This window comes from Marinospirillum perlucidum, from assembly GCF_003336805.1.
Taxonomy (GTDB): domain Bacteria; phylum Pseudomonadota; class Gammaproteobacteria; order Pseudomonadales; family Halomonadaceae; genus Marinospirillum; species Marinospirillum perlucidum.
In genome coordinates, this window is record NZ_QFWJ01000009.1 from 1 (window position 1) to 57,671 (window position 57,671).

The following is a 57,671-nucleotide window of genomic DNA, read 5'->3' on the forward strand; positions in this document are numbered from 1 at the left end:
ATAATCACCATATTCCGCAGAAAGCACTGAACCATCATCCACCCATTGAAGCAATGAAAGGGTGGCAAGAAAAACGCCCAGAATTATTTCATAAACGGGTTGTTAATCATGCGGGACCCGACACCTAAGAGGTTCGATTAAATCGTTACCAGTATAAAAATAGGCCAAGGCATTACCACTAACTACAACCAGCACACCTGCAAGCAGCATTTTTCTGAACATTCCTTCTCCTTTACCTCAATCAAATAAACAACACCAGTCAAGATCCTGCCAATCAAAAAAACAATTGTCAGAAGCCAAGAACCTCACCCAACCGACTGTATTTTATAATTTTTATAGAAAAGACGAGAAAGAACTGGTTGCATAAAGCCTCACAAAAAATGCCAGCCGCTTATCACTCCTCAATCATGGTCGTCTTTTTGGTGTGCAAGGCTCATCAGGAAGAGCCCGCCAGGATGACTACCCGCGCAAACTTGTCTTTGAGCTGATCAAAAGAACCGATTTATCTTCATCCATAGCGACATCCACTAAAAATGAAAAGTAAATCCATAAAACACTAGGATTGGGCAGCTGTATCCCTGCGTGAAGTGCATGGCGTTTGCTCGAAATAAAAGCTTCTCATTCTAAGCAGTCTTCTTCCCTCACACGGGCTATCCAGTCTTGGCAGGTCATCCGATACACTCGAACAAGCCGATTATGAAACTCTTGAAGAGTGTAGTCTTTAAATCCGGTCTTCTCGGTCACTCTAACTGAAGCCGTGTGCCCTGGTTCGATGATTACCATGACCGAGTCACAATGTTCCTGATCGAAAATATATTTAAGAACACCTTTGACAGCTTCGGTTGCATAGCCTTGATGCCAAAACCTGCGCGCTAGACGATAACCCAAGTTGATTTCTTCAGTATCGCCAAGCAACTCAGGCCCAGCACCACAAAAGCCGACAAAATTGCCGGATTCCTTTTCACACAAGGCCCAGGGCCCTATTCCATGGGAGGCGTAACAAGCTAGGCACCAATCAACAAACCTTCGGGTAGCCTCTTCGTTACAAACACCCTGGACAGAGAACTTCATGACCTCGGGATCACTAAGCATTGTAGTGAGTAGAGGAACGTCTTGGTGGGTTAGCCTTCTTGCAATCAATCTCTCCGTTTCAAACTCTGGCACTGGTCTCTCCCTGAGCATAAGGCCGCGATTCAACACAGAAGTGGCGCAACAGCGTCACGTCACAGCCGAAAACAATCCTACCACTAGGCTAGAACTTGGCTGGCTGGTAGTTAGCCGTTGGCCAGAGTTCGTCACTTTTATAAGCTAATTGTTATGTGCTAAAACCTTCCCAGACAAAACAACACCCGACAGTTTTAATCTGCCGGGTTTTGTTGTGGTGTTAAAGCGGTCTTGAGTGCCAGTCGTTGCGGTAGTCTCTCTCCTGCCAGTCGAGCAGGCGCTCGATTTCGTAAAAGAGTTGTTCCAGGCTGGTAGCGACGAGTTTTTCCTGCCCGGCTTTAAGCTGGGTTTCCAGGGCTTCGGTGATCTGGGCCAGATCGGGTACGCCGCAGTAGCGGGTGGCACCATGCAGACGATGAACGGCTTCGATCAGTTCTTCATCGTTGTCGTTTCTCAGAGCGGTTTCCACCGCTTCCTTGCTTTGTTCCAGTGAATCCAGCAGCAGACCCAGGAGCTCATCGGCCAGTTCGGCGCGACCGGCGGCCAGATGAATACCCAGCTCACGATCCACGGGGCAGGCTTGCCAGGCTTCTTCCGAGACTTCGGATACGCTGGTGTTAATCAGGTTGGGCTGAGCCTGACCGCGATCTCCTAGCCAACTGTGTAGCAGTTCGATCAAGAGTTTTTCGTTCAGGGGTTTGATCAGCACATCATTAATCCCCACCTGCATCCAGGCCTGTTTTTCATCAGAAACGGCATGAGCGGTCAGGGCGATGATCGGCAGGCTACGGTATTCATTGCCCAAAGCACGTATCTGGCGAGTGGCCTCGACTCCATTCATGCCGGGCATCTGGATATCCATCAACACCAGGCTGACATTTTCTTCCTGCACGCGGGCGACTGCTTCCTTGCCATCCTTGGCCTGGAGGGTTTCATAACCCAGTTGCTGCAAGAGAGTGACCAGTGCCAGCAGGTTGGTGGGCGCATCATCCACGGCCAGTATCTTGGGAATTTCACGGATTTCACCCCGCGACAGCACCACGGATTGGCTTTCCAGCTTGACCGGATGGTTGTCTTCCAGCAGGGCTTCCAGGGCTTCTTTCAAACGCGGGGATGACAGGGGTTTGAGCAGCAGGTGATCACTGACCTGATGACGCAGGTGGGCATGGATTTCCGGTTCCGAGGTGTTCAGCAGCAGCAAGACCGGACAAGGGGTTTCCCGCGACCAGTGATCCAAGGCATCCAGCCAGTCAGTGGCAGTGGCATGCTGGCTTCCCATCCCCAGCAGCAGGGCGCTGAGTTTGCCACTTTCGGGGCTGCTCAGCATTTCTGCCGGGTGGCTCCAGGAGACAACCCGGGCGCCCCAACTACGTAGCTGATGGCACCAGGCCTGATTGGTCAAACGATGAGCTTCAAGTACCCCGATGGTGCGCCCCATCAACCAGGGCAGGGGTTCCGCGGCTTCTTCGAGTATCTCCAGGGGCAGGGTAAACCAGAAGGTTGAGCCCTCGCCCTCTTCACTATCCAGGTCAATCTGGCCACCCATCTGCTGTACCAGCTGCTTGCAGATCGCCAGCCCCAAGCCGGTGCCGCCAAATTGGCGGGTTTGCGAGGTATCTGCCTGGGAAAAAGCCTGAAAGAGTTTTTGCCGTTGCTCTTCACTCAGACCTATGCCGGTATCGCTGACCGCAATACGGATGCAGCAGCGGGAAGGTGAGACAGGTTCACCCCCCCCTTCATCCTCATCATCCAGCATGATGCGCACTACCACTTCACCGGCGTTGGTGAACTTGAGGGCGTTGCTGATGAGATTGCTGAATAGCTGTTTAAGTCGCAGGGGATCACTTTTCACCAGGCTGGGCACATCATCGTAAACCACACCCAGCAGGTTAAGATCCTTGCGGTGAGCCTGGGGTGCCTGCATGGCCAGGCAGGCATCCAGCAGTTCGCGCAGGTTGACCGGCTCTTCTTCCAGCACCATCTTACCGGCTTCGATTTTGGAGAAATCGAGAATATCGCTGATGATGCCGAGCATGGTTTCCGAGGCATCCCAGATATGGCCGAGGTATTCCTTCTGACGCACGTCCAGGTGGGTGCGGGTGAGCAGGTTGGAAAAACACACGATGCCATGCAGCGGCGTGCGGATTTCATGACTCATGTTGGCCAGGAATTCGGATTTGATGCGACTGGCCTGAAGGGCATCTTTGCGCGCCATATCCAGTTCGATGTTCTTGGCTTCGATAACATCCAGACTGCGCGAGGCATCCTCGCGGACTTCATCAATGGATTGCAGCAACTGGTCTTCACGCTGGGTCACCTGGGTGAGCATTTCTTCCAGGTTTTCCCCGAAGCTTTGCAGTTCGCGGATATTGGTTTGCGTCAGGGGACCGGGCACCTCCCCCTGGCTGATGGCCTTCAGGGTTGCTTCGGCACTGCGCAGCCGCTGGGTCAGGCTGCGGGTAATAAACTGCACCAGCAAAAGACTGACGGTAAAGAAAACCAGCAGGAGAACACCACTGATCAAAAACAGCCGGTACTGGTGCAACAAGCCGGGGGTGAGGGTGAATTCCAACTCGGCCCAGCCCAGCAAACGCGGCTGTTCACCGGATCTTAACCGGGCGATATCGCGATTGCCCTGAAACTCGTAGAGCGGCTGGATAAAGCGCAGGGATTCATCCTCACGCGCGACCTGCGGTTGCAGCGACCAGCGCAGATCGGGGTTTTGATTCAGCGGGTGCATGCTGGGGCCAGCGTGGAGCAGGCTGGTTCGATCCTGGTCGTAAACAGAAAAAGCGCGGACATCCGGGGCTTCCAGCAGACGTTCGGAGAGATTACGCAAGAGCGCCAGGCGTTCTTCGTCTTCCAGTTGGATAGCCAGGGTCGGGGCCAGATTACCCAGGATCACCCGCCCTCGCTCAGTGAGTTGGTGTTCCAGGTTGGTGAAGTAGTTTTGCAGCAGCCAGCCACCGCCGAGGATCACTAGCAACCAGGCGGGCAGAAAACAACCCAGGAGTATCCAGTTTCTAAGAGACAGCTTCATCCGGGCCTTCCTTGCGTTTGGCTTCCTGCCAGTAGCCTTCCAGGGTATCCAGCGGCAGGCGCAGTTGCGGATCTTCCTGGCGTTCCTGAGTCAGCGGGGTTCCGGCCTGCTGACAGCAGTTTTCCACATAGCGAAAACGGCTTTCAAATTTGCGATTGGTTTTACGGATAGCCGCTTCCGGGTCCACCTTGAGGTGACGCGCCAGATTGACGGTGGCAAACAGCAGATCCCCCACTTCACCGGCCACGGCCTCTTGATCGCCCTGGGCCAGGGCCTCACGGATTTCCGCCAGTTCTTCTTCCAGCTTGTCCAGCACGCGTGGCGCTTCATCCCAGTCAAAACCGACACGGGCAGCTCGCTTTTGCAGTTTGAGCGCGCGGGTGGCAGCAGGCAGGTTGGCGGGGATGCCATCCAGTGCAGAAGTGGCAGCCTGTTTTTGCTGGCGTTCTTCAGCCTTGAGTGCCTCCCAGGTGGATTTGACCTCGGCTTCGGAGGAGGCCTGATCACCGGGGCGGCTGTCCAGATGCCCTTCGGGAAAAACATGCGGATGACGGTGGATCAGCTTGTGAGTCAGGGCGTCGATGATGGCATTGAAATCAAAGCGGCCTTCTTCTTCACCAAAGCGGGCGTAGTAGACCACCTGGAAGAGCAGGTCGCCCAACTCCTCCTTGAGGTGATCCAGATCGCCGCGTTCGATGCAGTCGGCCACCTCATAGGCTTCTTCCAGCGTATGGGGAACAATGCTTTCCCAGGTTTGCTTGCGATCCCAGGGGCACCCGTCTTCGGGGTCCCTGAGTCGAGCCATCAAAGTCAGTAAATCCTGCAGACCATAATGCCTAGTCACCGGGGCGACTCCTTCTTGCTAATTTTTGGCTTTTTCCCGAAAACGCTGAACATCCACGACATTGGGCAGTTGATTCAGGCGATTGAGCACCTGCCCCAGGGCTTCCAGGCCACCAACTTCCAGAGTAATCAGAATGTTGGCCAGGTTTTCCTTTTTATCGGTCAGGGTGTTTACGGAAAGCACATTCACTTTTTCATTGGCCAGGACCAGGGTGATATCGCGCAGCAGGCCGGTGCGATCCCAGGCCTTGATACGAATATCCACCGGGTACATCTGGGTTTTCTTGTGACCCCATTCGACATTGACCAGACGATTGGGATCTTCGGCACGCAATTGGTTGACGTTGCTACAATCCTGGCGATGGATGGTCACCCCGCGACCGATGGTAATGTAACCGATAATCTCGTCACCGGGCAGCGGCTGACAACATTTGGCCATCTGGGTCATGAGGTTGCCCACACCCAGAATGGTGATGTCATCCTGGTTGCCTTCCTTGCGGCTGCCGGGACGAGTCAGCAGGCGATCCAGCTGATCCAGGTCTTCGGTTTCCCCGAACAGATGCTGGGCCATGGACAGCACCTGCCCCGGACGCAGATCCCCGGCCCCCAGGGCAGCAAAGAGGTCATCCTCGGTATGCAGGTTCAGGGCACGGGCCAGGGCATCCAGATCCAGGCCTTCCAGACCCAGACGTTTGAATTCCTTCTCGATCAGCTGGCGGCCTTCGTCGACGTTCTTGTCTCTATCCTGCAGCTTGAACCACTGCTGGATCTTGGCCCGACAGCGTGAGGTTTTAACATAACCCAGCGAAGGATTGAGCCAGTCGCGGCTGGGGCCGCCTTCACCGGCTGAGGTGAGGATTTCCACCTGTTCGCCGGTTTTCAGGGCATAGTTCAGGGGCACGATGCGGCCATTGACCTTGGCTCCCCGGCAGCGGTGGCCGATTTCGGTATGCACTCGGTAGGCAAAATCGATGGGCGTGGCATCCTGCGGCAGGTCGATAACGTGACCATCGGGGGTAAAAACGTAAATCCGGTCAGGGGCGACATCATTTTGCAATTCTTCTTTAAGACCGGCGGCATCGCCAACTTCTTCATGCCATTCCAGAACCTGGCGCAACCAGGCAATTTTTTCTTCGTAGGCATTGCTCTTGCCACCGGCATCCGTGCCCTTGTAACGCCAGTGGGCACAAACGCCCAGCTCGGCTTCGTCATGCATGGCGTAGGTACGGATTTGCACTTCCAGCACCTTGCCTTCCGGCCCGATCACGGCCGTGTGCAGGGAGCGGTAGCCGTTTTCCTTGGGGGTGGCGATATAGTCATCAAACTCGTTGGGGATATGCCGGAACATGGAGTGAACGATCCCCAGCACGGCATAGCAATCGCGCACTTCAGGCACCAGCACCCGTACGGCACGAACATCGTAAACCTGGGAGAAATCGATCTTCTTGCGCTTCATTTTGCGCCAGATCGAGTAGATATGCTTGGCCCGGCCTTGCAGATCCACTCCGGAAATACCCTGGGCCTCCACGGCATCCTGCAGCTGCTGGATAACCATCTGAATATAACCGTCACGATCCAGGCGTTTTTCCGCCAGCAGGCGCGCGATGTACTTGTAGCTGTCTTCTTCCAGATAACGGAAGGAAAGGTCTTCCAGCTCCCATTTGATATGCCCGATCCCCAGGCGATGAGCCAGGGGCGCATAGATTTCAAAAACCTCGCGAGCCACTCTCAGGCGTTTATCACGCGGTGCGGTCTTGACCTGACGCAGGGCACAGGTCCGCTCGGAGAGCTTGATCAGGGCCACGCGCACATCATCCACCACAGCAACCAGCATTTTGCGTAGCTGTTCCAACTGGTTTTGCTTCTGCCCGAAGGCCGGAGCACTGCTGGTTTGTATCTGACTGATGGCCGCCATCTGCTGGACCCCGGCAATCAGGGTGGCGACGGTCTTGCCAAACTGTTTTTCGATGCTGGGCAGACCAATCAATTCTTCACGAACACCACGATAAAGCAGCGCGGCGATCAGGGTGTCGTCATCCATGCGCAGCTCACCGAGAATATCGGCCATTTCCAGGCCGGTGCGGTAGCTGCTGGCTCCTTCATACCATTGGCGACCCTCTTCTTCAGCCTGCTTTTCCAACTGAGCGGCCAATTCACAGGCCTGACGCACCCGCTCGGGGTTGCTCAGCTGCACATCGGCCTGGAGGTGGCAAAGCCAGAGATCCAGATCAACGCTGCCGTCCTGTTTAAGAGGTTGGTCATCTCTTACTTTTACCATGGTGTTTCTCGTTCAGCTGTGGATTTCGGGAAATCTGTTGTTGTTTTTGTCAGCCCCGAAAGGCTTCGGTCAGCTGACAAGCTCAGGGAGCCTGGTCGTTAAAGACTCCGGTGGAGAGATAGCGATCTCCACGGTCGCAGATGATGGCAACTATTACGGCATTTTCAAGTTCCTCGGCCAGTCGCAGGGCACCGGCCAGGGCGCCACCGGAGGAAACCCCGGCCAGGATACCTTCTTCCCGGGCCAGACGACGCATCTGCTGCTCTGCTTCCTCCTGGGCGATATCAATTACCTGATCCACGCCGGAGGGATCAAAAATACTGGGCAGATAAGCGGCTGGCCAACGCCGGATACCAGGGATGCTGGCCCCTTCACTGGGTTGTAGACCAATGATCTGGATGTCCGGGTTTTGCTCCTTTAAGTAACGCCCTGTCCCCATAATGGTGCCTGTTGTTCCCATGGAACTGACAAAATGGGTAATGCGCCCTTGGGTTTGCTGCCAGATTTCCGGTCCGGTGGTGCGATAGTGGGCCAGGGGGTTGTCGCCATTGGCAAACTGGTTCAATACCCGGCCCCGACCTTCGGCTTCCAACTGATCGGCCAGATCCCGCGCGCCTTCCATACTGGCTTCCTTGGACACCAACAGGAGTTCGGCACCATAGGCACGCATGGCATCCTTGCGCTCTTCCGAGGCATTTTCCGGCATGATCAGGATCATCTTGTATCCCATCACCGCGGCGGCCATTGCAAGAGCTATGCCGGTATTGCCAGAGGTGGCTTCAATCAGGGTATCACCGGGTTGAATAAGGCCCTTGTTTTCGGCCTCTTGAATCATGGAGAGGGCCGGGCGGTCCTTGACTGATCCTGCAGGGTTATTGCCTTCCAATTTGGCCAGAATGGTGTTGTTGCGGCCAGCGCTGATGCGCTGCAGACGTACCAGGGGGGTGTTGCCAACCAGATCCGCCAGGGTTGGCCATTCAGGAAGACGCTTGGTCATATCGGGCTATTCACTCCAGCTAATACAGATAGGTCAGGACAAGAGGTCGACGACCAGACCCTTGATATTAAAAAGTCGACGGGTAATGGCAACCCTGTCCTTTTGTTCATTCATCACCAGATGCAGCAGTTCTTCGGCCTCGCGATCGATCTGGCGAATCACCTGGTGGCGATCGGCCGGATGCCAGCCGGGACCGACACTGTCCACCTTGAAGCTGCCCTTGATCACCTTGCCGACCAGATTGGACAGGAGCGAACGAAAGACTTCCAGGTTACCCACGGTGGGATTGCGTTCCAGCTCTTCACCAGCCTGGCCCAGCAGTTCCTGGAGTTGATCCAGTTCTTTTTTTAGCTCGGCCCGTCCTCCGACGGATACCTGTTGCATCAACTGGTCATTGAAACTGGTTTTACTCTTCTCCGCCTTGGCAGAACGTCCGGCAGGACGCCCCTTCTGACCATCGGAACGCAGATTTTTCCACAGGGTATTGACCGGCAGCATGATTAATCCCCCTTGGGAGCAGCATTAACAAACAGGGGGTTGGCCGGAACGACCCCTTCAGACGCGCAGAAGCGCTTGAGGGCTTCGGCACCGGCTTTGATCTGGCCTTCGAACTGTTCTTCCACGGCGCGCCTTTCCTGATCCTGCTTTTCCTTTTCTTCGGCGGGCAGTTCATTTCTGGCCTTGTGGGTGGCCAGATGCTTGGTCTTCTGATGCACCAGATCAAAAACCACCAGGTCTTCATGGTTCAGGTGATGGCCTTCATCGAGCAGATCCAGCATCACCCGAATTCTCAGGCAACCTTCGGTGGCATTGACCTGTTCATCGCTCAGGGCACGAGCCAGCACATCGAGATTTTCCAACAGATTGGTGCGGGCCTGGCTGGCTTCCTTGGCGCGGATCTCTTCGGCCTGAGCCTGCTGGCGTTTGGCCTCCAGGTGCAGGTGCAGGGCATAGCCGGCCAGGGGAATCAGAATGGCAATGGCAGCGGCTAAGAGGAGGACAGCACTGTCGGCGCTCATGGATACATCTCCAGCTCAATTAAAAAGGGGGCTTTTATTAAGCCCCCAAGGATAGCAGATGCAGCCTGCTTTAGGCACTAAGTAGCTTGTTACCCGGTATTACGAAGGCCCGCTGCGATACCGGCCATGGTCACCATCAGCGCTCTTTCCAGGATCACCGGATTGACATCAACCGGGCATTTGCCCTCCTGCTCGCAGGCTCTGACCCGCGCCAGCAATTCGGCCTGGAGCTGGTGCAGCGGGATGATATAGGGGTTGCGTACATTGATGGCCTGACGGGTCAGGGGTACGTGTTCCAGCAGTTGTTCCTGTTCACGCAAAGCCAACAATTCCCCCATCAACCCCCGAACACGCAGGCGCAGGCGTTCCCCCAGAGGCTTGAGTTCATCCTCCACCAGGATGTCTTCATACTCTTCCACCGAAGCCAGGTCCACCTTGGCCAGAACCATTTCCAGCATGTCCATGTTACTGGCAAAGAAGGGCCAGCCTTCGATCATTTCCCGCAGCAGACCGGTGTCTTTCCGCTCAGCGGCCTGACGCAGGGCCTCGTCGCTGCCCAACCAGGCGGGCAACATCAGGCGCACCTGGGTCCAGGCAAAAATCCACGGAATGGCACGCAAGCTTTCAATGCCACCAGAGGCTTTGCGCTTGGCCGGACGACTGCCCAGTGGCAATTTAGCCAGCTCCTGCTCGGGGGTCAGCTGACGAAAATAGCGCACGAATTCCGGGGTATCCTTGACCAAGGCACGATAGCTGGTCACGGCATCCTCGGCCAGACGGTTCATCATCTGCCGCCATTCCGGACGCGGCGCCGGAGGCGGTGTCAGGGTGGCTTCCAGCACCGCACTGGTGTAAACCTCCAGAGCTCTTTCCGCCAGGGCAGGCAAACCGAATTTAAAGCGGATCATTTCACCCTGTTCGGTCACCCGCAAACGCCCCTGCACTGAACCCGGCGGCTGCGCCAGAATGGCCGCCTGGGTGGGGCCACCACCGCGACCTACCGTGCCGCCACGACCATGGAAGAAGGTCAGGTGCACCTGGTGTTTTTCGCACACCTGGGTCACGGCTTCCTGGGCACGATACTGCGCCCAGGAGGCAGCCAGCTGCCCGGCATCCTTGGCGGAATCGGAATAACCGATCATGACCTCCTGACGCCCACCGGTGTAGTTGCGATACCAGGGAATCGACAGGAGGCCATCAATGACTTCCGGTGCCCGATCCAGATCGGCCAGGGTTTCGAACAGGGGCACGATGCGCATGGGGCGATCCACCCCGGCTGTTTTCAACAAGAGGGCCACGGCCAGCACATCGGATGAGCGGGCCGCCATGGAGATCACATAGGCCCCCAGGGCATCGGCTCTTTCTGCGGCAATCACCTTGCAGGTATCCAAGACTTCCCGCACGTCATCACTACAGGGCCAGCGTTCCGGCAACAGGGGACGCGGGTTATCCAGCTCCTTGAGCAGAAACTCGATTTTTTCTTCTTCACTCCAGTCGGCATAGTCACCCAGCCCCAGGAATTGGGTGGCTTCCGAGATCACCTGCAGGTGCCGGGGCGCTTCCTGGCGTACATCCAGACGCAGCAGGTTCATGCCAAAGGCCGAGAGGCGGCGCAGGATATCGCGCAGCAGACCATCGGCAATCACCTGCATGCCCTGCTCACACAGGGATTCATAACAGAGCATCAGGGGTTCACGCAGGCCATCGGCATCAAAAACAATGCGTTCATCATCATAGGGCTGACCATCCAGACGCGCCTTGAGCCAATCCAGGGTGGCTCTCAGGCGTTCACGCAGCTGACCCAGGAGCACACGATAGGGTTCCTTCGCAGGACCTACACGACTGCGCAGGGCTTCGCTGGCCTGATGCATGGAAAGCTCAGAGCGCAAAAAGTCGATATCGCGATGGTAGAGATCGGCGGCCATCCAGCGGGACAGCCAGAGCACCTCCTGAGTCACGCGCGAAGTGACACGCGGATTGCCATCCCGGTCTCCCCCCATCCAGGAAGCAAAGCGTATGGGGGCTGCATCCAGCGGCAGGGTTTGTCCGGTCAGGTTTTCCAGCTGCTCATCCAGTGCCCGATAATAGGCGGGGACCGCCTGCCAGAGGGAGTTCTCAATGACTGCAAAACCCCACTTGGCTTCATCCACCGGCGAGGGGCGTTGGCTGCGGATTTCATCGGTATGCCAGGCCTGGGCGATCAGCTCTTCCAGACGCCGCAGAATGGCTTGGCGTTTTTTCTCGTCGGGTGCGTTTTCATAATCATAGAGGCAGGCATCCAGGGCATCGTATTTCTGGATCAGGGTACGCCGACTGACTTCGGTCGGGTGAGCAGTGAAGACCAGCTCCACCTGCTGCTGGGTCAGGGTATCGAGAATCTTGTCAGGCTGGATGTCGGCTTCCTGCAGCTCCCGCAGCAAACGACTGAAACCGGGTTGCTCGCTACGGCGATAATCTTCCACCACGCGTTCACGGGCGCGGTAATGTTGTTCAGCGGCATTAGCAAGATTAAGAAACTGGGTAAAAGCACGGGCGACTGGCAGCAGCTCGACATCCTTAAGGTTGTTCAAGGCTTCACCCAAAGCCTCCGGCGAAGCCTCGCCCTGATGGACCTTTTTTGACAAACCGCGGATGGATTCAATCAGCTCCAGAAAATCTTCGCCCAGAGCCGCACTCATGGTATGACCCAGGCCTTCACCCAGGACTCGAACTTGTTCACGCAAGGATGCATCCAGATTCGTCATGTCACCTTACCCCGTTGATGGATAAATAGGTTTTCCCCAGCAACTTTGGCATGGGTTCGCGGGTGCAGCAATAGCCTTTACCAAAAAAATCAGGATGTTTTTTGCCTGAGGGCTTGCCAAACGTCAGCAGATCCTTATAATGCGCACCCGTTGGCTATGTAGCTCAGCTGGTTAGAGCACATCACTCATAATGATGGGGTCCCCTGTTCGAATCAGGGCATAGCCACCACCTTTTCAGTCTAGGCATTGAACAGGAATTAATTAAGCCAAGGGCTTGACCCAAAAGCTTTTTTACCTACAATGTAAGCCCTCGACTTTTTGAAAAAGTTGTTCCCGGATAGCTCAGTCGGTAGAGCAGTTGACTGTTAATCAATTGGTCGCAGGTTCGAGTCCTGCTCCGGGAGCCAATTTCCAAGCTGTTTTTAAAGCCTATTCCCGGATAGCTCAGTCGGTAGAGCAGTTGACTGTTAATCAATTGGTCGCAGGTTCGAGTCCTGCTCCGGGAGCCAGCTTTAACCTTCCCCTGTTTTTATTCCCTTGCTTCTTGATCCAATAGACAAGACCGCTGCTGTTTTTCTATTATCTGGCCATGACTAGCCATCCGGCCTTGCGCCAGCCTTGTCCGCCCAGTGTTTGTGACTGTGATTTCCGCCAGCTTGTTGAAGGCGGCGAAGACCTGCTGCTTTTACAGTTCAATCGCAAAGAGGAAAAACGCCTGCTGGATCGCCTGGAAAACCTCAAGGATTACCCGGATTTGCTACATCTCCAGGATTTAATGCAGCGCCAGCTGGGGATCAGCCTGAGCATTCAACCCGGCCCCAATGAAGTCAAAAGCCCACGCGGGCTGGAATTTATTTTTGCCCCGCAACCGGGGCTGTGTCGCCGTACTCGCCAGAACATCCCGACGGCTATCCGCAAGAGCATGAAAAACCAGCCGGAAATCCTCTATCAACTCCTGGATGCTCAGGGTCTGTTTGGACAGGGTGGATGAGCCTTTTCTGGGTTTTTATCACCGGGTTGGTCTCAGCCACCCTGTTTCCCGGCGGTTCAGAAGCCTTAGTGGTGGCCCAGGTCTGTCGCGAACAACCCCTTTTGCTGCTCTGGTTGCTGGCAACCAGTGGCAACACCCTGGGCAGCTGGATCAACTGGCTCTTGGGGCGCTACCTACTGCATTTTGAAAACCGGCGCTGGTTTCCCATCAAACCTCATCAACGACTCAAGGCCGAAGCCTGGTTTCAACGCTGGGGCTTTTGGTCGCTGTTGTTTGCCTGGCTACCGGTAGTCGGTGATCCGCTGACACTGGTCGCAGGCACCCTGCGGGTACACTGGCTGAAGTTTTTGCTGTTGGTCGCCACCGGCAAGGGGCTGCGTTACGCCCTCCTGATTGCTGCAGCCCGCCTGGCCGGTTGTTGATCAGCTGACAGCCAGGGATTCACTATCCAGGAAAACCTGCAAAGCCCGGGTCAGATACCAGGCGTCCTGACTGCCCACGGTCTCCCGAACAGAGTGCATCCCCCACTGGGGAACCCCGACATCCACGACTCTCACCCCCAAACGGGTGGCAGTAATCGGACCCAGGGTACTGCCGCAGCCCATATCCGTGCGTACCACAAAACGCTGGAAAGGCACCTGGGCACGACGACAATAACCGGCAAACAGAGCACTGGTCTCACTGCTGGTGGCATAGCGCTGGTTGGCATTGATTTTGATTACCGGACCTGCATTAATGCGCGGCCCATGATTTTCATCATGACGCTCAGGAAAATTTGGGTGCAGAGCATGGGCATTGTCACAGGACACCATCAGGCTAAGACTCAGGGTGCGCTGATAAGCCGGCTCATCACCACTCAAACGTCTCAACAGACTTTCCAGAAAAGGACCTTCTGCACCGATGGACGAAGCACTTCCCACTTCCTCATGATCATTACAAACCAGCAGACGGGTGGCTGCGGTGCCCGGATCTCCGGCCAGCAGGGCTTCAAGTCCCACGTAGCAGGAAAGCAGATTATCCAGACGCGCTGAAGCCAGGTATTCCTGATGCAGCCCCACCAAAGCAGGTGGCTGGGTGTCGTAGAAGCAGAGTTCGTAATCCACCACTTCGCTCACCTCTGCATGGCCGGCTTCTTTTAACCAGGAAGCGAGCAACTCACGAAAGACCAACTTGGGGTCTTCTTCCTCGGCCTGACAGAGCACCACCGGCAGGTATTTCTGAGGATTAATCTCCATACCCTTGTTGGCTTCACGATTCAGATGAATCGCCAGAGAAGGAATGATCCCCAGGGGCTCACGCAGATCCAGCAGCGCCTCGTGCAACTGGCCGGCGTTATCCCAATAATGAACCTGGCCGGCCAGAGACAGATCACGATCGAACCAGGGGTTGAGGAGCGCGCCCCCGTAGACCTCCACGCCCAATTGCAGGCAACCGTGGCGGATGATTTCCGCGTTGGGTTTGACTTTCAGACAAGGGCTGTCGGTATGTGCACCCAGCATGCGCACCCCGGCCTCGGCAACAGGAGCCTGCCCCTGTCGCCAGGCAATCAGGGATTTGCCCCCACGAATCACGTAATAACCCTGCCCGGGCTGCAGTTCCCAGGTGGTATCTTCCTGCAACAGCGAAAAACCGGCCTCATTCAGGCGCTCGCTCATAGCCGCCACGGCTTGAGCCGGTGCTGTGGCCTGCTGCAAAAATTGCATTAAACCTTGATTGAAATTAGCAGCTGATTGCATCACTCGATCCTGTTTGCAAAGTTGTCTCTTGTAGTAACTTGGTAATCCAAGGCTGTCATCCAAGGCTGCATCGGTTATCCTTGGGCCAGGAAACCTCTGATGGGCTCACTAGTTAGCGTGTCAGCAGAGGCTCACCAAGCGTTATTTTTTTCAATGGCTTGACCACAAGCTTGTCGCTTTCAACCTGTTCACGGGAGTAATGAACACATGCAAGCCCTTTTTTGGCGTTGGCTATATATTTGTCTGCTGGTTGTCGGTCTGACCGTCAGCCTCCAAGCCACTGCAGAAAGCCCAACGCATGAATATCCACCTCTTGCTGAACTGGAACCGACCAGTGCCCAAAGGCAGGTTGCCAAGGAAGTCACCCGCCTGCTGACTCTTCAACACTTTGCTGATGTTACTCTAGACGAAGATCTCGAGAAACTGGCTCTGGAAAATTATCTTGATCAACTCGATCCCAATAAGGCGCTACTGACCCGTGAACAGGCTCAACGTCTGCTGGATCAGACAGCCGAAACGGAAGCGGCCCTGATCAACGGTGAACTGGATTTTGTCTTTGATGCCTTCAAGGAAGTCACACAACTGCATCAAGCACGCCTGGAAGCCAATCTCGACCTGCTCAACGACCAGCTGGATAGCTTTAACTTCAACGGCAATGAGCGCTTTCTGGTGGATCGCAGTGAAGTCGACTGGCCTGAATCCCAGGCAGAAATCGATGACTACTGGAAAAAACGCCTGACCCACGAACTCCTGAGCCTGCTGGATGCCGAGCAATCCCTGGAAGAAGCTCGCGATATTCTGGTGCGTCGCTACCAGAACCGCCTGAACCGTCTGCAACAGACCAATGGCGACGATATCTTCCAGAGTTTTATGAATGCCTTTACCACCAGCGTCGACCCCCACACCAACTACCTGACCCCTCGTCGCAGTGACAGCTTCAACATCCAGATGCGCCTGTCCCTGGAAGGCATCGGGGCCATGCTGCAGATCGAAAATGAATACACCAAGGTGGTTAGTCTGGTGCCCGGTGGTCCGGCAGATCGCCAGGGTGAACTCCAGCCATCCGATCTGATCATCGGCGTTGGTCAGGGTGAAGAAGGCGAAATAGAAAATGTTATCGGCTGGCGTCTGGATGAAGTCGTTGACAAGATTCGAGGTCCCAAGGGTTCGATTGTACGCCTGGAGGTGCTGGATTCCGATAACACCAACCGCCGCATTATTGAAATCGAACGCAATGCCGTGCAGTTGGAAGACCAGGCGGCCAGCCAGCGCATCGTGGAAACCACGGTCGAGGGTGAAACCCGTCGCATCGGAGTCATCGAGATCCCCACCTTCTACTTGGATTTTGAAGGCCTGAGAAACAACAAGAAGAATTACCGCAGTACCACGCGTGATGTCAGAAACCTGATTGATGAACTCACGGCCGAGGGCATTGATGGCCTGATTATCGACCTGCGCAATAATGGTGGCGGTGCTCTTCAGGAAGCCAACAGCCTGGTGGGGCTGTTTATCCCCAGAGGTCCTGTCGTACAGATCAAGGATGCCGATGGCAATATCCAGATCCTGGGCGACAATGATGGCGAAGTCTATTACGACGGACCTCTGACAGTTGTCACCAACCGTCTCTCGGCATCGGCCCCGGAAATCTTTGCCGGCGCCATTCAGGATTATGGCCGCGGCCTGGTGGTCGGTCAGCAGACCTACGGCAAGGGCACGGTACAAACCATTCTGGATCTCAGCGAAGGCCAGTTGAAAATTACCCGGGCCAAGTTCTACCGCATTTCCGGTGGTAGCACCCAGCACAAGGGGGTGATTCCCGATATCACCTTCCCGCCGCTCTACAATCCTGATGTGATCGGGGAAAGCGCTTCCGAGACTGCCCTGCCCTGGGACAGAGTCAGTCCGGTGATCCCCTCGCGCAAGGCCGAGATTCTGAGTCTGCTGGAAGAGCTTCAGGCACGCCATGAAGCCAGGGTGCAGAATGACCCCAACTTTCTCTATCTGCAGGCACAATCCGACTGGATGCAGGCACATGAAGATACGCCCACGGTCAGCCTCAACCGTCGTGAGCGCCAACTGACCCAGGAAGAAGAGGAAGCCGAACAGCTAGCGATGGAAAACCGCCGCCGTGAAGGTCTGGGCCTGGAGCCCCTGGAGGATCTGGAAGATGGCCAGGAAGGCAACCCTCACGAGCAGGAACCCACGCCACTGGATAATGCCATCCTGCACGAAGCAGCCAGCCTGCTGATGGATTATGTTGAACTGATCCAGAATTAAGACTGATCAAACCCCGGCATGCCTGGCTTCACAGGCATCGCCGGGCAGTCTGCCAAAGGCCGCTGGGTCTTTACGCCGCAACAAAAACACCTCCTCGATCACACCATCCTGCCGATCTTCACGGTGCAACTGCTCGATGTGAAAATTACAGGCATAAAGGCGCTCCACTTCGTCGATGGAAATATTGAAAGGTGGCAGGCTTCGCGCTTCCGGCGCCTGACGGGTAATCAGCAGGATTTGTGCCCCAGGCCGCAGGCACTGGGCAAGAAAGAAAACATAATTCTGACGGGCCGCTGGCGGTAGCGCTACCAGGGCCGCACGATCATAAAGTGCATCCACCGAACGCAGCATTTCCTGGCGCAGGTGAAAAACATCACCAGCGACAAACAGCAGGCTGCCCTGATGAGCCAACTTGAGATCCCCCTGGTCGGAGAAGCGCACTGGATAGGGACGACTGGCCAGAAATTCATCCCGGGCTTTTACCGAGTAGTCCACCCCCACGACATCATGGCCTTCTGATAGCAGCCAGTTCATGTCCAGGGTTTTTCCACACAGGGGCACCAGTACACGGGCCTGAGGACGCAGCTTCAAACGCGACCAGAAGCGCTGCAGATGCGGGTTTATCCGGGTCTGGTGAAAACCCTGCTCTTCTTCACGCCAGACGGCTTCCCAATAGGCTCTATCCACTCGTTTCTCTCCGCTTGCTTGTAATTATCCACGAAAGCTGTGGATAAACCTGTCAGCATCCCTAGAATAACCAGCCCCGGGAGTGGTGACCAGCCGGGATTACAAAGTGATTAAAATTTGTACGCTAGCTCTTGCCCGCTATCCACCTGTATAATTGCGCCTCTTCAATGCATAACAGCAAAGGTTGGTTTTTCGCCCATGTCCCAGGCTACTGACACCACGCCCACGAAAAAACTCTTTATCAAAACCCACGGCTGCCAGATGAACGAGTATGACTCGTCCCGTATGGCGGATCTGCTGGGTGTATCGCATCAGCTGGAATTGACTGATGACGAAAGTGAAGCTGATGTCATTCTGCTAAACACCTGCTCCATCCGTGAAAAGGCCCAGGAAAAGGTTTTCCACCAGCTGGGTCGCTGGAAGCAGCTCAAGGAAAATAACCCTGATCTATTGATCGGGGTGGGTGGCTGTGTAGCCAGCCAGGAAGGCGACAAACTGCGTCAGCGTGCACCCTATGTGGATATGGTTTTCGGCCCCCAGACCCTGCACCGGGTACCGGAAATGATCGATGCCACCCGCAGCCAACAGATTCCCATGGTGGATGTCACCTTCCCGGAAATCGAAAAGTTCGATCGCCTGCCCGACCAGCAGGTGGAAGGCGTCACTGCTTTTGTCTCCATCATGGAAGGCTGTTCCAAATACTGCACCTTCTGTGTCGTACCCTATACCCGTGGCGAAGAAGTCTCGCGTCCCTTTGAAGCGGTCATGAAAGACATTCAGCATCTGGCCGATGAAGGCGTGCGCGAGGTTAATCTGCTTGGCCAGAATGTGAATGCCTACCAGGGCGCCAACGCCCAGGGTGACAACATTGATTTGGCTGAACTGATCAGCTGCGTGGCCCAGGTAGAAGGCATCGACCGTATCCGCTTTACCACTTCACATCCGGTGGAATTCTCCGACAGCCTGATCGAAGTCTATAAGGAAGTGCCTGAACTGGTCAGCCACCTGCATCTACCGGTTCAATCCGGTTCCAATCGGGTATTGGCAGCCATGAAGCGTGGCCATACGCGTGAAGAATACATCGACAAGATGGAAAGAATTCGCGCCAATCGTCCCGACATCAGTTTTTCCTCCGACTTTATTGTCGGCTTCCCCGGTGAGACCGAAGAAGACTTTCAGGACACGCTGGATCTGATCGAGCACCTGGGCTTTGATCTTTCCTTTTCTTTCGTTTACAGCGCCCGCCCCGGCACCCCCGCGGCCGACCTGCCGGATGACACCCCGGAAGCACAAAAGAAAGAACGCCTCTATCAATTGCAGCAACTGATCAACCAGCAGACCCAACAGATCAGCCGCCGCATGGTGGGAAGCACCCAGCGTATTCTGGTCACTGGCCTGGCACCCAAGGACCCTGGACAGTTCTCCGGGCGTACCGAAAACAACCGGGTGGTCAATGTCAGCAGCGATCACGCCACCGACTATATCGGCGAGTTTGTTGATGTTGTCATAGAAGAGGCCTACCCTAATTCATTAAGAGGGCGGCTGGCTTAAGGCCAGCCCCGAATTGGCGAACAACCAAGAGGACCGCATCCGCTTGAACCAACCACAAGATTCAGCAGCCGAAGATCAAGCCACCCCCCAGCGGGTGGTTCAGGTTTCCCTCCACCCCCAGGACAATCAACGTCTGGCCAATCTTTGCGGCCTGCAGGACGACCACCTCAAACTGATTGAACAACGCCTGGGCGTCAGCCTGCGTAATCGCGGTCATGACTTCCAGATCACCGGTGAAGCCCGGCGCGCCAATGTGGCTGCAACCCTGCTGGAGCAGCTCTACAAGGATACGGCCACCGAAGAACTGGAACCGGAAAGCATTCATCTGCACCTGCAGGAAGCCGGTCTGGAAGCCCTGGAAGAGGAAGGTGTTGTCGATCAGCACACGCCGGTGAGTCTGCGCACCCCGCGCCTGACCATCAAACCGCGTGGAGCCAATCAGCAGGCTTATGTGCAAACCATTCGCCAGCAGGACATCAACTTCGGTATTGGTCCGGCCGGTACCGGCAAGACCTATCTGGCCGTAGCCTGTGCGGTAGAAGCCCTGATGAAGGATGAAATCCGTCGCATTCTACTGGTTCGCCCGGCCGTTGAAGCAGGTGAAAAACTGGGGTTTCTACCCGGTGATCTGGCCCAGAAAATCGACCCCTATCTGCGCCCGCTTTATGACGCCCTTTACGAAATGCTGGGGTTCGAGCAGGTCGGCAAGATGATTGAAAAAAATATCATCGAGGTGGCTCCGCTGGCCTTTATGCGCGGGCGTACCCTGAACAATGCCTTTGTTATTCTTGATGAAAGCCAGAACACCACGCGCGAGCAGATGAAGATGTTCCTGACTCGCATCGGTTTTGGCACTACTGCCGTGATTACCGGGGATATCACCCAGATCGACCTGCCGCGCGGCACCTCCTCGGGGTTAACCCATGTGCTCAAGGTACTCGAAGATGTCCAGGGCATCGGCATCACCCGCTTTGCCAACCGGGATGTGGTTCGCCACCCGCTGGTACAAAGGATCGTCGAGGCCTATGACACCAGCGAGGCCGCTGAAGAGAAAGAGCGCACCAGCCGTGAGAAGGAGCGCCAGGCAGAAAGAGCCGCCCGCCAGGAAGCCTTCTATGCCCAGGCCCAGCAGCGAGGTTCGGGACAATGAAACCGCTGATCGACTTGCAAATGGCTACCGATCATCCGCAAGCCTGCCCCAGCCTGGAAGCTTTCCAGGTCTGGGTAGAGGCCGGTCTGCTGGAAGAAACCCCATCCGCCTGTGAAGTCACCCTGCGCCTGGTGGATGACGATGAAAGCCGTTACCTTAATGCCAGCTATCGGGGCAAAGACAAGCCGACTAATGTCTTGTCCTTTCCTTTTGATGCCCCCATTGATTTAGCAGCAGCAGGTGAGTTAACTTTACTCGGAGACTTGGTGATTTGTGTTCCCCAGGTCGTCCGGGAAGCTGAAGAACAGCAAAAACAACTCCAGCATCACTGGGCCCATCTGGTCATCCATGGCCTTCTCCATTTACAGGGAAAGGATCACCAGGAAGAAGCAGAAGCCGAAGCGATGGAAGCACTGGAAAGAGCACGCCTGGCAGCGCTGGGTATTCCAGACCCCTATGCCAGCCCTGATACACGCCACCAATAGCAGGTTGATTCACAACAGCCATGAACGAAGACCGATCGAGCCGGGGGCAGCCCCCAAAAAACTGGTTTGATAAACTCCTTGCCGCCTTTTCTACCGAGCCCAGAAACCGCCAGGAACTGGTGGACTTTCTCAAGGACGCCTCTGAACGTCAGCTGATCGATTATGAAGCCCTGACCGTGATTGAAGGGGCGTTGCAACTGACCGACATGCAGGTCGGGGATGTCATGATTCCGCGTTCACACATGGTGGTGGTCGGCATCAACGAACATCCCCGTGACTTTCTACCCACCCTGATCGAGTCCGCCCACTCACGCTTTCCCGTAATTGGTGAAACCGCGGATGAGGTACTGGGTATCCTCCTGGCCAAGGACCTGCTGCCCCTGATTACCGATCATCAAGCCATGGAAGACTTTGATATCCGCCAGGCGATCCGTCAGGCGACCTTTGTTCCCGAATACAAGCGGCTCTATTCGATGCTGCGCGAATTCCGCGAAACCCATAACCACATGGCCATAGTCGTCGATGAATATGGCGGTACTGCCGGTCTGGTTACCATCGAGGATGTACTCGAACAGATCGTTGGTGACATAGAAGATGAGCACGATGTCGAAGAAGAGGCCGATATCCGCACCGGCGAAAAGGGCTGTTATCTGGTTAAGGCCCTGACGCCCATCGATGACTTCAATGACTACTTCAAGAGTGATTTCAGCGACGAGGAGTTTGATACCCTCGGCGGCATCGTCATGCAGAAGTTCGGCCACCTGCCCCGCCGGGGTGAAGCTGTGGTCCTCGAAGGCATGGAATTCACCGTGATCAATGCCGATAACCGCCGTATCCGCCTGCTTCAGGTACGCCCTCTGAGCCAGGATGAAATCACTGCGCTGCCGGACGAGGAATAAAGCTTGTTCCGGCGCTTAACGGCCCGCTTCGAGCGCAGCCTGCTGCTGCGCGCTCTGGGCAGTCTCGCCGCAGGGAGTCTGATTACGCTGGCCATGGCTCCCTTCAACGCCTGGCCCCTGGCCTTGCTGGCACCGGTCGCTCTGCTATTGATTCTGCGCCCCTTGAAGCCACTGGCAGCTCTAATCCAGGGCTGGTTCTTTGGTGTGGGGGTCTATGGTTCCGGTGCTTCCTGGGTCTACGTCAGCATCCAGGTTCATGGCGGCACTCCGGTTCCCCTGGCTTTTTTTCTGACCCTGCTGTTTATTGCCAGTCTGGCACTGTTCTTTGCTCTGCATGCCTGGCTCTGGCAGCAATTTTTAGCATCCCGACGCCTGTGGCTGCTCAACTGGACTGCACTCTGGGTACTCATGGAGGCTTTTCGCTCCTGGTTCCTGACCGGCTTTCCCTGGCTACTCCTAGGCACAGCCCATCTGGAAAGCCCCCTGGCGGGCTGGGCACCTCTGGTCGGGGTCTATGGTGTAGGGGCCATCAGTCTGCTCGCTGGCTTGCTTCTGGTCTGGGCTCTGCGCCCCGGCTGGTTTAACTGCAAGAACGCCAAGGAATACGGCTGGCAGGCAAAGCAAACCCTGGCCCTGGTTGGCAGCCTCGCCCTACTGAGCAGTGGTTATCTGCTGCAACCCATCCAGTGGACCCAGCCGGTCGGTGACCCCCTGAGAGCAGCCCTGGTTCAGGGCAATGTTGCCCAACAGAATAAATGGGACCCCTCGTACCAAGAGAGGATTATTCGTGACTATCTGCAACTGAGTCAGCAAGCCGGTGAAGTGGATCTGATTATCTGGCCGGAAACAGCGATTCCGCTCAGTCCTGGTCAAGCCCAGCCTTTTCTGGATCTGGCCCTGCAAGGAGCTTCATCCGAGGCAGCCTTGATTACCGGTCTAGTCACTCCCCTCCCTGAGCGCCGTGCCTACTACAACAGTCTGGTCACTGCCGGTCAGGCCAGCGGAGACTACCACAAGGTTCAGCTGGTGCCTTTTGGAGAATATCTCCCTCTGGAAGAAGCTTTAAGAGGCTTGATCAGCTTTTTTAACCTGCCCATGTCCAGTTTTGTCTCAGGGCCAGCCAATCAGGCTCCGCTGGAAGCTCAGGGCACTCGCGTTGCTCCGCTGATCTGCTATGAAATCACCTACCCGGATTTTACCGCCCGCCAGGCAGCTACCTCTAATTGGCTGCTGACCGTCTCCAATGACTCCTGGTTTGGTCGCTCCATCGGCCCCCTGCAACATTTTCAGATCGCTCGCTTTCGGGCGCTGGAAACCGGCCGGGAACTGGTGCGAGTCACCAACAATGGCATCACCGCTCTGGTTGATCACCAGGGCCAGATCAAACAACGACTACCTCAATTCACTCAGGAAGTGCTTTTGGGTGCTATCCAGCCTCGCGAGGGTAGCACGCCCTTCATGCAAACCACCTCCTGGCCCCTCTGGCTCGCCTGCCTGCTCTTACTGGCCTGGCAAACCCGCCCCCCATCACGAAGCCGTATTTAAATTTTTTTAAGCAGTTTGCTGATTATCTGCTAAATATTATAGAAGATCCTTGCAAGCAATAATTAATAGATTATTAACAATAATGATTGTTTTACAACCTGCGTCTAAAATCTACCAAATGACTATTGACTCAGATCATTAACAGACGATAATCCTTTCGCTTCAAAGATCAATAATAAATACATATAAAAACAATACAACCGTTTTAAAAAAAGATAGCTTGATCTGACAGCACCTTGAACTTGAAAACACAACTTCGGCTACCTAAAAAATGCGAAACAACCAACCTGTTACTCAGCAAGAATATAAATACGAGGCGGGGGTCCGCCTGGTTTCAACTACAGATAAACGAGGCATCATCACCTATGCCAATCCCGATTTCTGCAAAGTCAGCGGCTATAATCTGGATGAATTAATAGGGCAAAACCACAATATGATTCGGCATCCGGATATGCCACCGGAAGCCTTTGCCGATTTATGGAAAACTCTGCAATCTGGTAATTCCTGGATCGGTGTGGTTAAAAACCGCTGTAAAAACGGCGATTATTATTGGGTGGATGCCTACATCACCCCCCTATACAAGGGGGACGAAGTCATTGGCTATCAATCAGTCAGAACCAAACCTTCAAGCCGGAGGGTTAAGGATGCCGCTCAACTTTATAAACGCCTTAGAAACAAAAAAAGCCCCCAGACCAGTCCCCGTCCCTACCTACATTTTAATTTAATCAGCTTAGCTCTAATCGGTCCTCTACTAACCTGGTTGGGCATGTTTTTTCTCCCTGAAGCCGCACTAGCTTGGTTGTTACTTGCTCCTGTGGGAGGTCTACTCAGCTGGCTGGCTCTTAAACCCCTGCGCCGCCTACAAGACTTGGCCCGCAAGGTGGTCAACAATCCTCTGGCCCAGAAGGTATTTACTCGCAGTCGCCATGAAACCGGTGGTATCGAGCTGGCTTTTTATACCTACCGAGCCCGAACCCGGACCATTCTCGGACGTATGGACGATACCCTTCTGGCCCTACGCAGTATTATTGATCAACTCAATCATCAGGTGGCCAGCAATCACCAGAGCCAGGACCAACAGGAAAAGGATCTGGAATCCATCGCCACCGCTATCCACGAGATGTCAGCCAGCATTCGTGAGATCGACAGCAGTATCCAGGAAAACTCTGAACATATCAGCCAATCCAATTCCAGCTGTCACAAGGGACGGGAAACCATCCAGGCCAGCTCGGAAAAAATTCAGCAGGTGTGCCAGCAACTGGCTAAAACCTCCAGTGAAGTGGAAAAACTGCGCCAATCCAGTGATGAAGTGGATCAGGTCATGGATCAGATTGCCGGTATCTCTGAACAGACCAACCTCCTGGCATTGAATGCCGCCATTGAGGCCGCCCGAGCCGGGGAAGCCGGACGCGGCTTTGCTGTAGTGGCTGATGAAGTACGTCAACTCGCGGTCAGAGCCCAGTCCTCTACCGAGGATATCCGCCAAACACTGGAGCAGATTCGGGGCATCGTGGGCAGTGTGGTTCGCCAGATGGCAACCAGCAGTGAAAGTGTGGGGGCGACCCAGGAGCAGATTCAGTATTCGATCGACAGCTTTTCCGCGATCGAGGAGGCCTTTGGCAGCATTACCCAGCGCGAAGGTCAGGTGTCCTCAGCAGTCAGCGAGCAGCGCAGCGTGGCCGAGGAGATAGACGAGCGGATACTGGCGATTAATGATCGTGCCCGCCTAGCCCTGGATGAGGCCGAGCAGGCGACCCGGGCCGTTGAGGAACTCAATGACCAGGGCAACCAGCTGGAATCCACCATCAAGGCTTTTGCCTATGTTTAAGCGCGAGTATCCAGAGTCTTGCGGATAAAAATCCGCTCTTCACAACGGTGGCAGGGTTCCAGGCGGTGGGTGTAGCTGACCTCGATTTCCTTGCCACAGTTGGCACAGGAAAAGACCCCGGCCATCGCCAGTTCACCGGCATGGTAAAGTGTGGGGTCTTCACGGCTGTCGAGATCTTCCTGGAGGGTGCGTGCATCCACCAGTGAGGGGTCGGCAACCTGCCGTAGCCAGTGCATAAACTGTTCGCTCAGAAGACTGGTTTCCTGAGCCAGCCAGCCTTTGACACCCTGCTCGGTGGCTGCCAAGTGAGCACGTAAATCCTTGATATCCCGCTTGAGCCAGTAGCTGAGCAAAGACGCTTCTTCGCGGGTCAGTCTTTCCAGATCTTTTTCCTGCTCGAGCAGATCTTCGATCTCGCGATCCACATCCAGGTTTTCACTGGTCTTTTCGACCTCCAGTCGAATTTCATAAAGACGCTCGACCAGCTTGTCATAAATCTGTACCAAACGTTCGGCCTGATCACTCATGTGTTTCTCCTTACTGGACTGGTTAAGCGATTCTTTTCTTTAGTAAAACAGACTTAACAGCAAAAGCAAGAGCAAGAGGCCAGCCAACCCCTTCCAAAAAGCCAGAGGCTGATCTGCAGGCTTGTCGTCATTCGCAGGCAGATAATTGGAGTTAGGCTTCTTCAGATCATAAATAAATTCGGATAGACGCCGGTAACGCAACTCGGGGTTAGGCTGCAATGCCTTGCGCAGGGCACCATCCATCCATACTGGAACGGCTGGATCCAACTGGAAAGCCGGGGTGTATTCCAGGCGTGAAAAATCAACCTTGGAGCTCAAGGTTTCCAGCTTACCCTTGTAGGGGCGCTCACCGGTCAGCAATTCAAAGGCAATGGCAGCAACCGAGAACTGGTCGGCTCTTTCACCCGGCTCTCGACCTAAACGGTATTCAGGCGCTGTGTAGGCAGTCAGTCCCACACGTCGGGCCAGTGTCAGCAGCGGCGGCAAGTCTTTCATACCGGCAACGCCACAGGCAGCAAAATCCACCAGACGGATTACACCCTGGCTATCCACCAGGATATTTTCCGGGGTCAAATGCTGGTGCAGGACTTCACGTCGATGCATGGCACGAATAGCCTTGGTCAGCTGTTCAACCAGATCCAGTCGTACCTGAAGATCGGCATGGGGGTTTTCCTGCATCCATTGCTGCAGGGTACGCCCTTCGATGTATTCCATCAGATAGTACTGCTGGGTTCGGGGTCGGGAAAGATCGACCACTTTAGCCACATAGGGCGAACTAACCCGGTCTACAACCCACTGCTGCATGATGAAGTGGGCAATAAATTCCTTTTTCAAGGCCAGCTGCGGCGAGGGCGCCTTGAGAACCAGCTGGCGATCGGTCTGGGGATCATAAACACGATAGATACGACTGGTGGCACTGCGTGAAAGCACTTCCTCGACGCGATAGCCATCCACTTCCTCACTGGCCTGAAGCTCTTCGGGTACGGGCAGTTGCGAATAGGCACCGCCCAGACCCTCATCGGCTTCATGGGGCACCTGATCCACCCGCATCAGTTGAAAACAGAAGTTATAGCTGGAATACCCCCGCTTGCTGGCTTTTTCCATGGCCTTTTGCAGGATGACATCACAAGCCTGGTCCAGATCTTCGGGAAACTGACTGATCAACTGGACAAATTCGGTCGGCATCAGGGTCCCTTTCACCGCCTGGGTGGTGAAAAGGAAAATATCTCCCTGCTTAACCTTGAAATTGAGGTAGTCGATATCCACGCTCGGGTCCATTCCCAGTGCCCGCGAAGGATAACGGTAGCCGCCTAGATAGGTCGTATGCTCACGATTTAACAGTTGGAACTCGGCACCGCGCAGGCGATAAACCAGGGTATCACCCATATGAAACAGATGGGCCTGACGCCCCCGCAGCAAAAGGGCACTCAGAGAACTGATGTAGCTGCCATTGCTGACATTGCGACTCTGCGAATACAACCAGGAGTTAAGCGCCGAAAGCACCCGGTTTGCCGAGGTTTTGACATCCCAGTTATCCGGGGTGGCAAAATAATCAGCCATAAAGCCTTTTACACAGGTTTCACCTGCCTGTTTGGCCAGGGCATTGCGCCAGGTGGAATCGGCAATAACGCCTGCGATTCCCTTGGTAGCAAGCAATGAAGCCTGGGGATGGCAAACCGCCATGGATGAACGCGCGCTTCGCCGATCCTGAGCCAGGTAGGCCTGTCCATAACTGACCCTTAACTCACCTAGATGCATGTGCAAGTTGGAAACCTTTGTTGATGACTGATCCAAGACTAACATAAAGGTGAAGTATCACCCGCCTGTCGGTAACTTCCAAGTCATCAACTGTTATCCCTTGGTAGTGTTAGGGGCGATCTCATTGGAGTTATGTGAAGCAGAAACGTATAATTATCGCGCTAATTTTTTCCACTTCTAAAGGGTCTAAAGCTAATGAGCTACAACAAGATTCCTGCTGGCAAGTCGCTGCCGGACGATATCAATGTCATCATCGAAATTCCGGCCAACCATGCTCCGGTAAAATACGAAATCGACAAGGACATGGACGCACTGGTCGTTGACCGTTTTATGGCCACGCCCATGTTCTACCCAGCCAACTATGGCTTTATTCCTCAAACCCTGAGTGATGATGGCGATCCCCTGGATGTTCTGGTTATCACTCCACATCCGGTTGAGCCAGGCAGTGTTATCCGTTGTCGTGCTGTTGGCGTTCTCAACATGACCGATGAATCCGGTGAAGACGCCAAGCTGATTGCTGTTCCTCACGACAAGCTGACAGCCATCTACAAGGACATCAAGGACATCAACGATGTACCTGAGCTGCTGCGCAAGCAGATCGCTCACTTCTTCGAGAACTACAAGGATCTGGAAGAAGGCAAGTGGGTGAAGGTTGAGAACTGGGGCACTGCCGACGAAGCCCGCGCTGAAATCACCAAATCAGCTGCTGCTTACAAGGGTTAATTCCCTGCCGACTCTACCCGAAGACGCAAGTCTGCGGGTAGAGTTTTGCATTAAGCTCCCCTTGCCTGAATCCAGGCCAAGAGTTCTTTTGCCGGCAAGGGGCGGCTAAACCAGTAGCCTTGGCCACTCATGCACTCCTGTGCGGCCAGAAACTCTTGTTGCTCCTGATTTTCAATCCCTTCTGCCAAGACTTCCAGGTGCATAGCCTTGCCCATGGCAATGACTGCTGCAACGATCTCTCCACCGGTTGTATCGCCCGGCAAATCCTGCACAAAACTACGATCGATTTTCAATTTGTCGATCGGCAACCGCTTCAAATATGCCAGGGATGAATAGCCGGTACCAAAATCATCAATCGCCAGCTTGACCCCCAGATTCTTAAGCTCCTGCAGGTATTCATCAGCCTGATCACCACGGGATATCAAGGCAGTCTCGGTAATTTCCAGCTCCAGACTTGCTGGTGGAAAAGCATAATCCTGAAGTATTCCGGCAATTCTCTCGACCAGACCTGACTCGGTAAACTGGCGTGGCGAAATATTGACGGCCACAGATTCCAGCTCGATTCCTTGTGATTTCCACTGCATGAAATCCTGCAAAGAACGCTTGAGCACCCACTCGCCCAGAAGGCCGATCAAGCCACTTTGTTCGGCATGGGGAATAAAATCCAGAGGCGGAATCATGCCCAGCTCAGGATCCTGCCAACGTACCAGCGCCTCTACGCCCTTGCAGCGCCCGGTTTTTAAATCCAGCAAAGGTTGATAGTAAACTCTCAGTTCTTCTTGATCCAAAGCCCGACGTAAACGATGTTCAGTATTCAGGTAGGTCTGGGCTTTTTGGGTCAATTCACTGGTGTAGCTGGCGTAGGTGTTACGCCCCATATCCTTGGCCCGGTAGAGAGCAGCATCAGCATTTCGCACCAGCTCTTCAGCGGTTGCTGCGTCACTGGGATAAATGCTGGTACCGATACTGGCTGTCAACCAGATTTGCTGACCGGAAGCCAGTGTGAAAGGATTTTTGATAACCTCCAGCACTTCTGCAGCCCGAGTATAAAGCTCCTTATCATTTTGAAGACCTTCATAAACCAGCAGAAACTCGTCCCCACCCAATCGAGCCAACAAGGAGGTATCGCCCCAATGAGTCTGCAAGCGTCGCGCAGCCGTCAACAAAAGCTCATCGCCAGCCTGGTGCCCCAAGCTATCATTGAGCGTTTTAAAACTATCCAGATCCAGTAAAAGCACCCCAATTTTAGTCTGCCAGCGACTGGCGCGAATCATGGCATTTTCCAGCTGCATGGAGACCAGACTACGATTGGGCAAGTCCGTCAGGGGGTCATAGTTGACCAGACGCTGCAGCCGAGTATGACTTTCTTCAAGCTGGCTGATATCGGATAAAACCACCAGATAACGACTCATGTCACCTTCGTGGATCAGCTTGATGGTGACCCAGAGATGGCAGTAACCATCCCCGTGGCGCTTTTGTACCAAGCGCCCCTGCCAACTTTGCTGTTTTAACAACTGCCGAAAGATTTCCCGGTAATAGGCTGGAGACTGGTCATTATTAATCAAAACCGGGATACGCCGCCCGAGGTATTCCTTTTCATGCACCCCGAGAATTTGTTCACCTGCAGGATTCATGGAACTAACGCGCCGGTGACGATCCAGAATCAACAAGCCTTCATTGGTCGCCTCATAGAACACCCCCGCCTGCTGAAGCTGTTTACGACTGGCCAATAGCCGCTCAATAAGATGCTCCTGGACCCTAAGCGCGCGATAGACCAACCAGGCAATTAACAGACTGCTCAGGGTAATAAACAGCAATCCCTTGCGGGTTTGTAGCTGATGCAACAAATCAACCGGCAAGTTCATCGAAGCAAGAAAGCGATCACTGTAAACAATCCACAAGGCACTGAGCAGCGCGTAAATACCCGCAATTTTAACCATTTGTACAAAACGCGGCTGCCGCACAACATCCACAAGCTTCATAGTACTCCTTACTGGCCATCAGCAATTGCCTGAGAAAAGGAAGACACAGACAAAGAGATTAATGCTTTTTTTGGATTATTTTCTATGCTGAGTATAGAAGCAGAATAAAAAAATGCTCGGAAAGTCTTGGAGCGAACCTGAACCCCAACCAGAAAAACAGAAGTGCAAAACGACCAAGGGAAACGGCAGCTTCATCAAGCAGGTGCGTTAACAACGCCAGACAAGCTTTTAATCCTTTGCCGTTCTGTTCTTTCACGACTGTAAAAAAGACTTTCTGATGACCTGGGGAGTAAAGCGATGAGCCAATCAAGCCTGCCCTGTTTTGATCAGTTACTGGAACTGGCCAGAGAAGCACCGGATCAGCTGGAAAACCTACGCCTGAAAATGACCCGGGAAATTCTCGATGGAGTTCCTGATCGTCAGATGCGTCAACGGCTCCAGCAGTTAAGCTTTCGGATTGATGCAGAAAGACGCCGTGGCCGACCACCCCTGGCTCTTTGCATGCATTACAGTGAGCTCATGCATCGGCATCTGGAAAAACTGCATCAGCATCTGGATTTCTTTCTGGAACCCTTGCCCGAAACTGACCTGCCGACTACGGCCAGCATATCCCGGCCATCAGGCAAGATCCTGCAGCTAGCAGACTACCGCAAGGGGGCCTGAGGCTCAGTTTCAGCACCACGTGAACTGGTGCCCTGGCGCCAGTGCAGGTATTCATCGAGCAAATGCTGGTAACGCTCGGCCAATTGCTCCTTGCTTCTGCGCACCCGATAAACCGGCCAGCTTACCTCTTCACCCAGATACCATTCACGGGTTTGTTGCTGCCAGGGCGAGGCCTCCCAGACACTGCGTGGTAAAACCGTAAATCCCAGACCACGCGCTACCGCATCCAATGCCAAGTGCACTTGATTGACATAACTACGCTGGGTCAATTGATGCAAGCCACGGTATTCACTGGGAAAATTACTGGCCAACCATTTGCTGGCCTGACTCTGGCCTTCTTCATGGCCAATAAAACCCAAGCTGAGCAATTCCTGCAGGGAGCTGCCTTGAAAGTCAGCAGGCACCACCACCGCCAGGCTTTCCTGCAGATAGAGTTCGAAATCCAGTTCCGGGTGCTTTTCCTGCTGGCTAACCAGTGCCAGGTCTATCTGGCGATTACGGAGGGCTTCCAGCGCTTGCTGGCTGGAGGCAAAAGTAAGATGCAGGCGTAATCTGGGGTGGTTTTTCAAATAGCCCAGAGCAAAGGGATAAAAGAGAATCCCCAGGGTTTCGATACTGGATAGTCGACATTCCCCACCTTCAACCAGCTCCTGTTCCAGGGTAGAGCGGAACTGGTCATGCTCGGCAAAAAGTCGCAGGGCATAGTCATAAACCTGACGACCGGCTTCGGTCAACTCAAAGCGCTTGCCCTTGCGGGCCAGCAGGGGGACGGCAAAATAATCCTCGAGCTTGCGCACATGCTGACTGACACCTGGCTGAGTCATGCCCAACTGCTTGGCGGTGTGGGTGAAACTTCCTGTTTCTACGAGGGTAATAAAGGTTTTAAAAAAAGCGGCGTTAAACATGCTGTCAAACTCAATCCTTCAATTCATTGTCTGAAGCATAACAAAAAACCCCCGACCGCAAGGGGTCGGGGGTCAAAGTCTTGCCGAAAAAGCCTGAATCTATTTAAGGCTTAGTGGCAACTGCTATCAGGATTTGGATGCAGCCGTTTCGTCTTCATCCTTGTCGACCGGCATATTATCCTCGACGTGGATGGGTTCTTCGGCATCCTCGGATGCCTTCTTGCGGCCGCGATACTCGACCATGAAGAACATCACCAGGCCAACACCCAGACCCCAGGCGGCGCCGTGGGTTGCCAGAACCACACCCATAACGCCTGCCACACCCATGGAGGTGGCATTATCAATCTGCTCAACCGCTACGGCAATACACAGGTAGCCGGTAATCAGCAGGGTGATTGACAGGGCAATTGGCAGTACCGGCTTGAACAGAGTGACCAGTGGCAGCATGAACAAGGCGATGAAACCGACAATCCAGAAAACACTGGCACCTGAGTAGATGGTATCCATGGCTTTGCGGCCATAACGGTAACGCTCGGCGATGGTTGCCATGGCACCGGTGAACAAAGGACCGGCCAGACCAGGGTAAGGGGCCAGCAGCGCATGAATAACATTACGAATACCAGTCACCAGGTGAACCCGGTCCACATTGACTTCGATTTTTTCATCCGGACGCAGGTGGTCAACACGCTTGATCAGACTCTGGCCCACGATGATGTCACCAAAAGCAATGATATAGGCAATGATGGCTGTAGGAATTGCAGCAGCCAGGAGTTCAATGCCGGGGAAGCCGACCGAGAAAGGCAGATAAGCCCAGATCGAAGCGAAATCCGGAACATTCACCCCCCACTCCACTTCAGGCAGAGGATATTCAGTCACCCCCCAGCCGATAAACATGGTCAGCAGCATACCGGGAACCATGCCATAACTGGCGATCAGTTTGGCCCAGCGATGCTTTTCCGTCCAGTCACGGAAAGACAGTGAAAAGAGGACATAAACCGTCACCAGACCACCAATACCCAGCGACAGAGGAGTGCTATGGAGACGCCCACCTGCACTGATTTCACCACTGATGGCAGCAATACCGGCACCGAGCAGGATACCGGCCTTGATGGAGTTGGGGATATTATCCACCAGCTTGGTACCCAGGCGGGTTACCGCCATGAACAGGAAGATAAAAGCCACGACCAGTTGCAGGGCAACCAGTGCGCGGATGGCATCCGGCCCTGCTTCGTATTCACCAACAAACAGCAGTACCACCGGAATCGCCGGGGTGATCCAGCCGGGAACAAAGGGCACACCCAAGAGGGTGGGCAGCATAAAGCCAACACCACAGACAACAACAAAGGCCAGGGCAACGTTGTAGGGCAGTCCCAGGTACTGTTCCAGTAGAGGAATCATACCCATGGCGACAACGAACATTACCAACGCCTGAATGGTCTCGGGAATTTCCCAGCGGTAATGGATAAAGGGCAAGCGGATTTTAAAGGGGCCAGCAGGCCAGTAGGGATGTTCTTCCCCGTGTTTACGTTTCAAGAGCACGTCTCTAGTTCCTTGTATGGATTTATCTTTGTGCCTTCAATCGCATCCTTCGATGCAATCACCACATGGAACCGACGTCACTTTACTGTTTTTATAGGTGTGATCGTTCAGCAGTTGCTTTTTACGCATATCACCTTGAAAAAACTATTCGACCTTTGATTGTTATACTTTATTGCTAGTCGCTGAATCCCCGATAAAATCTATGCAAATAGACCTGACTTGCCGGTCATTCTTCTGTGAAAATGAAATTTTACAGGATGACAAATAGATGACAGCTTCTTTTTTATAAGCCTTGTATTGCAAGTACCCAGGGACGGCTAAAAATCTTGCCCAACCCCTAAATACTAGCCTCCGGGTGAAATAGAGTTTTCCCGCATTGCGGGAAATGAGGATTCCAAGATCGAAACGCCTGAAAATTTTCTTAAATTTCAGTATTTTTTGCATCAAAAGCAGGCAAAGGCCTGGGCGAATGCTTTATCATAGTTTGCATTCTTATCGAACCGAGGAGTTTTCATGTCCAGCAGGACTGATCCAAGTGCTAGTGTTGATGCCCTGGTTTCTCCCGAGGGCAGTCTGGAAGTTTTATCTCAACACGAAGTCAACCGCTTAAAAGACACGTCGCGCAATGGCCACCATGATCTTCTGCGCCGCTGTGCCCTGGCGGTTCTCTCCTGTGGCAGTCCTCTGGATGACAGCAAAGCTCTTCTGGAACTGCATCCGGGTTTTGATATTGAAGTCCTGCAGCAGGACAGAGGCATACGTTTAAAGCTAACCCAAGCACCCGCTGATGCCTTTGTCGATGGAGAAATGATTCGCGGAATTCGCGAACACCTCTTTGCAGTGCTACGCGATCTGGTTTATGTCAGCAATGAAATTGAACTCAACCCACGATATGACCTGAACACCAGTGAAGGCATTACCGATGCTGTCTTCCATATCCTGCGCAATGCTCATGTACTCCAGGCCAACCAGCACCCTAATCTGGTCGTCTGCTGGGGCGGTCATTCCATCTCCCGGGAAGAATACGAATACACCAAGGATGTTGGCTATCACCTAGGCCTTCGGGGTCTGGATATCTGCACCGGCTGTGGTCCGGGTGCCATGAAAGGCCCCATGAAAGGGGCCAACGTAGCCCATGCCAAGCAACGCACCTCGCAGCGCCGCTATATCGGGATTTCCGAACCCGGCATCATTGCAGCCGAAGCCCCCAACCCCATCGTCAATGAGCTGGTTATCATGCCGGACATAGAAAAACGTCTGGAAGCTTTTGTTCGGGTCGGCCACGGCATTATCGTTTTTCCCGGCGGGGTGGGCACAGCCGAGGAAATCCTCTACCTGCTAGGCTTGCTTAGTAACCCGGACAACCAGCAGCAGCCCTTCCCGGTTATTTTCACCGGACCTGCGTCTTCTGCCGACTACTTTCGACAGATCGACCAGTTTATCGGTCAGGTTTTCGGGGAAAGCATGCGTGAGCGCTACGCCATCCTGATTGACGATCCTCCCGCTGTTGCCCGGGCTATGAAAGAAGGCATTACCCGCGTCACCGATTACCGGCGCCAGCAGAATGACGCCTTTTACTTCAACTGGCGTCTGAAAATTGACCTGCTTTTTCAAGAACCCTTCATCCCCACTCATAAAGCCATGTCCAAGCTGGAACTGCACCCACAACAGCCTGCCGATCAGCTAGCAGCTAATCTGCGCCGTGCTTTTTCAGGCATCGTTGCTGGCAATGTCAAGGATCATGGTATCCGGGCCATCGAAGAAAAAGGCCCTTTTCAGTTGCAAGGCGACCCGGATTTAATGCAGTCGCTGGATGAATTACTCAGGGCATTTGTCAGCCAGGGGCGCATGAAACTGGCAGGAAAAGCCTATAATCCCTGCTATCAGCTAGTCACTTGAGAGAAGTGTGTACAAGTTGACATAAAAACCACGTGCAACTACTAGAGGTTTTTTTGTTAAGCTGTAAACTTCAAACCACCATAACTGGGACAAGTTTTATACCGGAGAAGTTTTACCATGGTTGATATGGCCAAAATGAAGGAGCAAGCCCTTCAGCGCAAACGAGAACATGAAGAAAAGGAATTGCGCAAGCAGATGGGAGGCTCCAAATCCTCGGCACGCCGTGGCTCTTCTCGCGGTTCATCCCGAAGCGGCAGTTCACGAGGACGAAGCCAGACTCGCGGCCGAGCCAATCCTTCGGCACAAAGAGCTTTGGCCGCCCAGCAACAGAGAAAGCCCAAAAAGCGTAAACGGTCTATCAGCCGCTGGGTTCTGGATATTCTGCTGGTACTGGGTGCTTTGCTGGTTATCGTCGTGTTCCTGAATCCCTTTTAAGGCAACTTACTCAACCAGGACTCAATCCATTCTCCAGCGCCTTCTACAGGTTCAAAATATTCCAGCGCATCTATCGTCAACATTGGCAACAAGGGTTCAGCACCCAGGTCAGCCAATTGGGCATCCAGATTTTTACCCGCAGCGCAGAAGCTATCTCCATAAGATGCATCACCCAGAGCAATCACCGCATAGCTACGCCCGGCCAGACTGACTGGCTGACTTTCCAATTGCTGGGAAAAAGCCTGAAGGCCATCGGGCAAATCACCACTCCCTGTAGTCGAGGTCACGACTAAAAGACTGGCATCACCTTGAATAAAGCCTAGATCTGGATCTTCGGAAAGCTCAACCTGATGGCCCCGCTGTTGGGCCAGCTCCTGAGCTTTCTCGGCAACCTCTACAGATCCTCCATAAACACTGCCGACCAAAATTTTGATTGCAGCCATTGATTCCTCCTTAAATAGAACCCGTCTATAAAACCAAGTATTTTACTTGGTTTTAGCAATTACCGGCAAGACTTCGCTGTTTTACTTGGCTTTCCACATAAAAAAATGCCGACCCCAGTAATCAGGATCGGCATCTGTTTATACATCTGGCAAAGAATTTCTAACGCATAATCTCGTTAATCCGGTCGTGCCAGTCTTCGGTCAATTGTTGGCGTTTATGGGCGTGCTCCAGAAAGGTCTTATTGAGGGCACAGAACATATCCGCGCATTCTTTTCCCATGTCCAGAGGGTTCCTGTTTTCATTGCCTGTAGCAAAGCAGGCTTTACTCAAACTGAACCAGGTTTCCCAGTACTGATGCATGGCATCCATTTCCGTTTCCAACAGGGCTTCCATCAGTTCCAGCCACTGTTTCTGGAAATCCATCAAGGGCAGCTGCTGCTTTTGCATTTGCTCTTTAAAGGTATCGATCACTGTTTGCATAGGGTATAGCCTCCTCGGAGAAAGTTATTCTGTATTTACTCCCCAGCCAAGAATCAAATTTACTGCATCCTTGCCCTTATAATGGTAGCAACACAAAAACTTTACCAACAAAATATATGACCCGTGTCAGCAATAGCGGTAATTCTTTTGATTGCCTGACTTGTACCCGGCCAAAGACTGCTGTTAACCTTCGGTCAATTCCAAGTTAACAAGAGAGCTGTCATGCCGTCTTCCCCTGTCTGGTATCCCTACACCCCCATGCAAAACCTCCCCGAACCACCTCTGGTCGAATCCGGTCAGGGTGCTTGGATTCATCTGGCCGATGGTCGCAAACTGCTGGATGCAACGAGTGCCTGGTGGTGTCTGATTCATGGTTATCGTCATCCCACGCTGGATGCCGCCCTGCATGAGCAAATCGACCAACTGAGCCATGTAATGCTGGGAGGCCTGAGCCACGAGCCAGCTCAACAACTGGCTCGCAAGCTGGTTGAAATCACCCCGCCGGGGCTGGAACAGGTTTTTTTCAGTGACAGTGGCTCGGTGGGTATCGAAGTGGCCATGAAGATGGCGGTACAGTACCAGCTGCAAAACGGCCAGCCGCAACGCACGCGTCTATTGTCAGTCATGCGCGCCTATCATGGTGATACCAGCGGCTGTATGGCTCTGTGTGATCCCGAAGAAGGCATGCATCAGCTGTTTACCGGCTGGCTACAGCCCCATCACTTCACCCCGGCCCCTAGAGCTGCCTTTGATGCTCCAGCCGATGATCCGCTATTGCAGGAAGACCTGGCCTTGCTAGAGGCGAGTTTTGCCCGTCACCACGAGTCCCTGGCTGCCTTTATCGTCGAACCCCTGCTGCAGGCCGCCGGTGGCTTCAATATGTATTCGCCACTCTGGCTGCAGGAAGTCAGACGCCTTTGCGATGACTATGGGGTCCTACTGATATTTGATGAAATCGCCACAGGATTTGGCCGCACCGGCAGTCTTTTTGCCTGTGAGCAGGCTCAAGTCAGCCCGGACATCATGGTTTTGTCCAAGGGACTAACCGGCGGCTACCTGGGATTGGCAGCCACTCTGGCCACGCAGAAGATTTTTGAAGGCTTTTATGGCGGGCCGGAAAGAGCCTTTATGCATGGCCCCACGTTTATGGGCAACCCTCTGGCTTGCCGTGTTGCTCTGGCCAGTATTCAGGTCTTCGAAGAGGAAGACTACCTGAATAAAATTGCCCGTCTCAACCAGGTGCTCCATGAAGAGCTGGACGACTTCTCCGCCCCTGGCGTCCAAGCCACCCGCGTTCTGGGCGCAACCGGGGTCATTGAAGTCACCCACCCCGAACTGCTGAAAGGCTTGAGTGGCTACGCATTGAATCAGGGGGTCTGGCTACGCTCTTTTGGCAGCTATGTTTACACCATGCCCAGCTATGTCATCACGCCAGAAGAGTTACGTGAAATCACCCGGGTTATGAAGGATTATTTTCGTCAAAAATAGCCAACGGCTGCCAGGAGTCAGGAAACTCGGGCCAGTTCAGTGACTGGCCTGCTGCTTGCAGCCAGGTTTGGATCTTGGCAGGCAAAGCAGGGCGTGCCAGCCAGAAGCCCTGGCAGACTGGACTGCCTAGCCCCATCAGCAGGGTTGCCTGGGCCTGGGTTTCCACCCCCTCAGCGACGATATCCAGACCCAGGGCCTGAGCCATACCGATAATGGCTCTCACCAGCTGGCCATCCTCATGGTTTTCAGGTAGTTCGCGCACAAAACTGGCATCGATCTTGATCGTTGACAGGGGTAGCTGACGCAAATAGGAAAGGGAAGAATAGCCAGTTCCGAAATCATCAATGGAAATCTGAATACCGCCCTGATGCAGGGTTTGCAGCAATTGGTGCTGACGATCATCTTCAGTCAGGATCAGGCAGCTCTCCGTCAGCTCCAGTTCGATCAGATCCGGAGACAACTGCATTCTTTCCAGACGCTCAAACATACGCTGGGCAAACTGGGTATTCACCAGCTGGCGTGCCGAGACGTTGATAGAAACCCGGGGCACAGCCAAGCCTTGCGCCATCCAGTCACACAACTGCTGACAGACTTCATCCAGCACCCACTCGCCCAGGCTTTCAATCAGCCCCAGTTTTTCGGCCAGGGGAATAAATTCGGCCGGGGAAACCTCGCCCAGATCCGGGTCCTTCCAGCGCAGCAGAGCTTCCATCCCTACCCAGCGTTTGCTGGCCACATCGATTTTGGGTTGATAGACAACATAAAGCGTCTGGTTATCCAGTGCCTTGCGCAAACCATGCTCCAGCGCCAGATCGGTGTAATTACGCTCGCCCATCAGGGCATTGTAAAAACAGTAGTTATTGCGTCCCGAATCCTTGGCCCGGTACATGGCAGTATCGGCATGCTTGAGCAGGTTTTCGGCTGTATCGCCATCGTCGGGATAAATACTGATGCCGATACTGGTGGACACCACCAGGCTATTTTCCAGAACGGTCAGTGGCTCAGTCACCGCTGCAATCAGACGCGAGGCTTCAGCTTCCAGTTCGTGCAGGGTTTCGACTTCCGGTACCAGAATGGTAAATTCATCCCCGCCCAGCCGAGCGACCGAGTCGCCTTCATTGATGTTGGCTTCCAGGCGACGCGCGACCTCCTTGAGCACCTCATCACCGGCTTGATGCCCCAGGGTATCATTGATGCGCTTGAACAGATCCAGATCCAGAAACAGGATGCCCATCTTGTGCTTATGCCGCTTGGCTGCCCCCAGGGAGAGCTCCAGGCGATCAATCAGGAGGCGGCGATTGGCCAGGCCGGTCAGCTCATCGTAATAGGCCAGGCTGTGGATTCTTTCTTCCTTGTGCTTACGATCGGTAATATCACTGAAAATAGCCGCAAACTGCAGGATTTGCTGATCCGGACCACGAATGGCCGTGATGGTGAGCCACTCTGCGTAGATTTCCCCGTTTTTACGCCGATTCCAGATCTCACCCTGCCAATAACCCTGTTTCTTCAGGCTTTGCCACATCTCCTGATAAAAATCCTTGCTATGCATACCGGAACTCAACAGGGCCGGAGTCTGGCCAATGGCTTCCTCGGCACTATAACCAGTCAGGGTGGTAAAGCTGGGGTTAACGGCCTGGATGACCCCTTCGGGGCTGGTGATCACGATGCCATCCAGTGAGGTTTCTATGACTTTTTGCGCCAGCAACAAGTGCTCGGTTGATGCCTTGAGTGCCTTGTCGCGGGCTTCGATGGCCGCCCGCAATTGATTAACGTATTCGTACTCAATACTAGCCAGAATGTCGTTAAAAGACAGGAGACCGCAAAGCTGATTCAAGGGGTTCCCCTGGTCATCACATTCCAGCACTCCCAGGTGGCGAAAGCCCTTTTCACGTAAAAGATCAACGGCTTTGAGCAGTCCCATATTTTGGGGGACACAAAAAAGATCATTGTGAACCAACTCATCCAGAGTCGTTACCGAATGCTCTTCAGCCAGAAAGGCAACCAAATCTCGCTCGGTAATGATGCCGGGCGCTCTTCCCCGCCCCCTTTCCACTATTGCTGCTTCCTTGCCGGCTTCGCGCAGGCGGCCTACGGCTTCGGCCAGGGTCAGGCTGGAATAGAGTCGCAGTGGTGCACCATGGACACTGGAGCCGACGCTTCGCATCAACAGATAGTTTTCTACCCCCTGATGACGAACTATGTCTGATTGCGTCAGCATTCCCAGTGGCTTGCCAGCCTGGTCCAGAACCAGGATACGACGAACCTGCTTGGTCTTCATCAGTGAAGCGGCCTGGCTCAAAAGCGCATCATACTCGATGCTGAAGACAGGGCTGCTCATCAGTTCGCTGATAGGTGTTGTCAAAAGATCGGATCGGCCAAAATCCAGTCGCCGGGTATCACCTTCACTCCAGATACCCAGGATCTCATCCTGCTGCATAACCAGAATGCAGCTGACCGAAGCCCGACGCATGCGCCGAGCAACTTCACCCAAGGATAAATCAGGAGAACAGGTCAAGAGACCGTCATTAACCAGGGTACCGACCCTAGGATCATCGCCTAGTTTGATCGCTGAAAAATCCTGATCGCTGGCACTGACAAATTTCAAAAGCTGACTCCAGACTCTGGGGGCAAATGACTAGCTTTCATCAGGCTCCAAAAGAGAAACCAGGAGCTGGCGTACCTGACCCACTTCAAAGGGCTTGTCACAAATCGCCGAGACTCCAGCCTGGCGCACACTAGCCAAACGTGACTGATCTTCGGACGTTACCATCATGACGGGAATATGTGAATAATCAGCCGATTGGCGAATATGATTCACCAAAGCTTCACCATCCATTACCGGCATATTGTAATCTGTGACAACCAGGTCATAGGCCGCTTGTTGCAGGCAATCAATACCCTCTTTGCCATCCACAGCTTCATCGATATGCTCAACACCGATTTGATGGAGAACCCGGGTCAGGTGTTTGCGTGCCATTCTGGAATCATCGACCACCAGAACCCGCAAGGTTGCGATGTCATAGAGTTCAAGATCCACTTCCTCATGGGTCAAATACTCCAGAGTGGATCCCAGCGCTCGCTCCAAATCTTTCCGGTTAAACGGCTTGGGCAAAAGAGCCAGCACACCGGCCTGGCGAACCGCTTCCAGGTTTTCCTTTTTCTGTTCGCTAGAAACCACCATCTTGGCCACCTCGGCCAGGCGCTCATCCTTTTGCATCAGGGCAAAGAGTTCATGAGCATCAGCATCGGGGAGATAGAGGCTGGTAATAATCAAATCGGGAACAAAAACCTTCATGCGTGTGAAGGCTTCACGGGCATTGCTGACAGTTTCCAGTGTTTTAATACCCTGGTCGGTCAGCTGCTTTTGAATCACCCTTCTTTGCATGGCCGAAGGTTCAACCAACATAATGCCCAGGTCATCGAGGGACAGGGAAGAAGTAGCTTCCATTTACTTAATCTCCAGCAGTAAGGCTTGGCAACCAGAGCATGAGCAGAAGGGCGGCTGCTGCCACCGAGCCCTGCCGTGGTTAAATCAGTTAAAAGTCAGTGTTTCCTTGGTCTTCCAGGCAGCCCCGGCTGGTAAATATCATCACGGTAAATCAAACGCTTAGGCTCCTGGCGGCGCTCCGGCGCCAAACTGAAGACGGCTTCACGCAAACGATAGAGGCGCTCCCCTTGGGTACGAGCCAACTGCATCTGCACCTGACGAGGCAAGGGCGGTAGACGTAAAGCCTTACGGTCTTCCGTCCAAAAAGTTGCCTTATCCAACATCAGGCTCAAAAGGTTGCGCTGATTGGTTTTCAGTTCGGCAATCAGGGTCAGGGCGATCAGCTGCTTGGCACGCCTGATCTTAGCTAAACGAGTCATGGCCATAAATGCGGTATACCCTTATCTTTAGAGTTTTACTATCATAAACCTTCAGCGACGCTGAGTCAGTGCTAATTTCCACTCAAGAATGCAACAAAGCGTCACAAAACACTTTCGTGTACAGTCTAGGCTCAGCCCTACTGGCACGATAAGATGTTGTTGCTTCATACTTTTTATTCATGCAACGTCTGAGTAATGAAAAACTAGAGATCAGCAAAGCAAAATAGCATTTTCAGCTGCTGTACAGACTCTAATTATTGGATTAATCAGGTGTTTTTCAGCCCAGATCAATACTTGTTCTGGAGCAACGATCATAATAGCAGTCTGGTTAGAGCTGCATTTGGGACAAATTCATGGAACCACTAGACGAAGATCTGATGCTGAGTGTCCCCACTCCTGAAGAGCTGGGACTCACTTTTCGTGAAGAAGAGGAAAGCGGCGATTTCTGGGCTAAGCATGAGCCCACCGGACTAACCCAGCCCCTGGAACCGGAAAACTTTCCTCAAGTCATGGAAATGGCCGGTTTTTCACCTCATGAATACCCAGTGGATTCGGCAGCCCTGTCCATACTGCTGGATGCCATGCGCCGGGGTGAAGCCTGCGATCAACGTCTGGGTGGCCCCATAGATGCCCGACCCGAGGTCTTTGCCAGCCCTGATCAAATGCTCGCCGGTGTCGTCATTCACCCTCCTCAGGGCAAGGGCAAGGATCTGACCCGTGAAGCTCTGGATACGGCTCTGAAACAATCAAAGATTGTTCGTGGTCTGCTGGATGACAGCCTCAAGGAACTCACCAGCGAAGAAACCCGCAAAAAGCTGCGTGAAACCCAAATCCCCATCTGCATGATCGTTGCCTATGGTGAAACCGCCTATGATGGCACCGATGCCTGGCTGGAAACCCTGATCGAAGATATCGCCGATCGCCGTCCACAAATGGATGATGACGGCAATGTCAATTTTCTGGAACTGGGTGACTTCCCTCATGTGGATGCCGACCAGGCACTGGTCAGACGCCACCCACCCACGGATGGAAAATCCGGCTGGACGGTTACAGGTCGCACGATCAAGGGCCGCAATGGTAAGGACCTGGCACTCAAACCCAAGGATGACAGTGTCAAGCTAGCAGACGGTGATGAAGATCTCCTCCTCTCGGCCAAGGCCGGCATGCCCGTGGTGCATGACAAAGGGGCCCAGATCGAACAGGTTCTCAATCTGGAAAATGTCGGTCTGAAAACCGGTCATGTACGCTTTGATGGCAGCGTCCATGTCAAAGGCAATGTAGATCCGGGCATGAAGATTGAAGTCACGGGCGACGTCAAGGTCAAAGGACTCGTTGAAGCGGCTTATATCAAAGCTGGCGGTGCCATTGAAATTGGTGGCGGCATCATCGGGCGCAAAAAATCCGACAAGGAACGCCAGGCTGAAGCCAAGAAATCCGAGGAAGAAAAAGGCAAGATCAATGATGCCTACCTGCATGCCGGCACCCAGGTCAAAGCTCGTTTTATCCAGGAAGCCAAGGTCGAGGCTGATCAGGAAATCATCGTCCAGAAACAAATCCTGCATTCGGAAGTCAAGGCCGGCATCAAGATCATGATGCCCGGGCGCGGTGCAATCGTCGGCGGCGTTGCCGAAGCCAAGGAACTGATCGACGTGGGCGTCTCCGGTGCCATGGCCAATGTTCCCACGCGTTTGATTGCCGGGGGCACAGCGGACATCAAAAAACGCATCACCGGCGTCAACAATCTGCTCAAACAGGTGGAAGAACAGCGCCAGCAATTGATGGATGTTGTGGCCAAAATTAAAAAAATGCGCAAACCCATCACTGAAGAAAAGAAACAGCAGATTATTCAGGCCAGGGACACCCTGAAAAAGAAGGAAAATGCCCTCTATGATGAGCTGGCCCGTCTGGAAAGCGAAATGAAAGACCGAGAATCCGCCAGGGTTCAGGTCAGGGTGACCTGCTATCCCGGTACTCAGATCGAGCTGGGCGAAGATGAATTCTCACCACGCAACAACCTGGGTAAAGTCACCTTTGTTCTGCGTGACGGCGAAATCAACATGCGCTAAGCGCCAGCACTGAAAAAAAGGCCGGTAAGCCAAGGGCTTACCGGCCTTTTTATTTCTAACCCAGGCAGGTCACGGCTTAACTGACTTCAGCAGGCAACTGCCAATTGATCGGTTTTTCCTGCCGCGCCTGCAGCCAGGCATTGGCTTGAGAGAAGTGGCGACAGCCCAAAAAACCGCGATGGGCTGAAAGCGGTGAAGGATGAGGCGCTTCCAGCACCAGGTGCTTGGAGCGATCAACAAACCCGGCCTTTTTGCGGGCATAACCACCCCAAAGCAAAAACACCAGCCCTCGTGACTGCTGATTGAGCAGATCAATCACCCGATCGGTAAAAGTTTCCCAGCCCTTGCCCTGATGGGAACCCGCTTGTCCGGCTTCCACGGTCAAAACGGCGTTCAACAGCAAAACCCCTTCTCTTGCCCAGGACACCAGACACCCGTGGCCTGGCGGCTGAATGCCCAGGTCACTAGCCTGTTCCTTGTAGATATTCTGTAGTGAAGGCGGCACCCTCACCCCCGGGGGCACTGAAAAGCTCAAGCCTTCAGCCTGGCCGGGACCATGATAGGGGTCCTGACCCAGGATCACGACCTTGACTCTGTCCAGCGGGGTTTGCCAAAAGGCATGGAACCAACGCGAAGAATGGGGATAGATAATTTTTCCCTGGTCCTTTTGATCGCGCAAAAAGGCTTTTAATTCCAGCATATAGGGCTGCTGAAATTCCTGGTCCAGGTAGTGCATCCAGTCTTCGGGCAGAGGTTGCTTGCTGGTCATGAATCGCTGCTCTCATCCTTCTTCTGGGCCAGCACCCTTTCTACCGTTTCCACGATCACCTGGGTTTGGGGATCAATTTCCAGATTGACGGCAGTTCCATTGGGCATCTCCCCGAAAGTCGTGGCCCGGCGGGTTTCCGGAATCAGGTAGACACTGAAGGTATTATCCACGATTTCGCCAATGGTCAGGCTGCAACCATTGAGACCGATATAGCCCTTGGGAAAGATATACTTCATCCACTGGTCGGGCACGGTGAATTCCAGACGCAGATTGTTTTCATCCAGCTCTTCACGACGGGTCAGGATGACCTGATCAATGACATGGCCGGACATCAGATGGCCACCGATTTCATCGGAAAAGCGGGCCGCTCTTTCGTAATTCACCTCGTCACCCTGCTTGAGCGCACCCAGATTGGTGGTTCTCAGGGTTTCAATCATGGCATCAAAATAGACGGCCTCGTCATCCCAGTGGGTGACCGTCAGGCAGACCCCATTGATGGCGACACTGCCACCCACAGTCAGACCTTCCCGCGTTGAGGCGGGTAAATCCAGCCCCAGGGTTGTCAGATTGGTTTTACTCTCCAGAAAGGGGAGCCGGGCTACCCCCTGCACAATTCCGGTAAACATGGTTTTTTATCCTTTCGCGGCCAGGAGGTCGGCTTTCAGCAGGTGCAGGCGATCACAACCAAAATACAGCTGATCCTTCCAAATAAAGGTAGGCGCACCAAAAGCTCCTCTGGCGATAGCTTGATCGGTCAGTTCTTTCAAGGCGGCCTTGGCTTCCGCCTCACCGGCCTGTGCAGCAATTTTCGTACCCAGGACCGGGTCGGCCACAGCTTCCTGACCGACATCCTGGCCCTGACCCCAGTAGAGATCAAAAAGCAGGAGGGATAGGCCCGCGCGATCTTCTTCAGGCAGGGCAGCCAGGGCACGCTGAATCTTCAGGGTATTGGTGGGAAAGACTTCAGGAAACTTGTAGGGAAGCTGATAATGGCCCGCCAAACGCGGCAGATCTTCCTGAAACATATAGCGTTTTTTGGATTCCAGGCTCAGGGGCGCACTATTGCCCACCTGTTTGAAAAGCCCACCCAGAAAAATGGGCAGCCAATTTACCTTTGCCCCTGTCTCGGCTTCCAATTCGGCCACCTGCTTGGCCGCCAGATAGCTGTAGGGGCTAACAACGTCATAATAAAAATCTACCTGTTCAGTCATGGTTCCAGTCTCGCGTTATTATTCGTGGGTGGTGGCAGTTATTTGCAACTATTCAGCTTCTGGGTAATCGCCAGTAAGCTGCACATGGGCTTCCAATAAAGCCCTCACCTGATCCTCGGCCCGAGTGGCATCCAGCCCCAATAGATCCAGGCTTTCACGCCAGGCGTCTTCCCAAGACGTGCGATCTTCATAAAGCTCGGCCGCTTCGATCAATTGAAAACCGATTTCCTTGTCGGCAGCCTCAAACAACTTCAGCATCCAGGCTTCCTGAGGGTGCAGGTGAGCTACGTAGTAGGCATCGTCATCCTGGTCATATTCCATTTCCCGAATAATCTCGGTAGGGGCATAGCCCTGGAATTCCAGATCCAGTTCATTGACACGCAGGGCACTGGCCTCTTCATCTTCCCAGGCCTCATCAGGCTGGATCAAAGCCTGCTTGATGCTACCATCCGACAGCGACCAGGCAATACTGACCGGAAAACTTTCTTCATCTTCAGCAGCGCCTTCGACGGCAATAAAGGTCGGTAAACTCATGGAGCCACTCCTTGCAGCAATGCATCGGGTAGTTGAAAAAGACGGCAGGCATTGGCAGTGGTCACCTGGGCCAGAGCTTGGGGAGATTCTCCCCGCACTTCCGCCAATTGGGCCAGAACCCAGGGTAAAAGGGCCGGTTCATTCCGTCCTTTTTTAGGCTTGGGACGAGCTGTTCGTGGTAGCAACCAGGGGGCGTCGGTTTCGATCAGAAGGCGTTCTTCGGGTACCGAAGGCAGCAGCGGCCACAAGTGCGTACCCCGGCGTTCGTCACAAACCCAGCCGGTAAAACCGACATACAAATCCAGATCCAGATAGCCAAACAGGCTTTTTTTGTCGCCGGTAAAACAATGGACCACAGCCCCGCTCAAATCATCCCGCCAGGTTTTCAGCAACTCCAGCATACGCTTACCCGCATCGCGCTCATGGATAAACAGCGGCTTGCCCGTTTCGGCAGCCAACTGCAACTGGGCTTCAAAAGCCTTTTCCTGTTCGGCAGGTGTGGAAAAATTGCGATTAAAATCCAGTCCGGTTTCGCCCACAGCCACCACGGTTTCCTGCTTCAGAAGCGAGGCCAGCTGCTCTCTTGTTGAAGCCGACCAGCTTGACGCCTGGTGCGGGTGAACTCCAGCTGTGGCAAACAGCTGACCAGGCCGGGTTAATGCCAGTGTCAGTGCTTCCTCACTCACATCCAGGTCCGTGCCCGTCAGCAACATGCCGGTTAATCCGGCATCGAAAGCTCGATCCAGCACTTCATCCCTGTCGTGGGAAAAGGCCTTGTCAGTCAGGTTGACGCCTAGATCAAAAAGTGGGGAAATCCGGTTTTCAAAAGGTGATGCCAGCATTAATCAAAAAACCCTGCCAATTACATGTTATTCTGCCGCCAGCGACAGACAAAAGTAGTCAAGCTATCAATTTTTCTCTAGTATGTCAGAAAATTCTGTTGAAAAAAGTAACGGATAAAATAAAGAGGAAACGCCCATGGCTGGGGTCTTAGACAGTGTCGACTCAAGAACACGCCTGGTAGGTGCCAACCGGCTGGAACTGCTGATGTTCAAGCTGCACTCCAACCAATTGTTTGCCATCAATGTGTTTAAAGTGCAGGAAGTGCTGCGGCTCCCCAAACTGACCAACCTGCCCGGTCATCACCCCCATGTGGTCGGCGTGGCTCACCTGCGAGGCCAGGCTGTTTCCGTGATTAATCTGGCTCAGGCCATTGGCATGCCTCCTTTGCAGCCTAACGAGAACAGCAATCTGATCGTTACCGAATACAACTCCACCGTCCAGGCTTTCCTGGTGGGCAGTGTCGAGCGCATCGTCAACCTCAACTGGGAAGACATCATGCCGCCACCGCGCACCAGCGGTCGCCAGCACTACCTGACGGCCATCACCCGTCTGGAAGAAAAAATCATCGAAATCATTGATGTCGAGAAGGTTCTGGCGGAGATCAATCCCTATACCATCGCACTGGATGCCAGTCAGTTGGAAGAAGAAATCATCCAGGCTGCTCAGGGTATGGAAGTGCTGATGGTGGATGATTCCCCCACTGCGATCAGTCAGGTGCGTCACACCCTGGAACCCCTGGGTATCGTCCTGCATACCGCCACCAATGGCAAAAAGGGTCTGGAACAAATGCAAGCCTGGGCCGAAGCCGGTGAAGATGTACCCAATAAACTGCTGATGCTGATCACTGATGCCGAAATGCCGGAAATGGATGGCTACAGCCTGACCACGGCCGTGCGTGAAGACAAACGTCTGGCGGACACTTATGTGGTCCTTCATACCTCCATGTCCGGCAACTTCAACAAAGCCATGGTGCAAAAAGTCGGCTGCGATGATTTCCTTTCCAAATTCCAGCCCAAACTCCTGGCCGAACTGGTCGAAAACCGGGTACGCGCTAAAGCAGGACTCCCCGCTCCTCAATGACATTATTACGTTTTGAAAACCTCCATCTAGCCTATGGCCAAACGCCGCTGCTCCAGGACGAAACCCTGATCCTTGAAGAAGGTGAAAGGGTTGCCCTTCTGGGCCGCAACGGTGCAGGCAAATCCTCACTACTCAAACTGGTTGCCGGTGATATTCAACCCGATGGCGGCAGCCTCTGGTACAAGCCGGGTCTGAAAATCGGCACCCTGCCCCAGGTTTTACCGGCGGCCGATGAACGCCTGGTGTTTGAAGTGGTAGCCGAAGGGCTGGCCGAAGTCGGCCGCCTGCTGGAAGAATTTCACCAGATTACCCACCAGCCTCCCGAACAGGTTGACCTGAAACGCATGGACCAGCTTCATCATGAGCTGGATGCCTGCAATGGCTGGGCCCTGAATCAACGGGTTGAGCAGCTGCTCAAACGCCTGCACCTGGATGGCGAGGTACGCATGTCCTCCCTGTCAGGTGGTTGGCGACGCCGCGTTGCCCTGGCCAAGGCACTGGTCAGTGAACCCGATTTATTACTGCTCGACGAGCCGACCAACCATCTGGATGTGGAAACCATCCAATGGCTGGAAGAACAGGTTCGCAGTTTCCCCGGCGCGGTACTGCTGATTACCCACGACCGGACCTTCATGCAGAATCTGGCCACCCGAATGCTGGAACTGGATCTGGGTCAGATCACCAGTTGGGAAGGCAGTTATCAGGACTTTCTTGAATTCAAAGCCCATCAACTGGAAGTTGAAGCCCGCCATCAGGCCGCTTTTGACAAAAAACTGGCCCAGGAAGAAGTCTGGATTCGCCAGGGCATCAAGGCCCGACGCACTCGCAACGAAGGTCGTGTTCGCGCATTGCAGGAATTGCGCAAACAAAGAGCCGCTCGACTGCAGCGTCAGGGCAAAGCCGATATCCAGCTGGAAACTGCCGATCAGTCCGGCAAACTGGTGGTGGAACTGAAAAATGCCAGCTTCAGCTATGCCGGTCAGCCACTGATCAACAACCTCACCACCCGTATCCAGCGGGGCGATAAAATCGGTCTGCTGGGGCGCAATGGTGCCGGCAAGACCACCCTGTTGAAAATGCTGCTGGGCAACCTGCAGCCGGATACAGGTGAGGTCAAACTGGGTAGTAAGCTGGAAGTGGCTTACTTTGATCAGCTACGCGGGCAACTGAACCCGGAAAAGACCCTGCTCGACAACCTGGCCGAAGGCCGTACCAGTGTCACCATCAATGGCAAAGACAAGCATGTGATGGGCTACCTGCAGGATTTCCTCTTTACACCGGAAAGAGCCCGGCAACCGGTCAGCGCCCTGTCCGGTGGTGAACAAAACCGGCTACTGCTAGCCAAGCTTTTCGCCAAGCCGGCCAACCTGCTGGTCATGGACGAACCCACCAACGACCTGGATTTGGAAACCCTGGAACTGCTGGAAGAACTCCTGCTGAACTACCAGGGCACCCTGCTGCTGGTCAGTCACGACCGGGCTTTTCTGGATAATGTCGTCACCGGCATCCTGGCTTTTGAAGGGGAAGGTCGAGTACGCGAATACATCGGGGGCTACCAGGACTGGATCCGCCAGGGAGGCCGCTTCCCTCCTCTGGAAAACCCGGATAGTAAATCCAAGGAACCACCCCAGGCTGCCAAAACCGAGCCTCAGGTCAGCAAGGCCAAACCGGCCAAAAAGCTCAGCTACAAGTTGCAAAGAGAGCTGGACCTGCTGCCCGGAGAAATTGAAGCCCTAGAAGAGCAGCTGGCCGAGCTGGAAAGCAAGATCAGTGACCCTGATTTCTATCAGCAGGAAGCCGATCTGGTTACAGCCACCCTTCAACAGATGGAAGACGTTCAGGGGCAGCTGGACCAGAAAATGGAACGCTGGATGGAACTGGAAGCCGACTAGATGTCTGCTCCCCGGGAATCCAGCTCACTGACACCTGCAGTATCCGGACGACGGCTGCTGGTCTTTTCCCTGATCTTCATCGGGCTGACCGGTCTGGGTCTGTGGCTGGTCTACGCGTCCTTTGCCCAGCAGAGCCTCAGCTTTGATGAGCGCCTGATTCAGCCACAAACCCTGGCGGCTCTAGCCGCTCTCCTGGCAGTCTACTTTCTGGCTGATGGCTTGCGCCTTTATTTCACGCTGCGAACCCTGGGCCACTCGATTCCACTCCCTGCTCTTTTCAAGCTGGTTTTTATCAATCTGTTTTTTTCCAACGTTACTCCTTTGGCCACCGGCGGTGGTTTTGCCCAGATCTGGTATCTGCAAAAACAGGGCGTCCCCCTGGGGGATGCCACCGCAGCCACCACCCTGCGCACCCTTTTGGCCGTAGTCTTTATTTTTTCCCTGACACCGGTTTTCCTATTAACCCTGCCTGCTCTGCAGGGAGAGGATCTGCTCAGTAACCTGGGTCAGACCCTGGCCGTCTTTATCCTCCTCTACCTGGGCTTTTTTACCCTGTTGCTGGTCCGCAGCCACTGGCTGTTACCACCGCTCGATGGTCTACTGCTGCTGTTGCGCAACTTCACCCTGATCAGCGATCAGCGCCAGCGCCTGTGGCGATTCAAGATCCGCCGCGAACTTCTGCGTTTTAGTGCCAGCTTTCGCCGTTTTCTGCAGGGCTCGCCGCTGTGGATTAGTCTTGCAGCCGGGTTTACTGCTGTTTTTTTGCTCAGCCTTTTCAGCTTTCCCGCCCTGCTGATTTATTTTCTGGGTTATTCGGTAGACTATCTGACCAGCCTGGGTTTGCTGGTCGTTACCACCTTCATCATGTACTTTGCCCCTACGCCAGGAGCAGCCGGTATCTCCGAAGGGGTTTTCGGTAGTTTCTTTCGTGAACTCCTGGGTAGCAATCATCTGCTTTTGGTTATTCTGGCCTGGCGGCTGGTTACCATCTACCTGGGCATGTTGATTGGCTTTATTCTCCTGCAAAAAGATCTGATCCGGAGTTGGAAAAAAACTTCATGAAGCCACGTCGTCCGCTAAAAATCCTTTTTTATTTAAATCTGCTGATCATGCTGGGGCTTTTGGGTTACAAGGCTTACCTCAACTATTTTCTGCCTGATTTTGCTGCCGAGCATCAGGTACAGCTGGATCAGCTGGAAGCCCGTCTGGGCGAGAACCCTCAGGCATTCAGTTTTGCCCTGGTCGGCAATATCAATAACTCCATCGGTATCTTTGAAAAACAATTGATTCCGCATATTAATGCCAGCGATGCCGACTTTATGATCTCTGCCGGCAATGCTGTCAGTGGTGGCGGTGAAGACAAGTACCAATCCCTTTACGGCAGCCTGCAACAACTGAATATTCCCTACCTGCTGACTTTTGGTGAACAGGAGCAGGAAAATTTTGGCAGCTATCGTTTTTATGAACACTTTGGTCCCCACTACTTCAGTTTCTTGCTGGGTGACTATCGCTTCACTTTTCTGGATACCACCGGCAAAACCCCCTGGCAGTGGCAGCTACGCTGGCTGCAAGACCTGCTGAAAGAACAAGAAGCCAAAGAACACTTTCTTTTCACCGGTCGCCCCCTTTTTGCCGAAGACGAGGGTTTACTGGCAGAAGCCCCCAATCTGCTGGAGCCAGCCCCTTTTCGTTTGAATCTGCTGGATATTCTTGATGAAAATGACATCCACTGGGTGTTCTCGGCGCAAAAGCGCGGCTTTCACCAGCAGCAACTGGACTCTACCCTTTTTCTGGCCACCGGGGGCGCAGGCGGTGTGCTTCTGGAGGATGACTACTACCATTACTGGCTGGTTCACGTCAGTCCTGAAGGAGTCAGCCTGGAGCAGAAAAAACTGGCCACGGGTCAGCATCCCTTTTTTCGAACGCTAGAAAGCCTCTGGTCGTTCATTTACTCGTTGTTTTATGTCAGCTATTTAAACTTTATCCTGCTGGTCTGTCTTTTTAGTCTGCTGGCTATCAAGCTGCATGCCCTGATCTTCAAAGATCGCAACTACTACCCCAATTACGATCTCGATCCAACACCCTGGATCAACCAGCCCTTGCGTATTGCCATGTTCACCAACAACTACCTGCCCTTTATCGGCGGGGTGCCCCTGTCCATCCAGCGACTGCAACAGGGGCTGAGTAAGCTGGGCAATAAACTTCTAATCGTTGCACCGCGTTATCCCAATCAACCTCACGGGGAAACCCAGGTTGTTCGAGTGCCTTCACTCTTCACCCTGGGAGCCAAAAGTGAATTTCGTCTGGCCAATATCTTTTCCCTGCGGGTGTTCAAGCGCGTACGAGCCTTTGTTCCCGATCTGATTCATGTGCATCACCCCTTCTGGCTGGGTTCTCTGGGCGTCTTTATTGCCCGCCGCTTGCGGGTTCCAGCGGTCTACACCTACCACACCCGGTTGGAGCACTATGCTCACTTTGTTCCCCTGCCCGGACTTTTGTTTCGCAATCTGATCTCCCATGTGTTGGTCAGACGTTTTGCCAACCGTTGTGATGCCGTCATAGTTCCTACCTATTCAACGGAAGAATACCTGCGCATGATCGGGGTCAAGCGTCCCACCTATGTTCAACCGACCGGCATTGATTTTGAACGCTTTCAGACAGTGGATCAGGATGCCGTAGAAAAGTTGCGTCAGCGACTCCAGCTGGGGCAGGAAAAAATTCTGATTAGTGTGGCGCGCCTGTCTAACGAAAAAAATATCGACTTCATGATAGATGCGCTGGCAGAACTGAAAAAGAAAACAACTCAGCCTTTTCGCCTCTTGATGCTGGGCGATGGCCATCAACGCAAACGCCTGCAGAAACGCCTGGATGAACTGCAACTCAATGACTGCATTACCCTGGTCGGTGCCGTGCCACCGGATGAAATGCCGCTCTGGTACCACCTGGGTGACCTCTTTGTATTTGCCTCCAAGTCGGAGACCCAGGGCATGGTCATTCTGGAAGCCATGGCAGCAGGCTTGCCCGTGGTTGCGGTACGCTCCAGTGGAATTGATGATGTGGTTCAGGACGACCACAACGGCTACAAGACACCGGAGCGCCTGGATCTCTGGCTAGCCAGAGTGCAAACCCTGCTTGAAGATCAGGACAAACACCAGGAGCTGGCCGAAAAGGCCCTGAAGACTGCGAGTCAGCATTCTGTCGAGGTTTTCTCAAAGAAGGTCAAGGCTATCTATAGTGAAGTCCTGGCAGCCAAACAGAGTCGCCAGTAATGGATATGACCTGGTGGGCCGGACAGGTGGCCGGGCTGGTTGCTCTGGGGTTCTGTCTGGCAGGTTTTGCCAGCAAGCAGGATGATCGCCTGCTGGTGCTGTTGGTTTCCGCCAATATTGCCTTTGCCCTGCAGTTTGTCTGCTTTCAAAGCTGGACTGCCGCGGCCCTGACCCTGCTGGTCATTATCCGCATCCTGCTGGCCAGACGTTATCCCGGCAATAAACGCTTGATGGGCCTGCTGCTGGCTGCTAACGGCCTGGCTGCTATCCTGACCTGGCAGAACTGGATAGACCTTTTACCACTGATGGCAGCAACCCTGGGAACCCTGGGCATGTTTCTACTCAGAGGAATTCCCCTGCGCCTGGTTCTGGGACTGGCTGCTTTCTGCTGGTTGCTTAACAACCTGCTGATCGGGTCTTTTGGCGGGAGTTTGGCCGAGGGCCTGATTATGGTGACCAATGCCTTCACCATCCGGCGCTTACTGCAATTACAAAAAGCCCAGGCCACAACCCCTAGAAGCCAGGGATAAAGCCAGCGTTCTGACTACCGCTGGCTAGGGGTAGAAGGGTTGAATCTGCAGCGCGGGATCAGCCATTGCTGCAGCAGTAGTAGTTACCCCAATTGACGTATCCATTGCTTCTGGGCCTGACTGCGTTTGCTGTCGGCCAAATATTCCACGATCTTGCTGCGGGCTTCAGCAAAGCTTTTGCACTCGGAAGGCAGGATCGCTTCACAATACAGCAGGTGATAGCCTAGGGGTGAGCGCAGTGGGGCGCTGATCTCGCCTTCTTCCATCTGAAACAAGGCCTTGTCCAGTTCATCATAAAGCAGACCCGGGGGCACCTTGCCCAGTTGCCCGCCTTCCACGGCAGTAGGACACTGGGAGTGACGCAGCGCCAACTCGGAAAAACGCTCAGGGCGTTTAACCAGTTGAGCCCGGATGGCTTCACATTCCTGCAAGACCAGCAATTCACCGGAATCCCCAGCCGTTTCCTCGACGGTAATCAGCAGATGGCGTGTCTGACGCTTTTCGGGGATAAAGAACTTGTCCGGATGCTTGTGATAAAAAGCCAGAGCTTCTTCATCACTGATTTGGGCCGCCTGGCTGGAAACCTTTTCGAGAATTGCTTCAATGCGCAGCTCTCTTTCCAAAGCAGCCCTGTAACCTTCTTCACTCATCTGGATCTTGTCCAGCGCCCCCTGGAAGGCTTCCTGGGTTTCATAGCGCTCCCTGACCCTGAGCCAGGCATCTTCCAGAGTGGCTTCCGGCAGGTAAATGGCCTGGGCTTCAGGCGAGGCCAATACCTTTTCTTCCAGATTATACTGGCGCCGAGCCTGTTGCATCACCGCTTCCATCTGCTTGGCTTCCAGTCCATCCAGCCCTGTGGAAAAACGGGCTTCAGCAATTTTAAGTCCCAGATAATTCAGTAGTTGCTGTTCAGTCAGAGAAGTCATCGACCAGCTCCTTTTCTTCCTCCGGGGCTTCCAGAGCATTTTCGGGAACAGCCAGCACATGTCCGGGGAAGAGAACATGGTAATAAACACCCTGGGGATCGTCGCGTTCAACCTTGAGGATTTCGCCTTTATCTCCCGGTTGTACCACTACCTCTCCACGCAGAGACAAGGCCATGGAGGTTACTACTTTCTCCCGACTTTCAAAGCGGCTGGGTACCCAGGGATCACTGGCCAGTTGCAGTTCTTCTTCGCGGCAACCCACCTGCAGATCTTCCTCTACGAAGTGAACGGTGTAGATGATTTGATCCTGTAGGAAGGTGCCGATATTGCGTACATGACCGACCTGCCCCCGACGAATCAGGAGGTCACCACGATCCTTGCCGGGAAAACTACCATCATTGCGCACATTGCGAATGACACGGACTTCATTGCCATAGTCGTAAAGAGGGTTCATGCCACACCTCCAATCGATCCCAGGGAAACAAAACCACTGCCGGGTTCATCCTTTTTGAAGACCTTGAGCACCTTTTCCTGCTGGGCCGAAGAATCGACAAAGCTGGTGTAGGCCCGCTCCAGCAAATCCTTGTAAACCACAAAGCGCGCTGAAGGATCTTCGGGTAGCTCTTCGGTGTAGTTGCTCAGGTAGTTGTGAAAACGCTGCAGAATATGCAGACGGTTCACCTGCACGACCCGGGGGTCAAACGTCACTTCGAAAAAATTGAGAAAATCCTCGGCACTTTCCAGCTCTTCCAGGCTTTCTTCCATTTCTTCCGTCAAATAAATCAAATCGCTGATCATAACGACCTCCGGTTGCAAATAGGTTCAGGCACTGGCTGCAATATCAGCAGCTAAAACCTGCTGATAAAGATCCAGAAGCTGGGTGTCCTTCATCGGTTGTTTGTGAAGACTGATCCACTGGCGAATACCAGGAAGCAGCTGACTGGCCTGCTGACGGGTCAGAGGCTGACCCAGACGGGCAAAAGAGGCCATCACCGCCTGGGTGCCGGAATGCTTGCCCAGCACCAGTTGATGACTACGGCCCAGGAGAGCGGGATCCACCCCCTGATAGGTCATCGGATCTTTCAAAAGACCGTCAACATGGATGCCAGCCTCATGGGTAAAGACGCCTTCACCTACCAGGCTTTTCTGCCAGCTGACCGGTCTTCCGGAGGCTTCCGCCACCAGGCGGGATACCGCCGGAAAATCATGCAGGTCGATCTGGGTTTCCATCTGGTAGAGCTGTTGCAGCCCCAGCACCACTTCTTCCAGGGCGGCATTGCCCGCTCTTTCGCCCAGGCCATTCACGGTAGTATTTATGTGGGTAGCACCAGCACGGGCAGCGGCAAGGCTGTTGGCCGTTGCCAGCCCCAGGTCATCATGGGCGTGCATTTCCAATTCCAGATCGGTATTGCTTGCCAGACGACTCAACTGCTCATAAACACCAAAGGGTTCCATGATGCCCAGGGTGTCGGCAAAACGCAGTCGCTTGGCCCCGGCCTGTTGCGCTGCTTCAGCCAGCTGCAGCAGAAAATCCGGATCAGCACGGGAGGCATCTTCGCACCCCAGGATCACTTGGAAGCCCTGATCCACGACCTGCGGGATCAACTGACGGATCTGCGCCAGCACCCAATCACGATCCTTGCGCAGCTTGCGTTCCAGATGCACATCCGAAGAGGCGATGGATAAATCCAGGGTGCCTACGGGCAGCCCCTTGCAGGCCTGAATGTCTGCCGGGTGCATACGACACCAGGCGATGAGTTCAGCCTTGAGCCCCAAAGAAGCCAGGGTACGGATATCCTCGCGCTCTACTTCCCCCATGGGCGGGATGCCCACTTCTAGCTCGGGAACGCCCAGGGCATCCAGTTGGGTGGCAATCTGGATTTTTTCTTCCAGCGAAAAAGCCACTCCGGCGGTTTGTTCGCCATCCCTGAGCGTGGTGTCATCGATAATGATGGACTGGGGCATAGGTCTATCCTCAGGCATAAGCAGGATCAAAGGCATCCTGAACAGGCGCACCCTGTTTCCAGTAGGGAGACAGATTACGCAGTTGCTCAATAATGCCGGGAACCACAGCAATCACCCGGTCAATTTCTTCTTCCGTGGTGTAGCGCGACAGGGAGAAACGCACGGTGCCATGTGCTGCGGTATAGGGAAGCCCCATCGCCCGCATGACGTGTGAAGGCTCCAGAGAACCGGAAGTACAGGCCGAACCACTGGAAGCGGCAATGCCTTCCTTGTTCAACAGAAGCAGGATGGATTCACCTTCGATGTACTCAAAGGCAATATCGCTGGTGTTAGGCAGACGATTATTCACATCCCCCGTGGCAAAGGCATAGTTGACCTTTTCCAGAATTCCGGCTTCCAGCTTGTCTCTCAGACGCTTGACCACGGTATTTTCGTGTTCCAGATTGGCTTCAGCCATTTCAGCTGCCTTGCCCAGAGCCACGATGGATGCCGAGTTTTCGGTACCGGCACGACGGCCTCGTTCCTGGTGACCGCCTCGAAGCAGAGGACGGAAACGGGTACCACGGCGCAAGTAGAGAACACCGATACCCTTGGGCGCATGCAGTTTATGGCCGGATAGACTGAGCATATCGATCTTGGTGG

At 53.9% G+C, this 57,671-nt stretch carries 50 protein-coding genes, 3 tRNA genes and 1 pseudogene (1 of these 54 running past the window's edge); 24 read left to right on the forward strand and 30 right to left on the reverse strand.

Annotated features, from left to right (window positions below; genetic code table 11):
- Positions 1-128, forward strand: a pseudogene (locus tag DFK18_RS14695) (IS481 family transposase); the annotation flags it as partial.
- A gap of 490 nt (positions 129-618) precedes the next feature.
- On the opposite strand, the gene DFK18_RS11105 reads toward DFK18_RS14695, so the two are convergent.
- The 8 genes from DFK18_RS11105 to ppc form a co-directional block, all read right to left on the reverse strand.
- Positions 619-1,164, reverse strand: a complete 546-nt coding sequence (locus tag DFK18_RS11105; RefSeq protein WP_114418336.1) for a GNAT family N-acetyltransferase — start codon at positions 1,162-1,164, stop codon at positions 619-621.
- Between the two features lie 220 nt (positions 1,165-1,384).
- Positions 1,385-4,204 (reverse strand): ATP-binding protein, encoded by a 2,820-nt coding sequence (locus tag DFK18_RS11110; protein ID WP_114418337.1) that lies wholly within the window; start codon positions 4,202-4,204, stop codon positions 1,385-1,387.
- Entirely contained in the window at positions 4,188-5,048 is an 861-nt protein-coding gene (gene mazG / locus DFK18_RS11115) for a nucleoside triphosphate pyrophosphohydrolase (RefSeq protein WP_218563949.1), read from the reverse strand. Before mazG ends, DFK18_RS11110 begins: the two co-directional genes overlap by 17 nt.
- A gap of 18 nt (positions 5,049-5,066) precedes the next feature.
- Positions 5,067-7,325, reverse strand: a complete 2,259-nt coding sequence (relA, locus tag DFK18_RS11120) for a GTP diphosphokinase (protein WP_114418338.1) — start codon at positions 7,323-7,325, stop codon at positions 5,067-5,069.
- 82 nt (positions 7,326-7,407) lie between these two features.
- Positions 7,408-8,322, reverse strand: coding sequence for a cysteine synthase CysM (gene cysM / locus DFK18_RS11125; protein WP_114418339.1), 915 nt, complete (start codon positions 8,320-8,322; stop codon positions 7,408-7,410).
- Between the two features lie 33 nt (positions 8,323-8,355).
- A complete protein-coding gene (locus DFK18_RS11130) occupies positions 8,356-8,820 on the reverse strand; it encodes a YaaR family protein (protein WP_114418340.1) in 465 nt (154 codons plus the stop codon).
- A 2-nt stretch (positions 8,821-8,822) separates the two neighbouring features.
- Positions 8,823-9,341 (reverse strand): DUF2489 domain-containing protein, encoded by a 519-nt coding sequence (locus tag DFK18_RS11135; RefSeq protein ID WP_114418341.1) that lies wholly within the window; start codon positions 9,339-9,341, stop codon positions 8,823-8,825.
- Positions 9,342-9,430: 89 nt separating this feature from the next.
- The gene (ppc, locus tag DFK18_RS11140; protein ID WP_114418342.1) at positions 9,431-12,085 is read right to left on the reverse strand and encodes a phosphoenolpyruvate carboxylase; all 2,655 of its coding nucleotides are present in this window, start codon (positions 12,083-12,085) and stop codon (positions 9,431-9,433) included.
- 152 nt (positions 12,086-12,237) lie between these two features.
- Here ppc and DFK18_RS11145 point away from each other — a divergent pair.
- The 5 genes from DFK18_RS11145 (at position 12,238) to DFK18_RS11165 (ending at position 13,498) form a co-directional block, all read left to right on the forward strand.
- Positions 12,238-12,314 (forward strand) — tRNA-Met (locus DFK18_RS11145).
- A 102-nt stretch (positions 12,315-12,416) separates the two neighbouring features.
- Positions 12,417-12,492: transfer RNA gene (locus tag DFK18_RS11150), tRNA-Asn, on the forward strand.
- 26 nt (positions 12,493-12,518) lie between these two features.
- Positions 12,519-12,594, forward strand: a tRNA-Asn gene (locus DFK18_RS11155).
- An 80-nt stretch (positions 12,595-12,674) separates the two neighbouring features.
- The gene (locus DFK18_RS11160) at positions 12,675-13,076 is read left to right on the forward strand and encodes a hypothetical protein (RefSeq protein ID WP_114418343.1); all 402 of its coding nucleotides are present in this window, start codon (positions 12,675-12,677) and stop codon (positions 13,074-13,076) included.
- The gene (locus DFK18_RS11165) at positions 13,073-13,498 is read left to right on the forward strand and encodes a YqaA family protein (protein ID WP_114418344.1); all 426 of its coding nucleotides are present in this window, start codon (positions 13,073-13,075) and stop codon (positions 13,496-13,498) included. The genes DFK18_RS11160 and DFK18_RS11165 overlap by 4 nt, the downstream gene beginning before the upstream one ends.
- Here the strand turns inward: DFK18_RS11165 and DFK18_RS11170 are convergent, their stop codons facing one another.
- Complete coding sequence (locus DFK18_RS11170) at positions 13,499-14,812, reverse strand: M18 family aminopeptidase (RefSeq protein WP_114418345.1); 1,314 nt, start codon at positions 14,810-14,812, stop codon at positions 13,499-13,501.
- 207 nt (positions 14,813-15,019) lie between these two features.
- Between DFK18_RS11170 and DFK18_RS11175 the strand changes: the two genes are divergently transcribed.
- Positions 15,020-17,089: a carboxy terminal-processing peptidase gene (locus DFK18_RS11175; RefSeq protein ID WP_114418346.1), complete on the forward strand. Its 2,070-nt coding sequence runs from the start codon at positions 15,020-15,022 to the stop codon at positions 17,087-17,089.
- A gap of 6 nt (positions 17,090-17,095) precedes the next feature.
- Here the strand turns inward: DFK18_RS11175 and DFK18_RS11180 are convergent, their stop codons facing one another.
- Positions 17,096-17,776: a class I SAM-dependent methyltransferase gene (locus tag DFK18_RS11180; protein ID WP_114418347.1), complete on the reverse strand. Its 681-nt coding sequence runs from the start codon at positions 17,774-17,776 to the stop codon at positions 17,096-17,098.
- 198 nt (positions 17,777-17,974) lie between these two features.
- Between DFK18_RS11180 and miaB the strand changes: the two genes are divergently transcribed.
- The 6 genes from miaB (at position 17,975) to DFK18_RS11210 (ending at position 25,234) form a co-directional block, all read left to right on the forward strand.
- On the forward strand, positions 17,975-19,327 hold the full coding sequence (miaB, locus tag DFK18_RS11185) for a tRNA (N6-isopentenyl adenosine(37)-C2)-methylthiotransferase MiaB (RefSeq protein ID WP_114418348.1): 1,353 nt from the start codon (positions 17,975-17,977) through the stop codon (positions 19,325-19,327).
- A 43-nt stretch (positions 19,328-19,370) separates the two neighbouring features.
- Entirely contained in the window at positions 19,371-20,477 is a 1,107-nt protein-coding gene (locus DFK18_RS11190) for a PhoH family protein (protein WP_114418349.1), read from the forward strand.
- Positions 20,474-20,962, forward strand: a complete 489-nt coding sequence (gene ybeY / locus DFK18_RS11195; RefSeq protein ID WP_114418350.1) for an rRNA maturation RNase YbeY — start codon at positions 20,474-20,476, stop codon at positions 20,960-20,962. Before DFK18_RS11190 ends, ybeY begins: the two co-directional genes overlap by 4 nt.
- Before the next feature lie 20 nt (positions 20,963-20,982).
- A complete protein-coding gene (locus DFK18_RS11200) occupies positions 20,983-21,861 on the forward strand; it encodes a CorC family transporter (protein ID WP_114418351.1) in 879 nt (292 codons plus the stop codon).
- Positions 21,862-21,864: 3 nt separating this feature from the next.
- Positions 21,865-23,406 carry an apolipoprotein N-acyltransferase gene (gene lnt / locus DFK18_RS11205; RefSeq protein ID WP_245944375.1) on the forward strand — a complete coding sequence of 514 codons (1,542 nt, stop codon included), beginning with the start codon at positions 21,865-21,867 and terminating at the stop codon, positions 23,404-23,406.
- A 271-nt stretch (positions 23,407-23,677) separates the two neighbouring features.
- Positions 23,678-25,234: a methyl-accepting chemotaxis protein gene (locus DFK18_RS11210; protein WP_114418352.1), complete on the forward strand. Its 1,557-nt coding sequence runs from the start codon at positions 23,678-23,680 to the stop codon at positions 25,232-25,234.
- Here the strand turns inward: DFK18_RS11210 and DFK18_RS11215 are convergent.
- Both DFK18_RS11215 and DFK18_RS11220 read right to left on the reverse strand, forming a co-directional pair.
- Positions 25,231-25,761 (reverse strand): zinc ribbon-containing protein, encoded by a 531-nt coding sequence (locus DFK18_RS11215; RefSeq protein WP_114418353.1) that lies wholly within the window; start codon positions 25,759-25,761, stop codon positions 25,231-25,233. The genes DFK18_RS11210 and DFK18_RS11215 overlap by 4 nt on opposite strands.
- Before the next feature lie 39 nt (positions 25,762-25,800).
- Positions 25,801-27,519, reverse strand: coding sequence for a bifunctional protein-serine/threonine kinase/phosphatase (locus tag DFK18_RS11220; RefSeq protein WP_114418354.1), 1,719 nt, complete (start codon positions 27,517-27,519; stop codon positions 25,801-25,803).
- 195 nt (positions 27,520-27,714) lie between these two features.
- Here DFK18_RS11220 and ppa point away from each other — a divergent pair, with 195 nt between their 5' ends.
- Positions 27,715-28,242, forward strand: a complete 528-nt coding sequence (gene ppa / locus DFK18_RS11225) for an inorganic diphosphatase (protein ID WP_114418355.1) — start codon at positions 27,715-27,717, stop codon at positions 28,240-28,242.
- Positions 28,243-28,292: 50 nt separating this feature from the next.
- Here ppa and DFK18_RS11230 read toward each other — a convergent pair whose 3' ends face one another.
- Positions 28,293-30,224: a putative bifunctional diguanylate cyclase/phosphodiesterase gene (locus DFK18_RS11230; protein WP_114418356.1), complete on the reverse strand. Its 1,932-nt coding sequence runs from the start codon at positions 30,222-30,224 to the stop codon at positions 28,293-28,295.
- 297 nt (positions 30,225-30,521) lie between these two features.
- On the opposite strand from DFK18_RS11230, the gene DFK18_RS11235 reads away from it, so the two are divergent.
- Positions 30,522-30,887 (forward strand): DUF3135 domain-containing protein, encoded by a 366-nt coding sequence (locus tag DFK18_RS11235; protein ID WP_114418357.1) that lies wholly within the window; start codon positions 30,522-30,524, stop codon positions 30,885-30,887.
- On the opposite strand, the gene DFK18_RS11240 is transcribed toward DFK18_RS11235, so the two are convergent.
- The gene (locus DFK18_RS11240) at positions 30,869-31,792 is read right to left on the reverse strand and encodes a LysR family transcriptional regulator (RefSeq protein WP_114418358.1); all 924 of its coding nucleotides are present in this window, start codon (positions 31,790-31,792) and stop codon (positions 30,869-30,871) included. The two genes, DFK18_RS11235 and DFK18_RS11240, sit on opposite strands and share 19 nt — an antisense overlap.
- A gap of 126 nt (positions 31,793-31,918) precedes the next feature.
- On the reverse strand, positions 31,919-33,331 hold the full coding sequence (locus DFK18_RS11245; protein WP_114418359.1) for a solute carrier family 23 protein: 1,413 nt from the start codon (positions 33,329-33,331) through the stop codon (positions 31,919-31,921).
- Positions 33,332-33,844: 513 nt separating this feature from the next.
- Here DFK18_RS11245 and ppnN point away from each other — a divergent pair.
- Together ppnN and DFK18_RS11260 are read left to right on the forward strand one after the other, a co-directional pair.
- The gene (gene ppnN, locus DFK18_RS11255; protein ID WP_114418361.1) at positions 33,845-35,230 is read left to right on the forward strand and encodes a nucleotide 5'-monophosphate nucleosidase PpnN; all 1,386 of its coding nucleotides are present in this window, start codon (positions 33,845-33,847) and stop codon (positions 35,228-35,230) included.
- 117 nt (positions 35,231-35,347) lie between these two features.
- On the forward strand, positions 35,348-35,665 hold the full coding sequence (locus DFK18_RS11260) for a hypothetical protein (RefSeq protein ID WP_114418362.1): 318 nt from the start codon (positions 35,348-35,350) through the stop codon (positions 35,663-35,665).
- On the opposite strand, the gene DFK18_RS11265 is transcribed toward DFK18_RS11260, so the two are convergent.
- Both DFK18_RS11265 and DFK18_RS11270 read right to left on the reverse strand, forming a co-directional pair.
- Positions 35,662-36,108: a flavodoxin domain-containing protein gene (locus tag DFK18_RS11265; RefSeq protein WP_114418363.1), complete on the reverse strand. Its 447-nt coding sequence runs from the start codon at positions 36,106-36,108 to the stop codon at positions 35,662-35,664. The genes DFK18_RS11260 and DFK18_RS11265 overlap by 4 nt on opposite strands.
- A gap of 160 nt (positions 36,109-36,268) precedes the next feature.
- On the reverse strand, positions 36,269-36,589 hold the full coding sequence (locus DFK18_RS11270) for a hypothetical protein (protein ID WP_114418364.1): 321 nt from the start codon (positions 36,587-36,589) through the stop codon (positions 36,269-36,271).
- Positions 36,590-36,811: 222 nt separating this feature from the next.
- Between DFK18_RS11270 and bioA the strand changes: the two genes are divergently transcribed.
- A complete protein-coding gene (gene bioA / locus DFK18_RS11275; RefSeq protein WP_114418365.1) occupies positions 36,812-38,077 on the forward strand; it encodes an adenosylmethionine--8-amino-7-oxononanoate transaminase in 1,266 nt (421 codons plus the stop codon).
- On the opposite strand, the gene DFK18_RS11280 is transcribed toward bioA, so the two are convergent.
- The 3 genes from DFK18_RS11280 to DFK18_RS11290 form a co-directional block, all read right to left on the reverse strand.
- Positions 38,049-40,682: an EAL domain-containing protein gene (locus DFK18_RS11280; protein WP_114418366.1), complete on the reverse strand. Its 2,634-nt coding sequence runs from the start codon at positions 40,680-40,682 to the stop codon at positions 38,049-38,051. The genes bioA and DFK18_RS11280 overlap by 29 nt on opposite strands.
- A 30-nt stretch (positions 40,683-40,712) precedes the next feature.
- Positions 40,713-41,525, reverse strand: a complete 813-nt coding sequence (locus DFK18_RS11285; protein ID WP_114418367.1) for a response regulator — start codon at positions 41,523-41,525, stop codon at positions 40,713-40,715.
- A 95-nt stretch (positions 41,526-41,620) separates the two neighbouring features.
- Positions 41,621-41,944, reverse strand: coding sequence for a hypothetical protein (locus tag DFK18_RS11290; RefSeq protein WP_162299768.1), 324 nt, complete (start codon positions 41,942-41,944; stop codon positions 41,621-41,623).
- Positions 41,945-42,297: 353 nt separating this feature from the next.
- Here DFK18_RS11290 and DFK18_RS11295 point away from each other — a divergent pair, with 353 nt between their 5' ends.
- Complete coding sequence (locus tag DFK18_RS11295) at positions 42,298-44,010, forward strand: flagellar assembly protein A (RefSeq protein ID WP_114418369.1); 1,713 nt, start codon at positions 42,298-42,300, stop codon at positions 44,008-44,010.
- A 76-nt stretch (positions 44,011-44,086) separates the two neighbouring features.
- Here DFK18_RS11295 and ung read toward each other — a convergent pair whose 3' ends face one another.
- The 5 genes from ung to DFK18_RS11320 are packed head-to-tail and all read right to left on the reverse strand — an operon-like array spanning position 44,087 to position 47,366.
- Positions 44,087-44,779, reverse strand: coding sequence for a uracil-DNA glycosylase (ung, locus tag DFK18_RS11300; protein ID WP_114418370.1), 693 nt, complete (start codon positions 44,777-44,779; stop codon positions 44,087-44,089).
- A complete protein-coding gene (locus tag DFK18_RS11305; RefSeq protein ID WP_114418371.1) occupies positions 44,776-45,405 on the reverse strand; it encodes a riboflavin synthase subunit alpha in 630 nt (209 codons plus the stop codon). Before DFK18_RS11305 ends, ung begins: the two co-directional genes overlap by 4 nt.
- 6 nt (positions 45,406-45,411) lie before the next feature.
- Positions 45,412-45,990, reverse strand: coding sequence for a 2-hydroxychromene-2-carboxylate isomerase (locus tag DFK18_RS11310; protein WP_114418372.1), 579 nt, complete (start codon positions 45,988-45,990; stop codon positions 45,412-45,414).
- Positions 45,991-46,038: 48 nt separating this feature from the next.
- On the reverse strand, positions 46,039-46,524 hold the full coding sequence (locus DFK18_RS11315; protein WP_114418373.1) for a hypothetical protein: 486 nt from the start codon (positions 46,522-46,524) through the stop codon (positions 46,039-46,041).
- Complete coding sequence (locus DFK18_RS11320) at positions 46,521-47,366, reverse strand: TatD family hydrolase (RefSeq protein WP_114418374.1); 846 nt, start codon at positions 47,364-47,366, stop codon at positions 46,521-46,523. Before DFK18_RS11320 ends, DFK18_RS11315 begins: the two co-directional genes overlap by 4 nt.
- Before the next feature lie 136 nt (positions 47,367-47,502).
- On the opposite strand from DFK18_RS11320, the gene DFK18_RS11325 reads away from it, so the two are divergent.
- Genes DFK18_RS11325 through DFK18_RS11345 form a run of 5 tightly spaced genes read left to right on the forward strand, consistent with a single transcriptional unit; the run spans position 47,503 to position 54,138 of the window.
- The gene (locus DFK18_RS11325; RefSeq protein WP_114418375.1) at positions 47,503-48,447 is read left to right on the forward strand and encodes a chemotaxis protein CheV; all 945 of its coding nucleotides are present in this window, start codon (positions 47,503-47,505) and stop codon (positions 48,445-48,447) included.
- A complete protein-coding gene (locus DFK18_RS11330) occupies positions 48,444-50,339 on the forward strand; it encodes an ATP-binding cassette domain-containing protein (RefSeq protein WP_114418376.1) in 1,896 nt (631 codons plus the stop codon). Before DFK18_RS11325 ends, DFK18_RS11330 begins: the two co-directional genes overlap by 4 nt.
- The gene (locus tag DFK18_RS11335; RefSeq protein WP_114418377.1) at positions 50,340-51,401 is read left to right on the forward strand and encodes a lysylphosphatidylglycerol synthase transmembrane domain-containing protein; all 1,062 of its coding nucleotides are present in this window, start codon (positions 50,340-50,342) and stop codon (positions 51,399-51,401) included.
- Positions 51,398-53,608 (forward strand): glycosyltransferase, encoded by a 2,211-nt coding sequence (locus DFK18_RS11340; protein ID WP_114418378.1) that lies wholly within the window; start codon positions 51,398-51,400, stop codon positions 53,606-53,608. The genes DFK18_RS11335 and DFK18_RS11340 overlap by 4 nt, the downstream gene beginning before the upstream one ends.
- The gene (locus tag DFK18_RS11345) at positions 53,608-54,138 is read left to right on the forward strand and encodes a YgjV family protein (RefSeq protein WP_114418379.1); all 531 of its coding nucleotides are present in this window, start codon (positions 53,608-53,610) and stop codon (positions 54,136-54,138) included. Before DFK18_RS11340 ends, DFK18_RS11345 begins: the two co-directional genes overlap by 1 nt.
- Before the next feature lie 83 nt (positions 54,139-54,221).
- On the opposite strand, the gene nifM is transcribed toward DFK18_RS11345, so the two are convergent.
- The 5 genes in view from nifM to nifS are tightly spaced (at most 24 nt apart) and all read right to left on the reverse strand, a layout consistent with a single transcriptional unit that may run on beyond the window.
- Positions 54,222-55,064, reverse strand: coding sequence for a nitrogen fixation protein NifM (gene nifM, locus DFK18_RS11350; RefSeq protein ID WP_162299769.1), 843 nt, complete (start codon positions 55,062-55,064; stop codon positions 54,222-54,224).
- Positions 55,048-55,518: a nitrogen fixation protein NifZ gene (locus DFK18_RS11355; RefSeq protein WP_114418381.1), complete on the reverse strand. Its 471-nt coding sequence runs from the start codon at positions 55,516-55,518 to the stop codon at positions 55,048-55,050. Before DFK18_RS11355 ends, nifM begins: the two co-directional genes overlap by 17 nt.
- Positions 55,515-55,862: a nitrogenase-stabilizing/protective protein NifW gene (gene nifW / locus DFK18_RS11360; protein WP_178006186.1), complete on the reverse strand. Its 348-nt coding sequence runs from the start codon at positions 55,860-55,862 to the stop codon at positions 55,515-55,517. The genes DFK18_RS11355 and nifW overlap by 4 nt, the downstream gene beginning before the upstream one ends.
- 24 nt (positions 55,863-55,886) lie before the next feature.
- Positions 55,887-57,029 (reverse strand): homocitrate synthase, encoded by a 1,143-nt coding sequence (gene nifV / locus DFK18_RS11365; RefSeq protein ID WP_114418382.1) that lies wholly within the window; start codon positions 57,027-57,029, stop codon positions 55,887-55,889.
- A 10-nt stretch (positions 57,030-57,039) separates the two neighbouring features.
- Positions 57,040-57,671, reverse strand: partial view of a cysteine desulfurase NifS gene (nifS, locus tag DFK18_RS11370; protein WP_114418383.1) — the 3' portion only. Its footprint extends 568 nt past the window's final position; the window shows 632 of its 1,200 coding nt (coding positions 569-1,200); its start codon lies off the right edge, out of view — the gene reads right to left on this strand; its stop codon occupies positions 57,040-57,042.

Bases quoted from the DNA above. Each gene is read 5' to 3' on its own strand.
- DFK18_RS11330 (WP_114418376.1), top strand. From the start codon at position 48,444: ATGACATTATTACGTTTTGAAAACCTCCATCTAGCCTATGGCCAAACG.
- relA (WP_114418338.1), bottom strand. From the start codon at position 7,325: ATGGTAAAAGTAAGAGATGACCAACCTCTTAAACAGGACGGCAGCGTT.
- DFK18_RS11310 (WP_114418372.1), bottom strand. From the start codon at position 45,990: ATGACTGAACAGGTAGATTTTTATTATGACGTTGTTAGCCCCTACAGC.
- DFK18_RS11130 (WP_114418340.1), bottom strand. From the start codon at position 8,820: ATGCTGCCGGTCAATACCCTGTGGAAAAATCTGCGTTCCGATGGTCAG.
- DFK18_RS11175 (WP_114418346.1), top strand. From the start codon at position 15,020: ATGCAAGCCCTTTTTTGGCGTTGGCTATATATTTGTCTGCTGGTTGTC.
- DFK18_RS11165 (WP_114418344.1), top strand. From the start codon at position 13,073: ATGAGCCTTTTCTGGGTTTTTATCACCGGGTTGGTCTCAGCCACCCTG.
- DFK18_RS11210 (WP_114418352.1), top strand. From the start codon at position 23,678: ATGCGAAACAACCAACCTGTTACTCAGCAAGAATATAAATACGAGGCG.
- DFK18_RS11200 (WP_114418351.1), top strand. From the start codon at position 20,983: ATGAACGAAGACCGATCGAGCCGGGGGCAGCCCCCAAAAAACTGGTTT.
- DFK18_RS11325 (WP_114418375.1), top strand. From the start codon at position 47,503: ATGGCTGGGGTCTTAGACAGTGTCGACTCAAGAACACGCCTGGTAGGT.
- nifM (WP_162299769.1), bottom strand. From the start codon at position 55,064: ATGACTTCTCTGACTGAACAGCAACTACTGAATTATCTGGGACTTAAA.
- DFK18_RS11295 (WP_114418369.1), top strand. From the start codon at position 42,298: ATGGAACCACTAGACGAAGATCTGATGCTGAGTGTCCCCACTCCTGAA.
- DFK18_RS11110 (WP_114418337.1), bottom strand. From the start codon at position 4,204: ATGAAGCTGTCTCTTAGAAACTGGATACTCCTGGGTTGTTTTCTGCCC.
- ppc (WP_114418342.1), bottom strand. From the start codon at position 12,085: ATGACGAATCTGGATGCATCCTTGCGTGAACAAGTTCGAGTCCTGGGT.
- DFK18_RS11335 (WP_114418377.1), top strand. From the start codon at position 50,340: ATGTCTGCTCCCCGGGAATCCAGCTCACTGACACCTGCAGTATCCGGA.
- DFK18_RS11315 (WP_114418373.1), bottom strand. From the start codon at position 46,524: ATGAGTTTACCGACCTTTATTGCCGTCGAAGGCGCTGCTGAAGATGAA.
- DFK18_RS11305 (WP_114418371.1), bottom strand. From the start codon at position 45,405: ATGTTTACCGGAATTGTGCAGGGGGTAGCCCGGCTCCCCTTTCTGGAG.
- DFK18_RS11290 (WP_162299768.1), bottom strand. From the start codon at position 41,944: ATGACTCGTTTAGCTAAGATCAGGCGTGCCAAGCAGCTGATCGCCCTG.
- DFK18_RS11135 (WP_114418341.1), bottom strand. From the start codon at position 9,341: ATGAGCGCCGACAGTGCTGTCCTCCTCTTAGCCGCTGCCATTGCCATT.
- DFK18_RS11235 (WP_114418357.1), top strand. From the start codon at position 30,522: ATGAGCCAATCAAGCCTGCCCTGTTTTGATCAGTTACTGGAACTGGCC.
- ung (WP_114418370.1), bottom strand. From the start codon at position 44,779: ATGACCAGCAAGCAACCTCTGCCCGAAGACTGGATGCACTACCTGGAC.
- DFK18_RS11265 (WP_114418363.1), bottom strand. From the start codon at position 36,108: ATGGCTGCAATCAAAATTTTGGTCGGCAGTGTTTATGGAGGATCTGTA.
- DFK18_RS11220 (WP_114418354.1), bottom strand. From the start codon at position 27,519: ATGCATCTAGGTGAGTTAAGGGTCAGTTATGGACAGGCCTACCTGGCT.
- DFK18_RS11270 (WP_114418364.1), bottom strand. From the start codon at position 36,589: ATGCAAACAGTGATCGATACCTTTAAAGAGCAAATGCAAAAGCAGCAG.
- cysM (WP_114418339.1), bottom strand. From the start codon at position 8,322: ATGACCAAGCGTCTTCCTGAATGGCCAACCCTGGCGGATCTGGTTGGC.
- DFK18_RS11355 (WP_114418381.1), bottom strand. From the start codon at position 55,518: ATGAACCCTCTTTACGACTATGGCAATGAAGTCCGTGTCATTCGCAAT.
- miaB (WP_114418348.1), top strand. From the start codon at position 17,975: ATGTCCCAGGCTACTGACACCACGCCCACGAAAAAACTCTTTATCAAA.
- bioA (WP_114418365.1), top strand. From the start codon at position 36,812: ATGCCGTCTTCCCCTGTCTGGTATCCCTACACCCCCATGCAAAACCTC.
- DFK18_RS11285 (WP_114418367.1), bottom strand. From the start codon at position 41,525: ATGGAAGCTACTTCTTCCCTGTCCCTCGATGACCTGGGCATTATGTTG.
- DFK18_RS11160 (WP_114418343.1), top strand. From the start codon at position 12,675: ATGACTAGCCATCCGGCCTTGCGCCAGCCTTGTCCGCCCAGTGTTTGT.
- DFK18_RS11340 (WP_114418378.1), top strand. From the start codon at position 51,398: ATGAAGCCACGTCGTCCGCTAAAAATCCTTTTTTATTTAAATCTGCTG.
- DFK18_RS11260 (WP_114418362.1), top strand. From the start codon at position 35,348: ATGGTTGATATGGCCAAAATGAAGGAGCAAGCCCTTCAGCGCAAACGA.
- ppa (WP_114418355.1), top strand. From the start codon at position 27,715: ATGAGCTACAACAAGATTCCTGCTGGCAAGTCGCTGCCGGACGATATC.
- DFK18_RS11320 (WP_114418374.1), bottom strand. From the start codon at position 47,366: ATGCTGGCATCACCTTTTGAAAACCGGATTTCCCCACTTTTTGATCTA.
- DFK18_RS11345 (WP_114418379.1), top strand. From the start codon at position 53,608: ATGGATATGACCTGGTGGGCCGGACAGGTGGCCGGGCTGGTTGCTCTG.
- DFK18_RS11215 (WP_114418353.1), bottom strand. From the start codon at position 25,761: ATGAGTGATCAGGCCGAACGTTTGGTACAGATTTATGACAAGCTGGTC.
- DFK18_RS11240 (WP_114418358.1), bottom strand. From the start codon at position 31,792: ATGTTTAACGCCGCTTTTTTTAAAACCTTTATTACCCTCGTAGAAACA.
- nifV (WP_114418382.1), bottom strand. From the start codon at position 57,029: ATGCCCCAGTCCATCATTATCGATGACACCACGCTCAGGGATGGCGAA.
- DFK18_RS11230 (WP_114418356.1), bottom strand. From the start codon at position 30,224: ATGAAGCTTGTGGATGTTGTGCGGCAGCCGCGTTTTGTACAAATGGTT.
- nifW (WP_178006186.1), bottom strand. From the start codon at position 55,862: ATGATCAGCGATTTGATTTATTTGACGGAAGAAATGGAAGAAAGCCTG.
- ybeY (WP_114418350.1), top strand. From the start codon at position 20,474: ATGAAACCGCTGATCGACTTGCAAATGGCTACCGATCATCCGCAAGCC.
- DFK18_RS11170 (WP_114418345.1), bottom strand. From the start codon at position 14,812: ATGCAATCAGCTGCTAATTTCAATCAAGGTTTAATGCAATTTTTGCAG.
- ppnN (WP_114418361.1), top strand. From the start codon at position 33,845: ATGTCCAGCAGGACTGATCCAAGTGCTAGTGTTGATGCCCTGGTTTCT.